The sequence below is a fragment of the Actinophytocola sp. genome, from assembly GCF_036402745.1.
Classification (GTDB): Bacteria; Actinomycetota; Actinomycetes; order Mycobacteriales; family Pseudonocardiaceae; genus Actinophytocola.
This window is the reverse complement of the sequence record NZ_DASWSJ010000245.1, coordinates 1-55,786: the sequence shown is the minus strand read 5'-3', so window position 1 is coordinate 55,786 and position 55,786 is coordinate 1. Positions and strand designations below refer to the sequence as shown.

At 72.6% G+C, this 55,786-nt stretch carries 55 protein-coding genes (1 of these 55 cut by a window edge); 26 read left to right on the top strand and 29 right to left on the bottom strand.

From position 1 onward, the window contains the following. The 3 genes in view from VGD70_RS23245 to VGD70_RS23235 are tightly spaced (at most 15 nt apart) and all read left to right on the top strand, a layout consistent with a single transcriptional unit that may run on beyond the window. Window positions 1-1,949 carry the 3' portion of a nitrate- and nitrite sensing domain-containing protein gene (locus tag VGD70_RS23245; protein WP_331084720.1) on the top strand. Its footprint begins 430 nt before the window's first position, so only the last 1,949 of its 2,379 coding nucleotides appear in the window; its start codon lies off the left edge, out of view; the stop codon is at window positions 1,947-1,949. Continuing rightward, on the top strand, window positions 1,946-2,374 hold the full coding sequence (locus VGD70_RS23240) for a roadblock/LC7 domain-containing protein (protein WP_331084718.1): 429 nt from the start codon (window positions 1,946-1,948) through the stop codon (window positions 2,372-2,374). Before VGD70_RS23245 ends, VGD70_RS23240 begins: the two co-directional genes overlap by 4 nt. Window positions 2,375-2,389: 15 nt before the next feature. Continuing rightward, complete coding sequence (locus tag VGD70_RS23235; protein ID WP_331084716.1) at window positions 2,390-2,899, top strand: DUF742 domain-containing protein; 510 nt, start codon at window positions 2,390-2,392, stop codon at window positions 2,897-2,899. A 48-nt stretch (window positions 2,900-2,947) separates the two neighbouring features. Here the strand turns inward: VGD70_RS23235 and VGD70_RS23230 are convergent, their stop codons facing one another. The 7 genes from VGD70_RS23230 to betA form a co-directional block, all read right to left on the bottom strand. After that, a complete protein-coding gene (locus tag VGD70_RS23230) occupies window positions 2,948-3,385 on the bottom strand; it encodes a hypothetical protein (RefSeq protein WP_331084714.1) in 438 nt (145 codons plus the stop codon). A gap of 116 nt (window positions 3,386-3,501) precedes the next feature. After that, window positions 3,502-4,413: an aminoglycoside phosphotransferase family protein gene (locus tag VGD70_RS23225; RefSeq protein ID WP_331084712.1), complete on the bottom strand. Its 912-nt coding sequence runs from the start codon at window positions 4,411-4,413 to the stop codon at window positions 3,502-3,504. Window positions 4,414-4,483: 70 nt separating this feature from the next. Continuing rightward, window positions 4,484-5,455 carry an ABC transporter substrate-binding protein gene (locus VGD70_RS23220; RefSeq protein WP_331084710.1) on the bottom strand — a complete coding sequence of 324 codons (972 nt, stop codon included), beginning with the start codon at window positions 5,453-5,455 and terminating at the stop codon, window positions 4,484-4,486. Continuing rightward, window positions 5,452-7,473 carry an ABC transporter permease subunit gene (locus tag VGD70_RS23215; RefSeq protein WP_331084708.1) on the bottom strand — a complete coding sequence of 674 codons (2,022 nt, stop codon included), beginning with the start codon at window positions 7,471-7,473 and terminating at the stop codon, window positions 5,452-5,454. Before VGD70_RS23215 ends, VGD70_RS23220 begins: the two co-directional genes overlap by 4 nt. Further along, window positions 7,470-8,513 (bottom strand): betaine/proline/choline family ABC transporter ATP-binding protein, encoded by a 1,044-nt coding sequence (locus tag VGD70_RS23210; RefSeq protein ID WP_331084706.1) that lies wholly within the window; start codon window positions 8,511-8,513, stop codon window positions 7,470-7,472. The genes VGD70_RS23215 and VGD70_RS23210 overlap by 4 nt, the downstream gene beginning before the upstream one ends. A gap of 43 nt (window positions 8,514-8,556) precedes the next feature. Next, entirely contained in the window at window positions 8,557-10,026 is a 1,470-nt protein-coding gene (locus VGD70_RS23205) for an aldehyde dehydrogenase family protein (RefSeq protein WP_331084704.1), read from the bottom strand. 87 nt (window positions 10,027-10,113) lie between these two features. Beyond that, window positions 10,114-11,769: a choline dehydrogenase gene (gene betA / locus VGD70_RS23200; RefSeq protein ID WP_331084702.1), complete on the bottom strand. Its 1,656-nt coding sequence runs from the start codon at window positions 11,767-11,769 to the stop codon at window positions 10,114-10,116. A 109-nt stretch (window positions 11,770-11,878) separates the two neighbouring features. On the opposite strand from betA, the gene VGD70_RS23195 reads away from it, so the two are divergent. Continuing rightward, window positions 11,879-12,535, top strand: a complete 657-nt coding sequence (locus VGD70_RS23195; RefSeq protein ID WP_331084700.1) for a phosphotransferase — start codon at window positions 11,879-11,881, stop codon at window positions 12,533-12,535. Here the strand turns inward: VGD70_RS23195 and VGD70_RS23190 are convergent. Continuing rightward, window positions 12,510-13,535, bottom strand: coding sequence for a peptidoglycan-binding domain-containing protein (locus tag VGD70_RS23190; RefSeq protein WP_331084698.1), 1,026 nt, complete (start codon window positions 13,533-13,535; stop codon window positions 12,510-12,512). The genes VGD70_RS23195 and VGD70_RS23190 overlap by 26 nt on opposite strands. 168 nt (window positions 13,536-13,703) lie before the next feature. Between VGD70_RS23190 and VGD70_RS23185 the strand changes: the two genes are divergently transcribed. After that, a complete protein-coding gene (locus tag VGD70_RS23185; protein ID WP_331084696.1) occupies window positions 13,704-14,843 on the top strand; it encodes a cysteine desulfurase family protein in 1,140 nt (379 codons plus the stop codon). 44 nt (window positions 14,844-14,887) lie between these two features. Here the strand turns inward: VGD70_RS23185 and VGD70_RS23180 are convergent, their stop codons facing one another. The 5 genes from VGD70_RS23180 to VGD70_RS23160 all read right to left on the bottom strand — a co-directional run bounded on the left by VGD70_RS23180 (window position 14,888) and on the right by VGD70_RS23160 (window position 19,709). Beyond that, window positions 14,888-15,691, bottom strand: a complete 804-nt coding sequence (locus VGD70_RS23180; RefSeq protein WP_331084694.1) for a Rieske (2Fe-2S) protein — start codon at window positions 15,689-15,691, stop codon at window positions 14,888-14,890. Continuing rightward, window positions 15,688-16,362, bottom strand: coding sequence for a DUF6529 family protein (locus VGD70_RS23175; RefSeq protein ID WP_331084692.1), 675 nt, complete (start codon window positions 16,360-16,362; stop codon window positions 15,688-15,690). Before VGD70_RS23175 ends, VGD70_RS23180 begins: the two co-directional genes overlap by 4 nt. Window positions 16,363-16,444: 82 nt before the next feature. Next, the gene (locus VGD70_RS23170; protein WP_331084690.1) at window positions 16,445-17,152 is read right to left on the bottom strand and encodes a hypothetical protein; all 708 of its coding nucleotides are present in this window, start codon (window positions 17,150-17,152) and stop codon (window positions 16,445-16,447) included. Window positions 17,153-17,224: 72 nt separating this feature from the next. After that, on the bottom strand, window positions 17,225-18,631 hold the full coding sequence (locus VGD70_RS23165; RefSeq protein ID WP_331084688.1) for an FAD-binding oxidoreductase: 1,407 nt from the start codon (window positions 18,629-18,631) through the stop codon (window positions 17,225-17,227). Between the two features lie 247 nt (window positions 18,632-18,878). Continuing rightward, the gene (locus VGD70_RS23160; RefSeq protein WP_331084686.1) at window positions 18,879-19,709 is read right to left on the bottom strand and encodes a helix-turn-helix transcriptional regulator; all 831 of its coding nucleotides are present in this window, start codon (window positions 19,707-19,709) and stop codon (window positions 18,879-18,881) included. Between the two features lie 69 nt (window positions 19,710-19,778). On the opposite strand from VGD70_RS23160, the gene VGD70_RS23155 reads away from it, so the two are divergent. The 4 genes from VGD70_RS23155 to VGD70_RS23140 all read left to right on the top strand — a co-directional run bounded on the left by VGD70_RS23155 (window position 19,779) and on the right by VGD70_RS23140 (window position 23,169). Then, entirely contained in the window at window positions 19,779-20,633 is an 855-nt protein-coding gene (locus tag VGD70_RS23155) for an NmrA/HSCARG family protein (RefSeq protein ID WP_331084684.1), read from the top strand. Further along, complete coding sequence (locus VGD70_RS23150; protein ID WP_331084682.1) at window positions 20,630-21,139, top strand: cupin domain-containing protein; 510 nt, start codon at window positions 20,630-20,632, stop codon at window positions 21,137-21,139. Before VGD70_RS23155 ends, VGD70_RS23150 begins: the two co-directional genes overlap by 4 nt. Before the next feature lie 44 nt (window positions 21,140-21,183). Continuing rightward, a complete protein-coding gene (locus tag VGD70_RS23145; RefSeq protein WP_331084680.1) occupies window positions 21,184-22,170 on the top strand; it encodes an NAD(P)-dependent oxidoreductase in 987 nt (328 codons plus the stop codon). A gap of 63 nt (window positions 22,171-22,233) precedes the next feature. After that, window positions 22,234-23,169, top strand: coding sequence for an alpha/beta hydrolase family protein (locus VGD70_RS23140; protein WP_331084678.1), 936 nt, complete (start codon window positions 22,234-22,236; stop codon window positions 23,167-23,169). Here the strand turns inward: VGD70_RS23140 and VGD70_RS23135 are convergent. The 3 genes from VGD70_RS23135 to VGD70_RS23125 all read right to left on the bottom strand — a co-directional run bounded on the left by VGD70_RS23135 (window position 23,162) and on the right by VGD70_RS23125 (window position 24,519). Then, window positions 23,162-23,842 carry a copper homeostasis protein CutC gene (locus VGD70_RS23135; RefSeq protein ID WP_331084676.1) on the bottom strand — a complete coding sequence of 227 codons (681 nt, stop codon included), beginning with the start codon at window positions 23,840-23,842 and terminating at the stop codon, window positions 23,162-23,164. The genes VGD70_RS23140 and VGD70_RS23135 overlap by 8 nt on opposite strands. 2 nt (window positions 23,843-23,844) lie before the next feature. Continuing rightward, window positions 23,845-23,967 (bottom strand): hypothetical protein, encoded by a 123-nt coding sequence (locus tag VGD70_RS23130; RefSeq protein WP_331084674.1) that lies wholly within the window; start codon window positions 23,965-23,967, stop codon window positions 23,845-23,847. Between the two features lie 66 nt (window positions 23,968-24,033). Continuing rightward, on the bottom strand, window positions 24,034-24,519 hold the full coding sequence (locus tag VGD70_RS23125; RefSeq protein ID WP_331084672.1) for a pyridoxamine 5'-phosphate oxidase family protein: 486 nt from the start codon (window positions 24,517-24,519) through the stop codon (window positions 24,034-24,036). 141 nt (window positions 24,520-24,660) lie between these two features. Between VGD70_RS23125 and VGD70_RS23120 the strand changes: the two genes are divergently transcribed. Next, window positions 24,661-25,740 (top strand): FAD-dependent oxidoreductase, encoded by a 1,080-nt coding sequence (locus VGD70_RS23120; protein ID WP_414638033.1) that lies wholly within the window; start codon window positions 24,661-24,663, stop codon window positions 25,738-25,740. A 15-nt stretch (window positions 25,741-25,755) separates the two neighbouring features. Here VGD70_RS23120 and ilvA read toward each other — a convergent pair whose 3' ends face one another. Next, window positions 25,756-26,985 carry a threonine ammonia-lyase IlvA gene (ilvA, locus tag VGD70_RS23115; RefSeq protein ID WP_331084669.1) on the bottom strand — a complete coding sequence of 410 codons (1,230 nt, stop codon included), beginning with the start codon at window positions 26,983-26,985 and terminating at the stop codon, window positions 25,756-25,758. Between the two features lie 36 nt (window positions 26,986-27,021). Here ilvA and VGD70_RS23110 point away from each other — a divergent pair, with 36 nt between their 5' ends. From VGD70_RS23110 to VGD70_RS23070, 9 genes are all read left to right on the top strand, one after another. Further along, window positions 27,022-27,804, top strand: coding sequence for an IclR family transcriptional regulator (locus VGD70_RS23110; protein WP_331084667.1), 783 nt, complete (start codon window positions 27,022-27,024; stop codon window positions 27,802-27,804). Window positions 27,805-27,888: 84 nt separating this feature from the next. Beyond that, window positions 27,889-28,527 (top strand): methyltransferase domain-containing protein, encoded by a 639-nt coding sequence (locus VGD70_RS23105; protein ID WP_331084665.1) that lies wholly within the window; start codon window positions 27,889-27,891, stop codon window positions 28,525-28,527. Between the two features lie 24 nt (window positions 28,528-28,551). Next, window positions 28,552-29,766: a helix-turn-helix domain-containing protein gene (locus VGD70_RS23100; RefSeq protein WP_331084663.1), complete on the top strand. Its 1,215-nt coding sequence runs from the start codon at window positions 28,552-28,554 to the stop codon at window positions 29,764-29,766. A 309-nt stretch (window positions 29,767-30,075) separates the two neighbouring features. Beyond that, entirely contained in the window at window positions 30,076-31,443 is a 1,368-nt protein-coding gene (locus VGD70_RS23095) for an amidohydrolase family protein (protein WP_331084661.1), read from the top strand. Window positions 31,444-31,512: 69 nt separating this feature from the next. Beyond that, window positions 31,513-32,355 (top strand): SAM-dependent methyltransferase, encoded by an 843-nt coding sequence (locus VGD70_RS23090; RefSeq protein WP_331084659.1) that lies wholly within the window; start codon window positions 31,513-31,515, stop codon window positions 32,353-32,355. Window positions 32,356-32,396: 41 nt separating this feature from the next. Further along, on the top strand, window positions 32,397-32,978 hold the full coding sequence (locus VGD70_RS23085; protein WP_331084657.1) for a PadR family transcriptional regulator: 582 nt from the start codon (window positions 32,397-32,399) through the stop codon (window positions 32,976-32,978). After that, the gene (locus tag VGD70_RS23080) at window positions 32,975-33,697 is read left to right on the top strand and encodes an ABC transporter ATP-binding protein (RefSeq protein ID WP_331084655.1); all 723 of its coding nucleotides are present in this window, start codon (window positions 32,975-32,977) and stop codon (window positions 33,695-33,697) included. Before VGD70_RS23085 ends, VGD70_RS23080 begins: the two co-directional genes overlap by 4 nt. After that, window positions 33,694-36,336, top strand: coding sequence for an ABC transporter permease (locus VGD70_RS23075; RefSeq protein WP_331084653.1), 2,643 nt, complete (start codon window positions 33,694-33,696; stop codon window positions 36,334-36,336). Before VGD70_RS23080 ends, VGD70_RS23075 begins: the two co-directional genes overlap by 4 nt. A 101-nt stretch (window positions 36,337-36,437) precedes the next feature. Beyond that, on the top strand, window positions 36,438-37,076 hold the full coding sequence (locus tag VGD70_RS23070) for a DUF4230 domain-containing protein (RefSeq protein WP_331084651.1): 639 nt from the start codon (window positions 36,438-36,440) through the stop codon (window positions 37,074-37,076). Window positions 37,077-37,540: 464 nt separating this feature from the next. Here the strand turns inward: VGD70_RS23070 and VGD70_RS23065 are convergent, their stop codons facing one another. The 3 genes from VGD70_RS23065 to dut are packed head-to-tail and all read right to left on the bottom strand — an operon-like array spanning window position 37,541 to window position 39,340. Then, entirely contained in the window at window positions 37,541-38,164 is a 624-nt protein-coding gene (locus VGD70_RS23065) for a LysE family translocator (RefSeq protein WP_331084649.1), read from the bottom strand. Between the two features lie 18 nt (window positions 38,165-38,182). Beyond that, entirely contained in the window at window positions 38,183-38,854 is a 672-nt protein-coding gene (locus tag VGD70_RS23060; RefSeq protein ID WP_331084647.1) for a DUF3710 domain-containing protein, read from the bottom strand. Between the two features lie 6 nt (window positions 38,855-38,860). Further along, complete coding sequence (gene dut / locus VGD70_RS23055) at window positions 38,861-39,340, bottom strand: dUTP diphosphatase (RefSeq protein WP_331084645.1); 480 nt, start codon at window positions 39,338-39,340, stop codon at window positions 38,861-38,863. A gap of 24 nt (window positions 39,341-39,364) precedes the next feature. Between dut and VGD70_RS23050 the strand changes: the two genes are divergently transcribed. Then, the gene (locus tag VGD70_RS23050) at window positions 39,365-39,844 is read left to right on the top strand and encodes a DUF3093 domain-containing protein (protein ID WP_331084643.1); all 480 of its coding nucleotides are present in this window, start codon (window positions 39,365-39,367) and stop codon (window positions 39,842-39,844) included. A gap of 13 nt (window positions 39,845-39,857) precedes the next feature. Here VGD70_RS23050 and VGD70_RS23045 read toward each other — a convergent pair whose 3' ends face one another. Beyond that, window positions 39,858-40,166, bottom strand: coding sequence for a DUF4193 domain-containing protein (locus VGD70_RS23045; RefSeq protein ID WP_331084641.1), 309 nt, complete (start codon window positions 40,164-40,166; stop codon window positions 39,858-39,860). A 450-nt stretch (window positions 40,167-40,616) separates the two neighbouring features. Between VGD70_RS23045 and cei the strand changes: the two genes are divergently transcribed. Then, on the top strand, window positions 40,617-41,315 hold the full coding sequence (cei, locus tag VGD70_RS23040; RefSeq protein WP_331084639.1) for an envelope integrity protein Cei: 699 nt from the start codon (window positions 40,617-40,619) through the stop codon (window positions 41,313-41,315). A gap of 1 nt (window position 41,316) precedes the next feature. Here cei and VGD70_RS23035 read toward each other — a convergent pair whose 3' ends face one another. Beyond that, complete coding sequence (locus VGD70_RS23035) at window positions 41,317-42,156, bottom strand: helix-turn-helix transcriptional regulator (protein ID WP_331084637.1); 840 nt, start codon at window positions 42,154-42,156, stop codon at window positions 41,317-41,319. Window positions 42,157-42,252: 96 nt separating this feature from the next. Between VGD70_RS23035 and VGD70_RS23030 the strand changes: the two genes are divergently transcribed. Continuing rightward, on the top strand, window positions 42,253-43,266 hold the full coding sequence (locus tag VGD70_RS23030; protein WP_331084635.1) for an aldo/keto reductase: 1,014 nt from the start codon (window positions 42,253-42,255) through the stop codon (window positions 43,264-43,266). 1 nt (window position 43,267) lies between these two features. Here the strand turns inward: VGD70_RS23030 and VGD70_RS23025 are convergent, their stop codons facing one another. Further along, a complete protein-coding gene (locus VGD70_RS23025) occupies window positions 43,268-44,071 on the bottom strand; it encodes an inositol monophosphatase family protein (RefSeq protein ID WP_331084738.1) in 804 nt (267 codons plus the stop codon). A 65-nt stretch (window positions 44,072-44,136) separates the two neighbouring features. On the opposite strand from VGD70_RS23025, the gene ppgK reads away from it, so the two are divergent. Next, the gene (ppgK, locus tag VGD70_RS23020) at window positions 44,137-44,898 is read left to right on the top strand and encodes a polyphosphate--glucose phosphotransferase (RefSeq protein WP_331084633.1); all 762 of its coding nucleotides are present in this window, start codon (window positions 44,137-44,139) and stop codon (window positions 44,896-44,898) included. A 151-nt stretch (window positions 44,899-45,049) separates the two neighbouring features. Then, window positions 45,050-46,429: an RNA polymerase sigma factor gene (locus VGD70_RS23015; RefSeq protein ID WP_331084631.1), complete on the top strand. Its 1,380-nt coding sequence runs from the start codon at window positions 45,050-45,052 to the stop codon at window positions 46,427-46,429. 61 nt (window positions 46,430-46,490) lie between these two features. On the opposite strand, the gene VGD70_RS23010 is transcribed toward VGD70_RS23015, so the two are convergent. Continuing rightward, complete coding sequence (locus VGD70_RS23010) at window positions 46,491-47,285, bottom strand: EamA family transporter (protein WP_331084736.1); 795 nt, start codon at window positions 47,283-47,285, stop codon at window positions 46,491-46,493. A 268-nt stretch (window positions 47,286-47,553) separates the two neighbouring features. Between VGD70_RS23010 and VGD70_RS23005 the strand changes: the two genes are divergently transcribed. Further along, window positions 47,554-47,739, top strand: coding sequence for a DUF7455 domain-containing protein (locus tag VGD70_RS23005; RefSeq protein ID WP_331084629.1), 186 nt, complete (start codon window positions 47,554-47,556; stop codon window positions 47,737-47,739). 100 nt (window positions 47,740-47,839) lie between these two features. Here the strand turns inward: VGD70_RS23005 and VGD70_RS23000 are convergent, their stop codons facing one another. The 5 genes from VGD70_RS23000 to VGD70_RS22980 form a co-directional block, all read right to left on the bottom strand. After that, on the bottom strand, window positions 47,840-48,976 hold the full coding sequence (locus VGD70_RS23000) for an ROK family transcriptional regulator (RefSeq protein WP_414638032.1): 1,137 nt from the start codon (window positions 48,974-48,976) through the stop codon (window positions 47,840-47,842). Window positions 48,977-49,034: 58 nt separating this feature from the next. Next, window positions 49,035-50,459 (bottom strand): sugar ABC transporter permease, encoded by a 1,425-nt coding sequence (locus VGD70_RS22995; RefSeq protein ID WP_331084625.1) that lies wholly within the window; start codon window positions 50,457-50,459, stop codon window positions 49,035-49,037. Window positions 50,460-50,481: 22 nt separating this feature from the next. After that, entirely contained in the window at window positions 50,482-51,255 is a 774-nt protein-coding gene (locus tag VGD70_RS22990) for an ATP-binding cassette domain-containing protein (protein WP_331084623.1), read from the bottom strand. Window positions 51,256-51,331: 76 nt separating this feature from the next. After that, window positions 51,332-52,462 (bottom strand): sugar ABC transporter substrate-binding protein, encoded by a 1,131-nt coding sequence (locus VGD70_RS22985; protein ID WP_331084621.1) that lies wholly within the window; start codon window positions 52,460-52,462, stop codon window positions 51,332-51,334. A gap of 157 nt (window positions 52,463-52,619) precedes the next feature. Beyond that, complete coding sequence (locus tag VGD70_RS22980; protein WP_331084735.1) at window positions 52,620-54,347, bottom strand: DEAD/DEAH box helicase; 1,728 nt, start codon at window positions 54,345-54,347, stop codon at window positions 52,620-52,622. Window positions 54,348-54,518: 171 nt separating this feature from the next. Between VGD70_RS22980 and VGD70_RS22975 the strand changes: the two genes are divergently transcribed. Beyond that, a complete protein-coding gene (locus VGD70_RS22975; protein ID WP_331084619.1) occupies window positions 54,519-55,622 on the top strand; it encodes a YihY/virulence factor BrkB family protein in 1,104 nt (367 codons plus the stop codon). Window positions 55,623-55,786: the final 164 nt, after the last annotated feature.

Here is a 55,786-nt window from a genome sequence, read left to right as displayed (position 1 = left end):
GTCAGGTGGCCGCCGGCGCCGACGGGCTCGTCGTGCTCAGCTCCTACGACGCGGTGACCAACGCGGTGCTCGAGTTCGACCGCGCGCTCGTCGGCCGGTTCCCCGACGAGGACCTGACCAGCAGCTCGATCGCGCTCAACGAGCTGCAGGCGGCCCGCGAGCAGGTGAGCCTGCAGCAGGCGCTCGGCCTGCTCGCCATGCGGGACAACGCGCTGTCGGAGTCCGAGCGGCAGCTGATGATCGAGGCGGATGTCCGGCTGGAAGACAACGTCAGCGACTTCCGCGCGGTGGCCCCGCGCCCGCTGCTCGACCGCTACGAGAACACCGTGACCGGACCGGACGTCGCCCAGCGGCGGTTGCTCGTACTCGCCGCCCGCACCCCCGGCCCTGCGCCGGGGTTCACCCTCGACGAGTGGAACGCGACGTCCAACGCCACCACCGCGCTCTACGCCGACGTCACCGGGCAGGGCGCGGCCAAGCTGCGGGCCGACTCGGCCCGGCTGGCCGACTCCGCGGGCAACCGCGCGGGCGTGGCTTCGGTGCTGCTGCTCACGATGGTGCTGCTCGCGGCCGGCGTCGGCGGCGTGCTCGGCCGGTACCTGCTGCGCTCGGTCAGCCTGCTGCGCCGCACGGCGCTGGACGTGGCGACCAACCGGCTGCCGGCCGCGGTGGCGAGCATCCGGGCGGGTGCGGCGGCGCGGGTCGCGATCGACCCGGTTCCCTTGCACACCACCGAGGAGTTCGGCCAGCTGGCGCGCGCGTTCGACGCGGTCCACGGCCAGGCGGTGCGCTCGGCGGCCGAGGAGGCGGGCCTGCGCAGCAACCTCAGCAGCATCTTCCTGAACCTGTCCCGGCGCAGCCAAGGCCTGGTGGAGCGGCAGCTGCGGCTGATGGAGCAGCTGGAGCAGAAGACCGACGACCCCGACCAGCTGGGTGACCTGTTCAAGATCGACCACCTCGCTACCCGGATGCGGCGCAACAACGAGAACCTGATGGTGCTGTCCGGCACGGTGCTGGGCCGCCGGTTCACCGAGCCGCTGCCGGTGGCCGACGTGCTGCGCGCGGCGGTCTCCGAGGTGGAGCACTACGAGCGCGCGGTCATCCGCTCCGCGCCCAACGCCAGGATCATCGGCTACGCGGCCGGCGACCTGATCCGGTCGGTGTCCGAGCTGATCGAGAACGCGACCGCGTTCTCCCCGCCCGACAGCGAGGTCGTCATCACGAGCCGGCTGCTCGACCACGGCGCCGTGCTGATCGACATCCTGGATCTGGGCGTCGGGATGGGCGAGGCGGAGCTGACCGAGGCCAACCACCGGGTCGCCGCGGGTGGCGGGGTGGACGTGCCGATCTCCCGGCAGATGGGGTTGTTCGTCGTGGGCCGGCTGACGAGCCGGCACAGCATGCGGGTGCGGCTGATGGTGCGCGACGAGGGTGGGCTGTGCGCGTCGATCCTGGTGCCGGCCGACCTGGTCGTGCCCGAGGGCGCGGCCGTGCCCCCGCCACGCGAGCCGGCGGTCGCCCCGGGCTCGCCGGTGGAGCCGGCCGGCGTGGCCGTGCGGCTGGAGTCCGCGGGGATCTTCGTGCGGCTGCCCGTGCTCCCCGCGGCCAGCACACCCGCGTCGATCCTGTTCGCCGCGCACACGCCGGCCGACGGCGAGGCCACCCCCATGCCCGCGACCCAGGTGCCGAGCGGGTTCACCTGGCTGCAGCGGCCCGCGGCGGCCGCCCGGCACGCCGCGGTGGCGCCACCCCCGGTGCTCGACTCGGTGGCCGGTCCGACCGGGCTGCCGAAGCGGGTGCCGAAGGGCCAGCTGCTCGCGACCCCCGTCCAGGAGCCCGGGCCGGCACCGGCGGTCCGCCGGGATGCCGCAAAAACACGGGGGTTCCTGAGCAACTTTCAGGCGGGAATTCGCGATGGGGAGAGCAGGAAGGGGAACTCGAGCCCATGACGGTCGCGAGCAAGTCCGACGGCACCCACCCGGTGGGGCGGTTCGGCTGGCTGATCAACAACTTCGCCGACAGCGTCCCGGGAGTGGCCCACGCGATCGTGGTGTCCGTCGACGGGCTGCTGCTCACCTCCTCGTCCCGGCTCCCCCTCGACCGGGCCACCCAGATGTCCGCGATCGCCGCCGGCATCGTCTCGCTCAACCTCGGTGCCGCGAAGTGCCTCGGCGCCGACGAGGTCGTCCGCGCGGTCGTGGAGATGGACCACGGCGCGCTGCTGCTCACGTCCATCAAGGACGGCTCGTGCCTGGCCGTGCTGGCGTCGTGGGACTGTGACATCTCGCAGGTGGCGTACGAGATGACGGTGCTCGTGGACCAGGTCGGGCAGCTCCTCACCCCGCAGCTGCGAGCCGCGCTGGCCGCGAGCTGAGCCGGCGTGGTGGCCATGGGTGTCGACGACGGTCCCGAGCCCGCGGAGCTGACCTACGCCGACGTGCTCAACGGGATCACCCGCGGCGGCCGGCCGCCGCCGCGCCCGCCCGACCCCCAGCCGCTGCCGTATGTGAGCGGCCGGCCGCTGCCGCCGCCGGCCGACACCCCGAGCGAGGAGGTCGCGTCGGCCGTCCGCGCGTACGCCTGGACCGCCGGCCGGACCCGGTCGAGCTGGCAGTTCGAGATCGAGACGCTGGTGTCGACCACCGCGCGCGCCGAGGACCGGCTGGACACGCTGCGCAGCGAGCACCAGGTGGTGGCCCGCCTGTGCCGCCGGTCGATGTCGGTGGCGGAGATCGGCGCCCTGATGTCCCTGCCGATCGGCGTGGTGCGCGTCCTGCTGGACGACATGGCGGGCCTCGGGCTCATCGACGTGCACCGCACGCCGACCGGGCCGGGCGACCGGCCGGGCCTGGAGCTGCTGGACCGCGTCCGCCGCGGCCTGACGAACCTCCGCGGCTGACGCCCCGGGCGGCTGTCCCGCGCATTCCAGGGGCCGGCGCCGTCGGCATCAGCCGGGTCGGCCCGCCTGCCGGGCCACGGTGACCAGGTGGAGGTACCGGTTGCTGTTCGGGTGGTACAGCAGCGACATGGCGATCGCGGACAGCACCATCGCGGCGATGTCCAGCAACGCGTAGGCGAAGCCGTACGGGTTCGAGTCGCGGAAGCCCAGCCAGCAGTACGGCAGCAGGAACAGGGCGGTCACCGCGAGCGCGATCGTCGTCATGAGCCGGCCCGCCTGCCTGCCCTTCACGGCGCCGAACGACCCGAACACCACGAAGAACATCGCCAGGACCACCACGCCGACGGTCGTCGAGTCGTAGAGGTAGCCCGCGACCGGTACCCACAACACCACGACGACGATCAACAGGGCGCGCGCGACACCTACCTCGGGCGGCCGGCCCGCGCGGATCTCCTCGACACTGGACACCACGACCTCCTCAGGCACGCGAGTAGTGTCCGGCGATCCGGCCGGGACCCCTCCCAGGGGGAGGGCTTGGATCCTGACCTGCGAACGCGCCGCCTCCACCCGGGTCTCCCACAACCGGCTCCCCGGCATCGTCGTCACGGCAGGCGAGGCTCCAGGAGCCGCGCCACGTCCAGGGGCCGGCCGCCGGGGGTGCCGCCGCCTTCCGCGGTCCACACCTCGGACAGCACCGAGCCGACGAAGCCCCACGCCACCGCGCGGTCGAGCGGGATGCCCAGGCCGTCGGCCAGTTGCTCGAGCCGCGCGGGGACGAGTGCGAGCAGGCCGTCGTCGCGGTGGCGGGGATCCGGGTTGTACAGCAGCGGGGCGAGCTCGTAGCCGGGGTCGCCGATGACGCCGTGCGGGTCGATCGCCAGCCACGGCTCGCGGCCGGCGCGCAGGATGTTGCCGTGGTGCAGGTCGCCGTGCAGGACCACGCGCGCGGGCGCGGTCGCGCACAGCTCGTCGAAGAGCCGGTCCGCCCGGTCCACCAGCCGGCGCGGCAGGAGGGGGTGCTCGCGCGGGAGCCGCCGGAAGGCGCCGCCGTAGCGGACCAGGTCCGGCAGCGGCCCGCCGGCGGCTGGCTCGACGTGCAGCCGGCGCAGGATCCCGACGGCGACGGCCGTGGCCTCCTCGTCGCGCGCCGGGACCAGGTCGCGCAGCATCGTGCCGGGGTGGGCGCGTTCCAGCAGCAGCGCGCCGCGGCCGGCGTCGCGGTCGAGCAGGCGGACGGCGCCGGCGCCGGCGAAGCTGGTGAGCGCGGCCGCCTCCTCGGCGAGGTGCTCGGACGAGGGCACGCCGAGCTTGAGCACCGCCGGGGAGCCGTCCGCCCGGCGGACCGCGGCCACCCAGTTGAAGCTCAGCACGTACGGCGCCTCGACCACCAGCGACCACGCGTCGACGACCGCGTCGAGCAGCCCCGGCAGCTCACCCAGCCAGCGCTCCCCCGCGGCGCCCCAGGACTCCAGCACGTTGCGCCGCAACGCGGGCGGCACGTCTACATGCGACACGAGGGACATTCTGCCCGGTGGTGGCCGAGTGTCCGGCCGACGGGCACGGCGGCCGGGTCGGCCAGGGAGGCTAGGACGAGGACTTGTTCAGCCAGGCGTCCACCTTGTCGCGGTTGTCCTTGACCCACTTCTGGGCCGCGTCCTCCGGGGTCATCTTGTCGACCGCGATGTACTTGGCCACCAGGTTCTGGTCGTCGTTGGTCCACTTGAAGTTCTTCACCAGGTCCCACGCGGGGCCGCCGGCGTCGGCGAACTTCTTGCTCGCGATCTTGTCCAGGTCGTAGGGCGGGTAGTCGCAGGCGACCTTCTCCGCGTCCGCGTCACAGCCCGGCTTGTACGGCGGCAGGTCGACCTTCTTCAGCCGGACCTCCAGCAGGAACCACTGCGGCTCGTAGAAATAGCCCAGCATCGGCTTGCGGTCCTTCTCCGCCTGCCGGAACGACTGGATCAGCGCGGCCTCGGAACCCGCGTACACCACCTTGAAGTTGAGCCCGAGGTTCTTCACCAGCGCCGCGTCGTTGGTGACGAACGACGGGTCGCCGTCGAGCAGCTGGCCCTGGTTGCCGGACTCCGAGGTCTTGAACAGCTCCGCGTACTTGTCGAGGTTCTTGTAGTCGGTGATGTCCGGGTACTGCTCGACCATCCACGGCGGCACGTACCAGCCGATGGTCCCCGTGTTGCCCGTCGAGCCCACGCGCACGGCGGTCTTCTGGTTGTCGATGTACTTCTTCTTCAGATCGTCGTGGCCCCAGTTCTCCAGCACGACATCCACCTCGCCGGTGCCGAAGCCCTGCCAGGCGACCTCCTCCTTGAGGTCCTTCTTCGTCACGTTGCAGCCGAGATCGGTCGCCGCCACGTACGCCACCACGGCCGCGTCCGCCTCGTAGCCGACCCACGGGTTGATCGCGATGTTGAAGTCGCCGCAGTTCTTGCCGCCACCACCGCCGCCACTCGAGCTGTCGCCCACCTTCGCGCCACTGCACGCGGCGAGGGTGAGAGCGGCCACGGCGAGCAGCACCGTCCCACGCACCTTCGTAGTCATCGTGACCGTCCTCCTCCTCGGGTTGAGCTCGCGGTCCGGCGGGCCGCGGCCTGCGTGATTCGGTCGAGCATGATGCCGAGCAGCACGATCGCCAGCCCGGCCGCGAGCCCCTTGCCGTAGAGCTGCCCCTGGGAGAACCCCGCGACGACGTCGTAGCCCAGCGCGCCGGCCCCGACCAGCCCGCCGACCACGACCATCGACAGCACGTAGATCAGGCCCTGGTTCGTCGCCAGCGTCAGGGAGCGCGACGCCATCGGCAGCTGCACCTTCGCGATCGTCTGCCAGGTCCCCGCGCCCGCCGCGGTCGCCGCCTCGACGGTCGTCGCCGACACGCCGCGGATGCCGTCCGCGACGATCTTGATGACCACCGGCGCGGCGAACACGACGGCCGCCACGATCGCCGAGAACCGGGACGCGCCGAACAACGCGACGAACGGCACCAGGTACACGAACGCCGGCATCGTCTGCCCCGCGTCCAGCAGCGGCCGCAGCACCCGGTCCACCCGCCGGCTGCGGCCCATCCAGACCCCCAGCAGCACCCCGATCACGATCACCACGACCGTGGCCAGGATCGTCGAGGCCAGCGTGGTCATCGCGTCGCCCCACACGCCGGTGCCGATCAGCAGGCCGAGGCACACCGCCGACACGATGGCCGCGCGCGGCCCGCCCAGCACGTAGGCGAGCGCGATCACCACGGCGCACATCAGCCACCACGGCGACTCGGTGAGCAGCGACTCGAACGGGTTGAGCACCGAGGTGGTGACGGCGTTGCGCAACCCGTTGGTGAGCACCGAGAAGTTGTCCTGCACCCACAGCGTCACCTGCTCGGCCGCCCGGGTGATCCGCGGCCCGATGTCGGCCTCGGCGGGGAACCGCGCCGCCCAGACGTAGGTGTAGGACAGGTACGCGCAGACGAGCGCGACGACGCCGCCGCCGATCAACAGCGGCCTGCGCAGCCGGGACGGGCCGCGCGCGTGCCGCAGCTGCTCCCCGGCGCGCGCGCCGGCCGCCGTGGTCACCCGGTCCAGCACCACCGCCATGACCACGATCGCGAGGCCCGCGTTGAACGCGGTGCCGACGTCGAGCGACTGCAGGGCCTTGACCACCGTCTGGCCGAGGCCGGGCGCGTCGATCAGCGCGGCGATCGTCACCATGGCGAGCGCGGCCATGATCGTCTGGTTGATGCCCAGCACGATCGTGCGCTTCGCCATCGGCAGCAACACCTTCCTCAGCGTCTGCCACCGGGTGGCGCCGAGCGAGTCGGCCGCCTCGACGCTGGCCCCGGGCACCGAGGCGATGGCGTGCGCGGTGATCCGCACGGCCGGCGGCATCGCGTAGATCAGCGTCGCGATCGTCGCCGACGCCGGGCCGATGAGGAAGAACAGCGTCAGCGGCGCGAGGTAGACGAACGTGGGCATGGTCTGCATGAAGTCGAGCACCGGCGTGATCACCCGGCCGACCCGCGGCGAGAGCCCCGCCCAGATGCCGAGCGGGATGCCGATGAGCAGCGCGATGAGCACGGCCGCGGCGGTGAGCGCCAGCGTGTCCATGCTCTCCTGCCACAGCCCCTGCAGGCCGAAGAACACGAACCCGACCACGGCGAGGAGCGCGACCCGGACGTTGCCGGACAGCCAGGAGACGTAGCCGGCGATCGCGACCACGCCGAGCCAGCCGATCAGCGGCACGCCGCGGCCGGGCACCGGCTGGGAGATCAGGTACTGGATGCCGGTGACGAGGTTGTCGACGGCGAGCCGGATCTCGTTGAAGAAGTAGAGGAACACCGGGTTGCTGTTGCGGCTGGCGCCGATGGTGTCGTTGAGGTCGTTGAACCAGCGGTGCAGCGGGGTGAGCGCGGACTGGGCGAGGTCGAGGGTGTCCCGGCCGCGGAAGACGAGCCAGAGCACCAGCCAGCCGAGGAGGATCCCGGCCACCAGCATCCACCGGCCCACCGGCCGGCGCGGCGGGAGGTCGGTCAGCCGCACCGGTTCCCGGGTGGGCGGTGCGATGACGGCGGTCATGACGCGGTCTCCTGCGCGGCGATGACCGCCAGGATCTCCTCGTCGCCCACGATGCCGAGCAGTTCCCCGTTCTCCACCACCTTGACCGGCCGCTCGGCGGCGAGCACCGCGCGGGTCGCCTCCTGCACCACGACGTCCGGCGCGAACTCGGGGCCGTCGAGCGGGTCGTCGGCGCGGGGCTCACGCATGATCCAGCGCAGGGTGAGCACGTGCGCGCGGGACACGTCGCGGACGAAGTCGGAGACGTAGCCGTCGACGGGTGCGCCGACGAGCTCGTCGCCGGTGCCGATCTGGACCATGTCGCCGTCGCGCATGATGAGGATGCGGTCGCCGAGCTTGAGCGCCTCGGACAGGTCGTGGGTGATGAACACCATCGTCTTGCCGACCTCGTTGTGCAGCCGGATGACCTCCTGCTGCATGTCCCGCCGGATCAGCGGGTCGAGCGCGGAGAACGGCTCGTCGAACAGCAGCACGTCCGGGTCGACGGCGAGCGCGCGGGCGAGGCCGACCCGCTGCTGCATGCCGCCGGAGAGCTGGTCGGGGTAGGAGCGCTCGTAGCCGGCGAGGCCGACGAGCTCGATCACCTCGCCGGCGCGGCGGCGGCGGTCGGCCTTGCCGATGCCGCGGATCTCCAGTCCGAACGCGACGTTCTCGATGACGCTGCGGTGCGGGAGCAGGCCGAAGTGCTGGAACACCATGGCGAACTTGCGCCGGCGCAGCTCACGCAGCCGCTTCTGGTCCGCGGCCCGGATGTCCTCGCCCTCGAACGTCACCTCGCCGGCGGTCGGCTCGATCAGCCGGGTGAGGCAGCGCACGAGCGTGGACTTCCCCGAGCCGGACAGGCCCATCACGACGAACACCTCGCCGGGCGCGACGTCGAAGGTGACCTCGCGGACCGCGGCCGTGCAGCCGGTTCTGCTCAGCAGCTCGCGGCGCGACAGCGAGGTCAGCCCGGGGTCGCCGACAACTCGCTCGGCCTTGGGGCCGAACACCTTCCACAGGTCGCGGACCGAGATCACCGGATCGGCGTTGGTCGTCACGGCCGGCCCCTTTCGGACTGTAGCGATGGTTCGCGCGCCAACCTCAAGCGTGGAACCAGAACTGCGGCTTCGGATCGATGGTGTGCCAGATGTGCTTGGTCTCGCGGTACTCGCCGAGCCCGGACGGGCCGAGCTCACGGCCGAGGCCGGACCGGCCGTACCCGCCCCACTCGGCCTGCGGGACGTACGGGTGGTAGTCGTTGATCCATACGGTGCCGTGCCGCAGTCTTCCCGCGACGCGCTGTGCTTTTCCCGCGTCCTGGGTCCACACCGCGCCGGCGAGGCCGTAGGTGGTGTCGTTGGCGATGCGCACCGCGTCGTCCTCGCCGGTGAACCGCTCGACGGTGAGCACCGGGCCGAAGGACTCCTCGTGCACCACGGTCATGCCCTGGTGGCACTCGTCCAGAACCGTTGGCAGGTAGTAGAAGCCCTTGCCCAGCGCCGGATCGCCGGGTGGCCTGCCGCCGCAGCGCAGCACCGCGCCCTCCGCGACCCCGGTGTCCACATAGGCCGACACCTTGTCCCGGTGCGCCGCGGAGATCAGCGGGCCTGTCTCGGCGTCCACATCGAACGGTCCGCCGAGCCGGATGTCCCGCGCGCGCCGGACGACCTCGTCGACCACCTCGTCGTGGACCGCGTCCTCGACCACGAGCCGCGCGCCGGCCGAGCAGACCTGGCCGGAGTGCAGGAACACCGCGGTCAGCGCGAAGTCGATCGCGGTGGGCAGGTCGGCGTCGGCGAACACCACATTGGGGTTCTTGCCCCCGAGCTCCAGCGCGACCTTCTTCACCGTCCCCGCGGCGGCGGCCATGACCTGCCGGCCGGTCGCGAGGCCACCGGTGAACGACACGAGGTCGACGGCGTCGTGCTCGGCCAGCGGCGCGCCCGCCTCGGGACCGGCGCCCAGCACGAGGTTGGCCACGCCGGCCGGCAGGCCCGCCTCCTCGAGCAGGCGCATGAGCAGGATCGCGGTGGACGGGGTGAGCTCGCTGGGCTTGAGGACGAACGTGTTGCCGGCCGCGAGCGCGGGCGCGACCTTCCAGGACGTCTGCAGCAGCGGGTAGTTCCACGGCGTGATGAGCCCGCACACGCCGACCGGCTCGTGCACCACGCGGCTCTGCGCGTCGGCCCGGCCGGTGTCGACCACGCGGCCGGCGTCGGTGCCCGCGATGCCGCCGTAGTAACGGAAGCAGGCCGCGACGTCGGCGATGTCGTACTCGCTCTCGACGAGCCGCTTGCCGGTGTCGAGCGACTCCGCGCGGGCGAGGTCCTTGGCGTCGCGCTCGAGGAGGCCGGCGACGCGCAGCAGCAGCGCGCCCCGCTGCCCGGCCGGCGTGCCCGGCCAGTCACCGGCGTCGAAGGCTTGGCGCGCCGCGAGAATCGCCGCCGCCGTGTCGGCGGCGGTGGCCTCCGCGACGGTCGCGACGAGGCTGCCGTCGGCGGGGCAACGGATGTCCCGCCGACCGCCGCCGGCCGGCTCCCGCCACTCGCCCCCGATGTACAGCTCCGCCATGCGAACTGTCCTCACGATCGTCGTGGCGTTGCGTATCGTGCACGCTAGTGCTTAATGGGGAAACCCTTGTCTACCGCGCGAGCAACGTCAAGAGTGTTGTTCACCTTGGTATCGATAGAACTCGACGGCTGCCGGAGGTAACGGTGTGTCACCGAGAATCAGGTCCGCGGCCTTCTCGGCGACCATCATGACCGGTGCGTAGATGTTGCCGTTGGTGACGTAGGGCAACACCGAGGCGTCCACGACCCGCAGGTTCGCCAGCCCGTGCACGCCCATCGAGCCGGGGTCGACGACCGCGTCCGGGCCCACGCCCAGCTTCGCCGTGCACGACGGGTGCAGCGCGGTCTCGCCCTCGCGCGCGACCCAGTCGAGGATCTCCTCGTCGGTCCGGACCGCCGGGCCCGGCGAGATCTCGCCGCCGTTGAACGGCGCGAGCGCGGGCTGGTCGAGCAGGTCCCGGGTGACGTGCACGGCCTCGACCCACTCGCGCCGGTCCTGGTCGGTGGTCAGGTAGTTGAACCGCAGCGCCGGGTGCTCGCGCGGGTCCGTGCTGGTGATCTTCACCGAGCCCCGCGCGTCGGAGTACATCGGACCGACGTGCACCTGGTAGCCGTGCCCGCCGGCCGGGGCGGAGCCGTCGTAGCGCACGGCGATCGGGAGGAAGTGGAACATCAGGTTGGGGTAGGCGACCTCGGCGTTGCCGCGCGCGAAGCCCCCGCCCTCGAAGTGGTTGGTCGCACCCGGCCCGCTGCGCAGGAACAGCCACTTGGCGCCGATCCACGGGCGGTGCCGCCACTTCAGGTAGGGCTGCATCGACACCGGCTGGGTGCAGGCGTACTGGATGTAGACCTCGAGGTGGTCCTGCAGGTTCTCGCCGACGCCGGGCAGGTCCGCGACGACGTCGACGCCCAGCGCCCGCAGCTCGCCCGCATTGCCCACACCGGACAGTTGCAGCAGCTGGGGCGTGTTGATGGCGCCGCCGCAGAGGATGACCTCGCCGGCCTCGACGCGGCGGCCCCGGCCGTACTCGACGCCGGTCGCGCGGTCCCCGGCGAAGAGGATCCGGGTGACCATGGCCCGGGTGACGACGTCGAGGTTGGGGCGGCGGCGGGCCGGGCGCAGGTAGGCCTTCGACGCGGACCAGCGCCGTCCTCTGTGGACGTTGCGGTCGAACGGCGCGAAGCCCTCCTGGCGGAACCCGTTGACGTCGTCGGTGAGCGGGTAGCCGGCCTGCTGCACCGCCTCGAAGAACGCGGCGAACAGGGGGTTGGTGGCCGGCCCGCGCTCGAGCACGAGCGGGCCGCCGTGCCCGCGGAACTCGTCGTCGGCCGCCGCGGCCGTGCAGTCCTCCATGCGGGAGAAGTAGGGCAGGCAGTGCGCGTAGTCCCACGCCGCCATGCCCGGGTCGGCCGCCCAGCGCTCGTAGTCCATCGGGTTGCCGCGCTGGAAGATCATCCCGTTGATGCTGCTGGAGCCACCGAGGACCTTGCCGCGCGCGTGGTAGATGCGCCGCCCGTGCATGGCCGGCTCGGGCTCGGAGGAATAGCGCCAGTCGTAGAACCGGCTGCCGATCGGGAAGGTGAGCGCCGCGGGCATGTGGATGAAGACGTCCCACGGATAGTCGGGCCGCCCCGCCTCGAGCACCAGCACCCGGTTCGCGGGGTCGGCGGAGAGCCGGTTCGCGAGCACGGAGCCGGCCGAGCCGCCCCCGACGATGACGAAGTCGTACCGCCCGGAAGTCATCCGAGGATGGTACGACAGGTTGCGCGATACGCACGCTGTTGCGCAGTGTCATCTAGGGTGAGCCCGTGGCCGGCGACGAGGTCCTCGAGGGCGGCACCACCCCGGGGTCGTGCGGGTCGGCGACACGGTGCGCCGGCCACCGCACGACCGGTCGCCGTACGTGCACGCGGTGCTGCGGCACCTGGCGGCGGCCGGCTTCGACGGCGCGCCGCGGTTCCTCGGCACCGACGCGCGGGGGCGCGCCATACTGTCCTATGTGGACGGCACGGTGACCGCCGACGCGGCGGCGCTGTCCGACCTCCAGGTGGCCGGCGCGGGCCGGCTGGTCCGCGGCTTCCACGACGCCACCGCGGGCACCGGGCTGGCCGGCGGCGAGGAGGTCGTGCTGCACGGCGACCTCGGCCCGCACAACACGGTCTTCGCCGGCGAGCGGGCGGTCGCGCTGATCGACTGGGACGACGGCGTGGCGCCGGGCCCGCGGGTGCGCGACGTCGGTCACGCGGTCTGGTGCTTCGCCGACATCGGCGCGTCCGGCGGCCCGCTCGCCGTTCAGGCCCACCGCGCCCGGGTGTTCCTCGACGCCTACGGCTGGCCCGACCCGGCCGAGGTGGTCGACGAGATCGCCGCGCGGTTCCGCCGGGCCCGCGCCGACCACCTGGCGCACGACCGGGCGGACGCGGCGGCGATCTTCGCCGGCTACGTCGGCTGGATGGAGCGCCACGCCCCCACGCTCACGACGCTCATGGCAGCAGCGCCTCCCAGGTGAGCCGCCCGACCAGGCCGTCGTCCTCGAGGCCGCGGCTGGCCTGGAACGCCTTCACCGCGGCGTCGGTGATCGGGCCGAAGTCGCCGTCCACCCGGCCGGGCTGGAAGTGGCGGTAGATCAGCAGCTCCTGCAGGTAGCGGATCTCGCCGGCGTCCTCGTGGCCGCGGCGCAGGACCGCGCGACCGGTCGCCGGGCCGCCCTCGACGTACTCGCGGACCTGGCGCTTGACGCTGCCGCCGGTGGCGCCCGCGTCGGCCTCGCGGGGCGCGTCGACGCCGGCCGGCACGGGTGAGGTGCCGAAGGTCTGCTCGTACCAGTGGATCGCGGCGTCGGTCTTGGTGTTGGACTGGAGGATCGGGTCCTTGGCGGCCTGGTTGGCGATGTCGAGGTTGAGCTCGGTGCGCGTGTTGATCGCGGCGCCGTCCAGGTCGTAGAGGCCGGCCAGCAGGCGGGCGATGGTCCACCACTGCTCGGCGTGCCTGGACTCGTGGTAGATGGTGTCCATGTTCTCCGACGCGTTGCCGGCCTCCTGCGCCTGGACGTAGAGGTCGCGGTTGACGGTCACCGACCACGGGCGCCAGTCGAACACGGCCCAGTTGGTCCCGGCGTCGCCGAACCGGATCGGGACGTGCGGCACGCCGGCGGCGGCGAGCTGCTCGTTGGCCGACTCGGCGAGCCGGGCCAGCTGCTGGTCGGGGTCCATCGAGCTGTGCGCGGTGCCGTAGGTGTCGTCGACGTAGTCCTCGACGCTCTCCTCGGACCGCAACCCGTCGAGGTCGCCGAACTGCGCCTCGAGCGCGGCCCACGTGTTGACGTCGCAGACGCCCGGCGGGTCGCCGATCATGTGGTCGCTCTGGTAGGAGACGAGCGCGGCCTCGGTGACCGGCCCGAAGTCCCCGTCGATCTGGCCGACGGGGTAGTGGAGGTCGCGCAGCATCCGCTGGAGCAACCGCACGTCGTTGTTGTCGAAGTCGCCCTGCCGAACCGCTGGTCTGGGCATGCCGCTCCCCTTTCGTCGGGTTTGCCCAACGATGCGGTCGGCGCCCGGTTCAGGTCCGCCCCGAAGGGGCAGCGTTAGGGGCGCAGGCGCGGGTACTCGGTGGCCGACCGGGTGTGGGCCAGGACGGCGCGGACCGCGGCGGTCGTGGCCGCGGGTAGCTTGCGGACCATGAGCGAACCGTCGCCGTGGGGTGGACCGCCGATCTACCTCGACTTCAACGCCACCACGCCGATCGACCCGCGGGTGGCGCAGGCCTGCCTGCCCTACCTCACCGAGCACTTCGGCAACCCCTCCAGCGGCCACCTCTACGGCCGCGCCGCGCACGACGCCGTCGCCGCCGCGCGGGCCAAGGTCGCGGGGCTGCTCGGCGCCGCACCGGAGGAGATCGTGTTCACCGGCGGCGGCTCGGACGGCGACACGCTGGCCGTGCGCGGCGCCGCGCTGGCGAACCCGGGCGACCACGTCATCACCCAGGTGACCGAGCACCCGGCCGTCCTCGCGGTGTGCGACAGCCTCGTGCGGCTGCACGGCTACCGCGTCACCCGCCTGCCCGTCGACGAGCACGGCCTGGTGAACCCGGCCGACCTCGACGCCGCACTCGACGACCGCACCGTGCTCGTGTCGATCATGCACGCCAACAACGAGACCGGCACCGTGCAGCCCATCCGCGCGCTCGCGGCGCTCGCCCACGCCCGCGGCGCCCTGTTCCACACCGACGCCTCCCAGTCCGCCGGCAAGCTGGCACTGTCCACAGCGGACCTCGGGGTCGACCTGCTGACGATCACCGGGCACAAGATGTACGCGCCCAAGGGCGTCGGCGCGCTGTACGTCCGCGCGGGCCTCGCGCTGGAGCCGTCGACCTACGGCGGCGGGCAGGAGCGCGGGCTGCGGGCCGGCACGGAGAACGTCGCCCTCATCGTCGCGCTCGGCGAGGCCGCCCGGATCGCCCGGGACGTGCCCGACCTCCGGCCACTGCGCGACCTGCTGCACCGGCGCCTCGAGGAGGCCCTGCCCGGCCGGGTCCACCTCAACGGCCACCCGACCGAGCGCCTGCCCAACACCCTGAACGTGAGCATCGACGGCCTCCCCGGCGACGAGCTCCTCGCCGCCACACCGGGCGTCGCCGCGTCCACGGGCTCGGCCTGCCACGAGGGCGTGACCGAGCCGTCCCCCGTCCTCACCGCGATGGGCATCCCGCCGGAGCGCGCCCGCTGCGCCCTACGCCTGACCCTGGGCCGCACGACGACGGCGGAGGAGGTGGCGCGGGCCGCCCGCGAGCTGATGTCGCACAGCCCCGCCCTCTCGTAACGCGGCAGGGCGGCCCGCGGCCTGGCCCGTGCTCATGCGACCGACTACGAGACCGAGATCTGGTCCCCCGTCACCGTCACGGTCCGCGGGGGCAGGGGCTTCGAGGCCGGGCCCTTGGCGACCGAGCCGTCGGCGACCTTGAACTTGCTGCCGTGGCATGGGCAGTTGATCGTGCCGCCGGTGATCGTCGCGACCGTGCAGCCCTGGTGGGTGCACACCGCGGAGAACGCCTTGAACTCGCCGGTCTTCGGCTGGGTGACCACGACCCCGTCGGCCTCGAAGACCTTGCCGCCGCCCACCGGGATGTCGGCGGTCGACGCCAGGCCCGGCGGCGGCGCCGCGGCGGCCGCGCTGGTCTCGGTCTGCGGCTCGGTGGTCTGCGGCGTGGTCTGCGGCGCGTTCTGCGCCGGGCCGGTCGTGAGCTTGCCGTCGGCGGCGACCGACACCTCCTGGGCCGGCAGCGGCTTGGTCGCCGGACCGGCCTTCACCGCGCCGTCCTCGACGCCGAACTTGCTGCCGTGGCAGCCGCAGTTGATCGTGCCGTCCGCGACCTCGGCCACCACGCAGCCCTGGTGCGTGCACACCGCGGAGAAGCCCTTGAACTCCCCCTTCGCCGGCTGTGTCACGACGACCTTCTGCTCCTTGAACACCGTGCCGCCGCCGACCGGCACGGCCGAGGCCTCGCCGAGCACGACGCCGGTGTTCCCGACGGCCGGCGGCGCGTCGGTGGGCGGGGCGGCCCGCCCGCCGTACCGCGCGCAGCCGGCCGCCGCCCCGGCCAGCACCACGCCGCAGGCCACGGCCGTCCGCCGCGGCACCCCTGTGGCGATCCCGTCCACATTGGTCACAATGACACCCCGAACTCGGTGAAGAACCACAACGACGACGTCACCCACAGGCCGACGAGCGCGGTGAACACCACCCCGCCCACTACCGGGAGCACCCAGCCGGGCTTGTCCTCCCGGCTCAGCACCAGCATCTTGCACACGAAGATCCCGTAGAAGAAGCAGCCGAGCAGCGAGTGCAGCAGCACCCGCGTGTCGAACGCCTGGAACCCCAACGCGTACAGGCAATGCGCGGCCACCGGCAGCGACACCAGCACCGCGACCCGGCCGGACCAGCGGTGCAGGATCGCGGAGACCCGCCCGCCGCCCCGCGCGCCCGGCAGCCGGCCCCACATCGCGAGCGCCGACAGCAGCTGCACGATCACCAGCACGACCACGATCGACGCGAGCCAGGCCTTCGCGTGCAGGCCGCTGGAGAACCCGGCGAGGTTGAACGCCTGCCCGGTCCCCTCGTGCAGCCCGCCGTAGACCCCGATGGCGACCGCGACGAGCGAGCCGATCGCCAGCGCGACCAGCACGCCACGCATGCCGGTGCGCTGCTCCTCGGGCTCGGCCTCGAAGTCCCACGCGCCGGTGTCCCACCCCGTCGGCGGGCCGGCGTTGGCGCCGGGTACCCGCTGCGTCACGTCCGCGTCCGGCTCGGGCCCCGTAGGCCCGAAGTCGTGCGTACTCACGACACCCCCTCGCGGGCGCCCTGTGTCGTCGATTCGCTCGTAAGCTCGCTCATGTGGTGCTCTCCCTAGGCGGACCAACGGTCTAGCCGAACGTCGTGTCGCCGGCGACCTTCGCGGCCGCGATCCGGGTTCCGTTCAGCGTCACGGCACCCATGGCCGGGTCGAGCCTCGGCGCCGGCGCCGACCGGGCGCCGGAGGTCGAGATGCCGACCTGGGTGCCGTCGGGCAGCACGATCCAGCCGATTGTGGTGTCGCCGCCCTTGCCGCGGTAGAGGCCCGTCGGCGGTGGGGCGACCCCGATGGTGAACGGCAGGTCCTTGCCGCCGAACGTCACGGTGCCGGTGATGTTCTTGCCCTCCAGGCCCGCGACGAGGTGGCTCGACTGGTCCTTGGACGCGAGGTCGAGCTTGCCGGCCTGGGCGGTGCCGCGCAGCCAGGACTCGACGTTGGCGCCGTCGCACAGGTACCCGGCGGCCTCCGCCCCCTTCACCACGACGGCGATCGCCAGCGGGCTCGTCTTCGCCCTGCCCGCGTAGGCCACCTCGGCCGGGAACGCCGGCGGGGGTGGCGCCTCGGTCGTCGGCGGTGCCTCGCTGCTCGTCACCGGTGGCGCGGCCGGCGCTGCCGACTCCGACGCCGACGGCGGCGCCGTCTTCGTATTCGCCCCGGACGACTGCTCGGCGGTGTCGTTGCTCGCCACCACGAAGCCGCCGACCGAGTTGACGGTCATGAACCCGGCAAGTCCAACCACCACGACCACGGCGGTGACCACAGGCCCGCGTAGTGCCACGGCTCTCTCCTCCTCATGCGCGCTGAGCCGTCACCGGCTCGCCCACACACACGAGCGGGACGGCGAACCGGTTCACACCCCCGCGAGCGGGTTGCCCTTTCGGGCCGGCCGGACGTTGTGCCAGCGGTTGAACACGTTGTCCGGGTCGAGCTCGGCCTTGAGCGTGGCGAGCCGCTGGTAGTTCTCGACGCCGTAGCCCGCGACGACCCGGTCCTCGCCCTCGTCGCCGATGAAGTTGAGGTACACGTCGCCGGTCGCCCACTGGTGCATGTCGGCCCGGAGGTTGCGGGCCCACGCGCGGGCGCGGTCGTCGTCGGCCGGGTCGGCCCACAGGCCCAGCGGGTGGACCACCCACTTGTTGCCCCGGTCGAAGCCCGGCCACGCGGCGCCGCGGGCCACCGCGCCGCCCAGCGGCAGCAGGATGTGCTGCGAGGGCGAGGGGACGACCATGTCCTCGGCGCGCTCACAGAACCGGTCGAGCGCCTCGTCCGGCAGCGCGGTCAGGTGCTCGGCGGACCAGTGGTTGCGGTGCCCGGGCGGGGCGTCGAGCAGGCACTGGAAGTCGGCGTAGGGCATGTCGGTGACGAGCCGGCCCTCGGGAGCCATCGCCAGCAGCGGCGCGATGAGCTCGCGCAGCCGCGCCACCGGGCCGGTGTAGGTCACGAGCGCCGCGGAGCACAGCGTGCCGTGCAGGTGTTCGGGCACGAACTCCTCGGGCGGGCCGGTGATGAAGAACAGCCCGCCGCCGACCTCGTCGGGCGCGCCGGTGAGCAGCGAGTGGTACGCGCCCGCGACGCCGCGGCCCTGGTCGGCCGGCCACAGGAGCAGCGCGATCGAGAACTCGGGCAGCGGGTGCAGGCGGAAGGTGAACGCGGTGGCGATGCCGAAGTTGCCGCCGCCGCCGTGCAGGGCCCAGAACAGCTCCTGGTTCTCCTGCTCGTTCGCGGTGACCTCGCGGCCGTCGGCGGTGACGAGGTCGACCGAGATGAGGTTGTCGCAGGTGAGGCCGAACTTGCGCTCGAGCCAGCCGGAGCCGCCGCCGAGGGTCAGCCCGGCGACGCCGGTGGTGGACACCCGGCCGCCGGTGGTGGCGAGGCCGTGGGCCTGGGTCGCGCGGTCCAGCTCGGCCCAGATCGCGCCGCCCCCGACCCGCGCGGTGCCGAGCTCGGGGTCGACGGTGACGCCGTTGAGCCTGCGCAGGTCGATCACCAGCCCGCCGTCGGCGAGGGACGCGCCGGCGACGCTGTGCCCGCCGCTGCGGACGGCGACCTCGAGCCCGTTGTCCCGGGCGAAGGCGAGCGCGGCCCGGATGTCGGCCGTCGAGTCGCATTGGGCGATCACCTGCGGACGGGCGGTGACCATCGCGTTGAAAACCGCGCGAACGTCCTCGTAGTCGTTTTCCAGCGGCGTCACCACTCGGCCACCGAATTCCGTGCGCAGCGCGTCGATCGACGCCGGCTGGACCAGATTCCGTGTCATTCCGTATCTCCAAGCCCCCTGGCTCACCTGATGGAAGGGGGTCGTCTCCTTTCTCGGAATCGTTACGGAAACGGTCTGGGAAATGATTTCCCGACCGCGACACCTGTTCCGTCCGGAATTCGCCGGACAGCTCGCCACCGCGCGGCTGGGCTGGGTCACCTCGTCGCGCCCATGGCGGCCGCGCTCGCGGAAAGCTGTACCGGGCTTCCCCACGAGCAGGACCGGTGGTTCCGCTGACGGTGCCGTGCTACCGGGGTACCGGGTCCTCGCCGAGCAACTCGCGCACGCGCCGTAGGTCGTCCTCGCCCGCCGGGATCTGGAGGACGAACAGCAGGTCCGGGTACTCGACCGGGCGCAGCTGGTAGATGTCCAGGCCGACCCGGCCCGCGGCCGGGTGCTCGATCAGAACGGTCACCGGCTTGAAGTCGCGGATCGGGTACTCCGGCCACCAGGCGCGGAACTCCGGGCTCGCATCGTCCAAAGCGGACACCAGCTCGACGAACCGGGGATCCTTCGGGACCCGGCCGACCGCGGCGCGGAACTGGCTCAGCACCGACCGGGCGGCGGGCTCCCAGTGGACCATCCGGGCACGGTTCTCGGCGTCGGTGAACATCATCCACACGAGATTGCGCCGCGCCGGCGGCATCGCGCCCGGGTCGTGGCGCACCCGGAGGTAGGCCGTGTTCCACGCCAGGAAGTCGAGGTGGCAGTCGTAGACCACGGCGGGGTTCGGGGCGGCCGCGTCGACGAGGCGGCGCAGCCGGGGGTCGCCGCCGTCGGTGACGGTCTCCGCGCGGGGCGTGCTGAGTCCGGCCAGCGTGCGCAGGTACCGGTGCTGGTCGGGGTCGAGCCGCAGCGCGCGGGCGAGCGCGTCGACAACCTGGACCGACGCCATGATCGGGCGCCCCTGCTCCAGCCACGTGTACCAGGTGTCGGACACCCCGGCGAGCGCGGCGACCTCCTCGCGGCGCAGGCCCGGCGTCCGGCGGCGCTTCCCGTCGTCGCGCAGGCCGACGTCGGCGGGTTGCAGCCGCGCCCGCTGCGCGCGGAGGAACGCGGCCAGCTCGGTGCGGTCCATGACACCGTCCTCCTGGGTGGTGGTGTTCGCACCAGGCTAGAGCGGGCGCCGCTGGCTAGCGTCCACCTCATGACGGACACGGTTCTGGTGATCGGCGCGACGGGACAGCAGGGCGGCGCGACCGCCCGCGCGCTGCTTGCCCGTGGCCGCACGGTGCATGCTCTGGTCCGCGACCCCGGCCGGCCCGCGGCGGTCGACCTCGCGGCGGCGGGCGCGTCGCTGGTCGTCGGCGACCTCGACGAGCGGGAGTCGTTGCGGGCGGCCATGAGTGAGGTCGACGGCGTGTTCCTGGTGCTGTCGATGATGGCCGGGTCGCGGGTGTCCGCCGAGGGTGTCGCGGCGGAGGAGCGGCGGGGCAGGGCCGTCGCCGAGGTCGCCGCGGAGACCGGGGTCGGGCACCTCGTGTACAGCTCGGTCGCCGGCGCGGACCAGGGCACCGGCATCCCGCACGTGGAGAGCAAGGGCAAGGTCGAGGCGCACCTGCGGTCGCTGGGCGTGCCGGCGACGATCCTGCGACCGGTGTTCTTCATGGAGAACTTCGCCACGCACACCAAGCCGGCGCTCGTCGACGGCGAGCTGGTCGTGAGCCTGGCGCTGCGGCCGGACACGCCCCTGCAGCTGATCGCGATCCGGGACATCGGCGCGCTGGCCGCGCACGCGTTCGACGAGCCCGCCGAGCGGCCGGTGGTCATCGCCGGCGACTGCCTGACCGGGACGGAGATCGCCGACCGGTTCGCCAAGGCGAGCGGGACACCCGCGCGCTTCGAGCAGGTACCGCTGGACCGGGTGCGCGCGTTCGACCCGGAGGTGGCGCGGATGTTCGCGTGGTTCGACTCGCGGGCCGGCGAGCGGGCCGACCTCGCCGCCCTCCGCGCGCGGCACCCCGGACTTTCCACAATGGACACCTGGCTGGAGGAAGCGTGACGGACGGGCTGGTGCTGGCGCCGGGCGAGGGCGGGCTGATCACCGCGGCGGGGATGACGCTGAAGGTAGGCGCGGACGTGTCCGCGCGGTGGTCGGTGTTCGAGGCGAACGTGCAGCCGGGCTTCGACGTCGGCGCGCACCTGCACGGCGAGGTCGAGGAGCTGTTCTACGTCCTCGACGGCGAGCTGGACCTGCTGGCGTTCGAGCCGCGGGTGCGGACCTCGGGTGACTGGCAGCGCTGGGAGTCCGCGTCCGGCGCCAAGGTCGCGCGTGGCGGGCCCGGCAGCCTGATGTACGTGCCGGCCGGCTGCCCGCACGCCTTCGCGAACCCCGGCTCGACGCCGGCGCGGATGCTGTTCCTCGTCGCGCCGTCCGGGCACGAGGACTACCTGCGGGAGATGGGCGACCTGCTGGCCGGCGGCGGCCCGCCGGACCAGGCCGCGATCGCCGAGCTGCGGCGGCGCCACGACATCGAGCAGCTCACCCCGCTCGTTCCCGGCCGGTGAAAATGATCTGACCCGCAGGGCCCGGTCCCCGTAGGGTGGCCCGCATGTCGGCGGGGAAGGTGCTGGTGACCGGCAGTGCCGGGCACCTGGGTGAGGCGTTGGTCCGGGTCCTGCGCGCGGCGGGCCGTGCGGTGGTCGGGGTCGACGTGCTCGACTCGCCGTTCACCACGGTAGTCGGCTCGATCGCGGACCGGGACGTGGTGCGCGCGTGCCTGTCCGGGGTGTCGGCGGTGCTGCACCCGGCCACGCTGCACAAGCCGCACGTGGGCTCGCACGGCCGGCAGGCGTTCGTCGACACCAACGTGACGGGCACGCTTGCCCTGCTGGAGGAGTCGGTGGCGGCCGGGGTCGAGAGCGTCGTGTTCACGAGCACGACCAGCACCTTCGGCCGGGCGCTCACCCCGCGGGCGGGTGAGCCGGCGGCGTGGGTCACCGAGGACGTCGTGCCGATCCCGCGCAACGTCTACGGCGTCACGAAGACGGCCGCGGAGAACCTGTGCGAGCTCGTGCACCGCGACCACGGCCTGCCGGTGGTCGTGCTGCGCACCTCGCGGTTCTTCCCGGAGGCCGACGACCGCGCCGACGTCCGCACCGCGTATCCCGACGCCAACGTCAAGGCGAACGAGTACCTGTACCGCCGCGTGGACATCGCCGACGTGGTCGACGCCCATCTGCTCGCGCTCGCGCGGGCGCCGGCGCTGGGCTTCGACCGCCTCATCGTGAGCGCGACGACCCCGTTCGAGCGCGCGGACCTGCCGGACCTGCGCCGCGACGCGCCGGCCGTGGTGGCCCGCCGGTATCCCGACCAGCCGCGGGTGTACGCGAGCCGCGGCTGGCGGATGTTCCCCACGATCGACCGGGTCTACGTCAACACCCGCGCCCGCGACGTCCTGGGCTGGCGGCCGCGGTACGACTTCGGCCACGTGCTGAACGAAGTGGCCGCGGGCAAGGACTTCCGCAGCCCGCTGGCGGCGGAGATCGGCGCGAAGGGCTACCACGCGGAGTCGACGGGGCCGTACACCGTGAGGTAAGCCCTTGCCTGACGCTCGGGCGGCGCGCAGGATGGGTCTGTTCGCGACCAACGGAGGTCCTGCATGCGATTCCGGGGATTCCTGCTTGCCTTGGTGTTGCTGGTCAACCTCGTGCTCACGCTGCCCGCGGCGGCGACGACGAGCTCGGGGGCGTGGGTTGTCCACGAGGAGAGGCTCGGCGACCGGCTGGTCGAGCTGACCGTCCATTCCGACGCGGTGGGCCGGGACGTGGGGGTGCGGCTGCTGCTTCCGCCGGACTGGCAACGGTTCCCGCACCGGACGTGGCCCACCCTGTACCTGCTGCACGGTTGTTGCGACGGCGACACGGGCTTCCGGTCGTGGACCAACAACACCGACGTCACCGACCTGACCGCGCACACGAACGTGCTGATCGTGATGCCCGAGGCGGGTCCGGCCGGGTTCTACTCGGACTGGCTGTCCGGGCCGGCGTGGGAGACGTTCCACCTCACCGAGCTGCGCCGCCTCGTCGAGCGCCAGTACCGGTCCGGCCACGAGCGCGCGGTCGCCGGCCTGTCGATGGGTGGCTTCGGCGCGTTGTCCTACGCGGCACGGCATCCCGGCTTCTTCGAGGCGGCGGCGTCCTACAGTGGCGTCGTGCACCCGGCGTCGAGCCCCGACCTCGTGCAGGGCATCGTCGCCGGCACGGGCGCGGACCCGAACGCGCTGTGGGGCGACCCCGTGGCGCAGGCCGGGACGTGGGCCGCGCACAACCCGTACGACCTGGCGAGGCGGCTGCGCGGGATCCCGGTGTACCTGTCGACCGGCAACGGCCAGCCGGGCCCGCTCGACCCGCCGGGTGCGCGGCCCGACGGGCTGGAGCAGTTGCTGGGTGGGCAGTCGGAGGCGCTGGCGTCGCGGCTGCGGGCCGAGCACGTCCGCGTGACGACGGACTTCTACGGCCCGGGCCGGCACGCGTGGGCGTACTGGGAGCGGGCGCTGCATCGCTCGCTGCCGATGCTGGTGCGCGCGATCACCTGATCCCGCAGAGGGCCGCGACGGCGTCCGGGTCGGTCTCGTCGTGGTCGCCGAAGAGCCCACCGGCCCCGCGCACCGGCCTGCGCGGGGCCGCGTGGAGGTCCTCGACACCGGTCGCCGCGAGCACCCGCCGGGCGTTGTCCGCGCGGACGCCGCCGCACGCCATCACCTGGATCCGCCCGGCGGCCCGCTCGACCAGCTCCCTGATCAGCGGCGCCCCGTCGAGCACCGACCGCTCGCGCCCGGAGGTGAGCACCCGGGTGAACCCCGCCTCGATCGCCCGGTCGAGCGTGCGCCGGGAGTCCGCGCAGACATCGATGGCCCGGTGCAGCGTGGTCTGCATCCCTTGGGCCGCACCGAGGAACGGCACCGCCAGCTCCCCGTCCCCGTCGAGCGCCCCGACGACCACCCCGGCCACCCCACACTCCCGAGCGACCCCGATATCCCGCTCGATGACCCCCAGCTCGTCGGCGGTGTAGCGGAAGTCGCCGGGCCGGGGCCGGACGAGCACGTGCACCTCGATCCCCCCGGCCGCCGCGACCGCCGCCTCGACGAGCCCCCGGCTGGGCGTGAGCCCCCCGACCGCCGACCCCGCACACAGCTCGGCCCGGTCGGCCCCCGCCGCGACGGCGACCCGCACCCCGGCGACGGACTCGACACTGATCTCCACCCGCACGATCACGCACCGCCGCGCTGGTGGCGCCGCGCCGCCTCGGGGAACGGTCCGTCGGTGACGACCGGGCCGCCCTGCCCGTCGAACGTGACGACCTCGGCCGGCTCCGGCCCGGTCGGCGCCTGCATCTCGATCAGCTCGCCGTCGCCGACGAGCTTCTGGTCGAGCGCGCGGAACCGGTCATGATCGCCTCCTCACGCCTGGTATGCCCGCACCAGGTCCTCGACGGCCTTGGGGATGGTGGTCTCGAAGTCCAGCAGCTTGGCCCAGTCCGGCTCGACGGTGATCACGACCATCCGCGTGTACAGCGCGCGCACGCCCGCCTCCCAGCCCTCGAACGCCTCGGCCGGCACCAGCTTGCGCGACGCCTCGACGTACTCCTCCGGCACCCCGTCGACCAGCTCGAGCGTGGCCGCGCCGCGGACCAGCAGCACGTGCGGCGGGTAGCCCTCGGTGTCGATGGTGATCGCGACCCGCGGGTTCTTCCGCAGCGCCGCCACCTTCGCCGACGCCGGCACGGTGGCGATCACGAGCCGCGAACCGGTCCACCAGAAGCCGACCGGGACCACCCGCGGGTCGCCGTCGACGCCGACGTAGGCCAACCGCGCGGGGATCGACGAGCCCAGCAGCTCCTGCGAGATCGGCTTGGCCAGCACCGCGGCGACGTCTGCCTCGTTCATGTCGTTCTCCTCGTTGTCGGCGCCCATCGTGGCGCATTCGTGAGGTGGACGGAGCCGGCGACACCATCTCTACCTGCCGCGCTAACTTTTCCGGCTGTGACCTCGGCTGTGATCTCGGCTGTGATCTCCGTCGGCCGCGGGATGGGTGGCGCGGCCGGCGGTGTTGTGCCTTGCGTGCAGCAGACGGACGTCGTGGTGATCGGGGCCGGGCAGGCGGGCCTGTCCAGCGCGTACTTCCTGCGCAGGGCCGGGCTGGACTTCGCCGTGCTCGACGCCGACCCGGCGCCGGGCGGGGCGTGGCAGCACCGCTGGCCGACACTGCGGATGGCCACCGTGCACGGGATCTTCGACCTGCCGGGCATGCACTTCGACCCGCCGGCGCCCGAGGAGCAGGCCTCGGTCGCGGTGCCCGCGTACTTCGCCGCCTTCGAGCGCGAGTTCGGCCTCGACGTGCACCGCCCGGTGGCGGTCGACGCGGTCCGGTACGGGCCCGGGGACCGCCTCCTCGTCCACACCGACGCGGGCACGTGGTCCACCCGCGCGGTGATCAACGCGACCGGCACGTGGACCCGCCCGTTCTGGCCGCGCTACCCCGGCCAGTCGGAGTTCCTCGGCCGGCAGCTGCACACGGCCGACTACCGGGGGCCCGCCGAGCTCGCCGGCAAGCGCGTCGTCGTGGTCGGCGGCGGGACCTCGGCCGTGCAGCTGCTGATGGAGATCGGCGACACCGCCGACACGACCTGGGTGACGCGCCGGCCGCCGGTGTTCCGCGAGGAGCCGTTCACCGAGAACTACGGCCGCGAGATCATCGCCCGGGTCGACGAGCGGGTGCGGGCCGGGCTGCCGCCGCACAGCGTGGTCCGCGCGACCGAGCTGTCGCTCACCCCGGAGATCGTCGAGGCGCAGCGCCGCGGCATCCTCACCCGTCACCCGATGTTCGCCCGCATCACCCCGACCGGCGTCGCCTGGCCCGACGGCACCACGCTCGAGGCGGACGTGATCCTCTGGTGCACCGGCTGGCGGCCCGCGCTCGACCACCTCGCGCCACTGAAGCTCCGCACCCCCGGCGGCGGCATCGTCATGGACGGCACCCGCGTGGTCGCCGAGCCGCGGCTGCACCTCGTGGGCTACGGCCCGTCGGCCAGCACCGTGGGCGCCAACCGAGCGGGCCGCGCGGCGGTCCGCGAGCTGCGGGCGCTGCTGGACCCGGTCGCCGCGTAGCCCCCAGCGCCCGGCTCAGACCAGGAACGTGAACAGCGGGCTGTCCGGCGGTACGCGCTCGATCCGGTGTGGTGCCTGCGCCATCCGCTTCAGGATCGCCTCGAGGTTCTCCGGGTGGCCCAGCTCGATGCCCACCAGCGCCGGCCCCGTCTCGCGGTTGTTGCGCTTCACGTACTCGAACAGCGTGATGTCGTCGTCCGGCCCGAGCACGTCGTCGAGGAAGCGGCGCAGCGCGCCCGGCTCCTGCGGGAACTCGACGAGGAAGTAGTGCTTGCGCCCCTCGAAGATCAGCGCGCGCTCCACGATCTCCGCGTACCGGCTGACGTCGTTGTTGCCGCCGGACAGGATGCACACCACCGTGGCACCGGCGGGCAGGCCGAGGTCCTGCGCGAGCGCGGCCGAGGCCAGCGCGCCGGCGGGCTCGCTGATCACCCCGTCGGACTGGTACAGGTCCAGCATCTCCACGCAGATCTGGCCCTCCGGCACCGCGACGAGCATCGGCCGGGCGGCGAACGCGATCTCGAACGTGTGCTGGCCGACCGTGCGGACCGCGGCGCCGTCGACGAACGGGTCGAGGTGCTCCAGCGGCTCCGGCCGACCGCACGCGAACGCGTGCGCCATGCTCGCCGCACCCGCCGGCTCCGCGCCGATCACCCGCACGCCCGGACCCAGCCAGGCCAGCGTCCCGGCGAGCAGCCCGCCGCCGCCGACCGGCACCACCACCGCGTCCGGCACCCGGCCGAGCTGCGCCACGACCTCCTTGACCACGGTGCCCTGCCCGGCGATCGTGCGCGGGTCGTCGAACGCCGGGATCAGCGTGCTGCCCGAGGACGCCGCGAACGCGCGGGCGGCCGCCGCCGCGTCGTCGTAGGTGTCGCCCTCGACGACCACCTCGACGTGCCGGCCGCCGAGCCCCGCCACCCGGTCCCGCTTCTGCCGCGGCGTGGTCCGCGGCAGGTACACCCGGGCCCGCACGCCGAGCGCGGCACCCGCGAACGCCACGCCCTGCCCGTGGTTGCCCGCGCTCGCGCACACCACGCCACGCGAGCGCAGCTCCGGCGAGAGCCCGCTGAGGAAGTTGAACGCCCCGCGCCCCTTGTACGAGCGGACCGCGTTCAGGTCCTCGCGCTTGAGCCAGACGTCGAGGTCGTGCCGGGCGGAGAGCCGCTCGTTGCGCTGCAGCGGGCTCGGCGGGATCACGCCCGCGAACCGCTCCGCCGCCGCGTCGACCTCGGCCGCGCTCACCACACCGACCAGCCTCCTTGTCGTATGTTCGTCAGCATGAGCGATCCCGTGACCCCACCGGGTACCCACACGCCGCTGCTCGTGCTGGGCAAGATCGCGAAAATCCTCAACGCGTTCACGCTTCACCGACCGTCACTGACGCTCCGCGACCTCCAGCAGGCCACGGGCATCCCGGCCTCGACCGTCCAGCGGCTGGTCACCAACCTCGTCGCCGACGGCTTCCTCGACCGGACCGACGACCGGTTCCGGATCGGGGTCAAGATGGCGTGCTGGGCGGCGACCGCGGCCAAGGATCTGGACGTCCTCGACGTGGTCAACCCGGTCCTGAAGGACCTCCGCGACCTTACCGGGGAGACCGCCTGCTTCTTCCGGGCGGAGGGTCCGCACCGGGTGTGCATCGCGGTCGCCGAGACCCGGCACGCGCTGCGCCGGGAGATGTCGGTGGGCCGGATCGCGCCGGTCACGGTCGGCGCGTCGGGCCGGGTGCTGCTGGCGTGGGACCCGCACCTGGCCGACCAGGCGCTGGCCCACGAGCTGCCGCAGCTCACCGACAGCACGGTCACCGACCGCGACGAGCTGCGCAAGCTGATCAAGCAGACCGCGGCCGACGGGTACGCGATCACCGTCGGCGAGCGGGTCGACAGCGCGTCGGGCCTCGCCGCGCCGGTGTTCGACGCGGCGGCCGACCTGGTCGGCTCGGTCACCGTGCAGGGCCCGACCCTGCGGATGCCGTACGACCAGTGCGTCGAGTGGGTCGGCCTCGTGGTCGAGCACGCCGAGCGGATCACCCGCGCGCTCGGCGGCCGGTTCCCGCACTGACCCCCGCACGGGACCGCGGAGACGCTGGCGTGCGCGTCCTGGTTGGCCCGCAAGCGATTCGAGCCCCGGTGGCATGATCGGGCGATGATCCGGAGTCTTTCGCGCGTCATCGAGGCCGCGCCCGGGAAGCCCGTCCGGCCCGAAGCCGTGGCGTCGCAGGCGGCGGCGCGGGCGCTCGCCGAGGATCCGGGGTCCTGGTCCGGGGACGCGGCCCGCGAGGTGGTCCGCCGCTACACCGAGCTGGCGCCGGTATGGGACGGCGAGCGGGGCGGATACCGGCCCGTGCCGCTCACGGACGCGCTCGCGCGCGGTGGGCCGTGGCCGGCCGGGCTCTGCGTGGAGGTCGGCTGCGGGACGGGGCTGCTCACCCCGCGGCTGGCCGGCGTGTGGCCGGACGTCCTCTGCCTCGACCTCACCCAGGAGATGATCAGGCGCTCCACCGCGCCGCGGCGGGTCGTCGCGGACGCCGCGTGCCTTCCGGTCGGCGACCGCGCGGCCGCGGCCGTCGTGCTCGGGGACGCGCCGCTGTTCGCCGGCGAGGTCACCCGGGTGCTCGCGCGCGACGGCGTCGTCGTGTGGTCGAACGCGCTCGGCACCGACGCGCCGCACCACGTGCCCGTCGACACCGTGGCCACCGCGCTCGGCGACGCGGACGGGTCCGAATGGGACGCGGTCTCCGCCGAGGCCGGCTGGGGACTCTGGGCGGTCCTGCGCAGAACGTGAGCGCCGTTCGGTCGTTGAACAGTCATGGAACTGACCCGGAGGCTGACCCAGCAGGTCATCCTGCGGCTCGACGCGCTCACCGACGACCTGGTGCACGAGATCCTCGACGAGAACGCCGGCTACGTCGACGCGGAGCTGGTCTCGCCCGACGAGCTGCACCGGTCGTGCCGGGACAACCTCGAGCGCGTCCTCCAGATGCTCGGCGACATCGTCCCGCCCGGCATCGACCCGCTCGACGCCGCCGTCGTCACCGGCACCCGCCGGGCCGAGCGGCGCGCGCCGCTGGAGGCCGTACTCCGGTCCTTCCGCATCGGCGGCCGGGTCGTGTGGCGCTCGCTGGCCCAGGTGGCCAAGGAGGACGGCACGATCTGCTGGGACGACATGGTCGACGTCGCCGCGGCCGTGTGGACCGTCGTCGACGAGGCGTCCTCGGCCGTCGCGCGGGCCTACCGGCGCACGGAGCTGCAGCTGCGCAGGCTCGACGAGCACCGCAGGCTCACCCTGTTCGCGGACCTGCTGCGCGGCCGCGCCCGCGACGCCGCGTTCGCCGCGGAGGCCGCCGCCGAGCTGGACCTACCGCCGGACGGCGAGTACCTCGTGATCGTCACCGACCTGGCCCGGGACGGCGGCCCGGGCCTCGCCGCGGCCGAGGACATGCTCGCGGTCAGCGGCGTCCGCTCGATCTGGCAGCCGCACGCCCGGCAGACGGTCGGGCTCGTCGCGCTGGGCCACCACGAGCCGGACAAGCTGCTGGACCTCCTGCACGCGGCGATCCACGACCGGGTCGGCGTGAGCCCGCGGGCGCACGGGCTGGGCGAGGTCGGCACCGCGCACGAGCTGGCCGTCCTCGCGCTCCGCACGCTCCCCGCCGGCGAGCCCGCGACCGCCCGCCTGGACGACCGGCTGCCGTCGGCGCTGCTCGTGCGCTCCCCCGACCTGGCCGACCGACTCGTCGACGTGGTGCTCGGCCCGCTGCTGAGACTCCCCGAGGGCGAGCGGCAGGCGCTGCTGACGACCCTGTCCGCGTGGCTGCGCACGAACCGGTCCCCGGCCGCCGCGGCGGAGCGCCTTTACTGCCACCGCAACACGGTGATCAACCGGATGGCCAAGGTGGAGAGCCTGCTGGGCCGATCACTGGAGGACTTCGACACCGCGCTGACCGTGTCCTACGCGTTGATGGCCCTGGACCTACCGAACGGCGGCCACCGCAAACCGGACGACCCCGGCCACCCCACCTGACCCAGCCACCGCCCTGACCCGGCCACTCGGCTCCCGGCCTGACCGGGCCGTGGCCTCCGGCCCCGGTTTCCAGCCTACGGACGGGAACCGACGATTCCGGCCGGTCCGCCGCGGCCCTGTGGACAGCTCGGGACTCGCGGGGGCCCCCCGCGTTCCAGTCTATTCGGCGGCACCGACGGTTTCGGTCCGCGCGCGATGGCCTGTGGACAACCTGGCCGAGCGAGTGGCGGACCACCACGGCCACCCGGCACACCCCCCCACCCTGGCCCCACGCTGGCGCCCGCCCGAACGCGGACGCACACTGGCCAGGTGCTCATCGTGGACGCCGAGGTCGCCGGGCGAACCGGCGTCGGCGTGCGCGTGGCCGATGGGCGGGTCGTCGCGTCCGGGGCCGGCCTGCGTCCGGTCGGCGGCGAGTCGGTGCTGGAGGCCCACGGGGGTGCGCTCCTGCCCGGCCTCCACGACCACCACGTCCACCTGCGGGCCATGGCCGGCGCGCTCGCGTCCGTGCCGGTGGGGCCGCCGGTCGTGCGGGACCGGTCCGGCCTCGTGGCCGCGCTGCTGTCGGCCTCCGCAGGGCTGTCGGCGGGCGAGTGGGTGCGGGCGGTCGGGTACCACGAGTCCGTGGCCGGGCCGCTGACCCGGGTCGAGCTGGACGCGGTGGTCGCCGACCGGCCGGTGCGGGTGCAGCATCGCAGCGGGGTGTTGTGGATGCTCAACTCCCTTGCCCTGCAAGCGGTCGACGCGGCCGGGTCCGGGCTGTCGGGGGTCGAGCGGGACGACCTCGGCCGGCCGACGGGACGGCTGTTCCGCCTCGACAGCTGGCTCGCGTCCCGGCTGCCGAGGGTCGCGATGTCCCTGGCCGCGGTGGGCGACCGGGCCGCCGCCGCCGGCATCACGGGGTTCACCGAGGCCACCTCGGACCTCACCCAGTCCGATGTGGACTTCCTCGCGTCCGGTGGGCTGCCGCAGCGGGTGCACTGCATGGCGCCGCCCGGCGTGGTGAGCGACCGGCTGCCGCTGGGCCCGGTGAAGGTCCTCCTCGACGACTCCTCGCTCCCGTCGGTCGGCGTGCTGGCCGCCCGGTTCTACGCCGCGCACACCGCGGGCCGGCCGGTCGCCGTGCACTGCATGACGGTGGTCGAGCTCGTCGCGACGCTGTCCGCGCTCGCCGAGGCCGGCTCGGTTCCCGGCGACCGCATCGAGCACGGCGCGGTGATCCCCGCCGACCTGATCCCCCGGCTGCGCTCGCTCGTCGTCGTCACCCAGCCGGGCTTCATCGCCGAGCGCGGCGACACCTACCTCGCCGAGGTCGACGGCCGGGACATCGCCGACCTGTGGCGGCTGCGGTCGCTGCTCGACGCCGGCGTGCCGGTGGCCGGGAGCACGGACGCGCCGTTCGGCCACTTCGACCCGTGGGCCGCGATCGCCGCGGCCACCTCCCGGCGCACGACCTCCGGCGTGGTCGTGGGACCCGACGAGCGGCTGGACCCGGAGCGCGCGCTCGGGTTGTTCCTCGGCCACGCCTCGGCGCCGGCCCGGCCCCGCGCCGTCGAGGTGGGCGCGCCCGCCGACCTCTGCCTGCTGGCGGTGCCGCTGGCCGAGGGCCTGCGCATCCTGGACGCGACGATGGTGGCGGCGACCGTGGTGGCCGGGCGAGTAGTACACAGCAACTGACCGGGCGGTGACACGCTCGTTGTTTCAGTGGAAACTGAAATGACTGGCAACTCGTCCCGGGGAGCTGGCATGGCACGCAGGCCACCCGCGGCGCGGACCGCGTTCGGGCCCATGATCATCGCGGCGGTGGAGCGGTTCGAGCCCGCCGGGCGGCGGATCCTCGACGACCCGCTCGCGATCCGGTTCCTCCCGCCGCCGCTCGCCCTGCTGGTCCGGGCCTGCCGCTGGCACGTGCTGCGCGACCGCCTGGTCCGCACGACCGAGCGCAAGGCCGCCGGCCTCTGGGGCGGCGTGCTCTGCCGCAAGCGCTACGCCGACGACCAGGTCGCGGCCGCGGTCGACGCGGGCATCGACCAGCTCGTCGTGCTGGGCGCGGGGATGGACACGCGGGCCTCTCGCACGACCGGCGTCACCGCGTACGAGGTGGACCTGCCGGCCAACCTCGCGGCCAAGCGGGCCGCGGGCCAGGTCCGGCTCGTGCCCATCGACCTCGAGACCGGCGACCTGCTGGAAGCGTTGGCCGCCAAGGGGTTCCGGCTCGACCGGCCGGCGATGTTCACCTGGGAGGCGGTGACCCAGTACCTCACCGAGGACGGCGTCCGGCGCACGCTGGCCGTCCTCGCGAAGGCCGCGCCCGGCAGCCGGCTGGTCCTCACCTACGTCCGGCGCGACTTCCTCGACGGCACGAACCGCTACGGGGCCGACGGCGCCTACGCGGACTTCGTCGAGCGGCAGCGCCTGTGGCACTTCGGCCTCGCGCCGGAGGAGGTGGGCCCGCTGCTCGCCGAGTACGGCTGGACCGAGCGCGAGCAGCTGGGCGCCGCCGAGTACCGGCGCCGCTACGTCGAGCCGGCCGGCCGCGACCTCGCGGTGTCGGAGATCGAGCGGTTCGTCGGCGCCGCGAAGGGCTGACGAGTTGCGCGATAGATACCGAGTATGCATACTCAGTATCCATGTCCATCAAGTACGGCCTGCTGGCACTGCTGGAACGCGCGCCCATGTACGGCTACCAGCTCAGATCCGAGTTCGAGCGCTCCACGGGCGCTACCTGGCCACTCAACATCGGCCAGGTCTACACAACCCTGTCCCGGCTGCAGCGCGACGGCCTGGTGGCCGAGACCGGCGAGGCCGACGAGCAGGGCAAGGTCGTCTACCAGCTCACCGACGACGGTCGCGGCGACCTCGTGCGCTGGTTCACCACCCCGATCACCCAGGACGCCCGGCCCCGCGACGAGCTCGCGATCAAGATCGCGCTCGCGGTGACGACACCGGGCGTCGACCCGCGGTCGGTCGTCCAGGCCCAGCGCACCGCCACCTTGCGCCACCTCCAGGAGCTCACCCGGCTCAAGGCGACCGCCGATGAGCAGGCGGACCTGGCCTGGCTGCTGGTGCTCGACTCGATGGTCTTCCGGGCGGAGGCCGAGGTGCGCTGGCTCGACCACTCCGAGACCCGGCTGGCCCGGTTCGCGCCACGACCGGCAAACCCCGCGAAGGCCACGGAGACGGCCGAACCCCGGACGGAGGTCACCCGGTGACCGACTACGCACTCGAGCTGCGCGGCGTCACCCGCGTACACGGCGCCGGCCCCACCGCGGTCGACGCCCTGCACGGGGTGAGCTTCGGCGTCCGGCCCGGCGAGCTCGTCGCCGTCATGGGCCCGTCCGGGTCCGGCAAGTCCACGCTCCTGCACCTGGCCGGCGGGCTCGACAGCCCGACCGAGGGCGCGGTCATGGTCGAGGGCATCCGGCTCGGCGAGCAGACCCGCGCGGGCCTCGCCGCCCTGCGCAGGCGCAGCATCGGCTACGTCTTCCAGGACCTCAACCTCATCCCCGCGCTCACCGCCCGGGAGAACGTGGCGCTGCCCCGCGAGCTCGACGGCGTCCGGGCCAGGACCGCCATGGGCGAGGCGATGACCGCGCTGGCGGAGGTCGGCGTCGACGACCTCGCCGACCGGTTCCCCGACGAGATGTCCGGCGGCCAGCAGCAGCGGGTGGCGATCGCGCGCGCACTGGTCGGCCAGCGCCGGTTGCTGCTCGCCGACGAGCCCACCGGCGCGCTCGACTCGCACACGGGCGAGGCGGTGCTCCGGGTCATCCGCGCCCGCTGCGACGCGGGCGCGGCCGGCCTGCTGGTCACTCACGAGGCCCGGCACGCCGCGTGGGCCGACCAGATCGTCTTCCTGCGCGACGGCCGCGTGGTCGACGAGACCGGCACCGCGCCGGCGGTCGACAGCCTCCTCGAGGGCGCTTCGTGAGCGGCTGGCGGCCCGCGCTGCGGATAGCCCGGCGGTCGGTGCGGCGGCAGCTCGGGCGGTCGGTCCTCATCGCCAGCCTCATCGCGGTGCCGATCGCGGGTGCCACGGTGATGGACGGGCTGTTGCGCACGATGAGGGGCCCGGAGTACCGGGTACAGGGGACGATGGGCTCGGCCGACGGCATCGCCGAGGTCACCGACCGGTTGTCGCTGCCCGGCCGGCTCCCGGGCACCTACCCGCAGCCGTCGTCGAAGGACCCCGAGCGGGACCCGAGGGACGTCGACCTCGCCGCGCTGCTGCCGCCCGGCTCGCGCGCCGTGCCCGACGTCGAGGGCTACTCCTTGCGCCTGGCGCAGGGCGACCGGATCGTCCGCACGGAGCTGAACCTGGTCACCGTCGGCGACCCGCTGACCGACCACGTGGTGCGGCTCGCCGCGGGCCGGTTGCCGCACGGGCCGGGCGAGGCCCTGGTGACCGAGTCGCTGGCCGGCCGGCTGGGCCTCCTCGACGGCGGCGACCTGCGGCCCGGCGCCACCGTCACCGCGCAGAACGGGCCGACCGTCGCGGTCACCGGCCTCGCCGTCCACCCGAAGGCGCTGGGCCTGGAGACCGTGGTGGCGCCCCCGGGGTCCGCGCTCACCCGCAGCGCCAAGGGATACGGCGAGGCGCAGCGGCGCTACCTCGTCGACCTGCCGGACGGCACCGATCCGGCCACGGTCTGGCCGGGGCTCGCCGAGCACGGCGTCCTGTTCGACCCGCGCGACCTGTACCTGAACCCGGAGCGCTACCCGGGCCAGCAGGTGGTCTCCGGCGGCGACTTCGTGGAGACGGCCGGGCCGGTCGCGCTGGTCGTCGGCTTCGGGGTGCTCGAGGTGGTGCTGCTGGCGGGTGCCGCGTTCGCCGTCGGTGCCCGCCGGCAGGTCCGCGACCTCGGGCTGATCGGCGCCAACGGCGGCAGCGCCGCGCACGTGCGGCGCACGGTGCTCGCCCAGGGCCTCTTCCTCGGGATGCTCGGCGCGCTCGGCGGGCTCACCCTCGGCGTGCTGGCGACCGTCCTCGCCGAGCCGCTGTGGGAACGGCTCACCGGCAAGCTGATCGACGGCTGGACCTTCGGCTGGCCCGAGCTGCTGCTCGCCGGCGGGATCGGCCTGCTGTCCGGGCTCGCGGCGGCGCTGGTGCCGGCGATCGGGGTGGCGCGGATGCGGCCGGTGGACGCGCTGGCGCAACGGTTCCGCAGCACCCGGCTGCGCACCCGGCTGCCGGTGCTCGGGGTGGTCCTCCTGGGGGTGGGCATCGCGGGCGTCGTCCTGTCCGGCCTGGTGGCGCGGCATTCCATCGCCGACTACGTCGCCGCGATGGCCGAGGGCGGGGCCCAGTACGTCCCGAGCCCCGACCTGATGCTCCCGACGGCCGGGGTGCTGCTCGCCGGGCTCGTCGCGATCGTCGGCGTCATCACGGTCACCTCGGGCCTGCTCGGCACGCTGGCCCGGATCGGCGGGCGACTGCCGCTGTCGGGACGGCTGGCCGTGCGCGACGCGGGGCGCCACCGGCACCGGACCGTGCCGGCGATCGCGGCGATCATGATCGTGGTGACCGGCTCGGTCACCCTCGCGTTCACCTTCGCCGCGGCCGGCGCCGAGGACTTCGTGACCATCCCGGACAACACCGTGCTGGTGACGTCCGACCCGGCGCTCGAGACCAACGGCTCCACCGCCGACGCGGTGCGCGCCGACCTCGTCGCGGGGAGCAAGGACGTGGCGGGCGAGCTGCCCGGCGCGAAGGTGCGCGAGGTCCCGGTCCTGTTCGTCGGCGAGGAGCCGGTTTACGTCGGCACGGCGGACGAGACCTGCGGCTACGTCTCGGGTGAGGTCGGCGTGGCCACCCCGGAGGTGCTGGAGGTCGCCACCGGCGGCAAGCCGGACGCGGCGATGCGGGCGGCGCTCGGCGCGGGCAAGGTCGTGACGCTCGACGACTGCCTCATCGGCGCCGACGGCACCGCGCACGCGCTGTCCGGTGTGGACGGTGTGGCCCCGGTCGGGCTGCCCGGGTACCGCGGCCACCGGCCCGAGGGCACCAGCTACTACGCGCTGCCGGGTGCGTTCGTGTCGGCGGAGAAAGCGGCGGCGCTCGGCTGGCGGACCGTGGTGCGCACCACCGCCGTCACGCATTCCGCGACGGCGACCCGGGACGAGATCGACGCGGCCATCGCCGCCGCGGAGGACAACGGTCTCAGCACGCAGGTCCAGAGCAACAACGACGCGGAGATCAGCGCGGCGAGCCTGGGGCTGGCGGCGGGTGCCGGGCTGGTGACGTTGCTGGGCGTGGGCGTCACGGTGGCGCTGTCGGCCGCGGAGAGCCGGGCCGACCTCGCGACGCTCGCGGCCATCGGCGCGCAGCCGCGGCGGCGGCGCACGCTGGCCGGCGCGCAAGCGTTTGTCCTCAGTGGACTGGGCACGGCGCTCGGGGTGGCCGTTGGCGGGTTGCTCGGGTACGCGGTGGTGCCGCTCACCGGCCAGGACGCGATGGTCGTGCCGTGGCAGAACCTGGCGGTCACCGTGGCCGTCGTGCCGCTGCTCGCGGTCGCCGTGGCGATGCTCATCACCAGGGCGAACCTGCCGATGGTGCGGCGAGTGGAGTAACCGGTGTGCGCCGGCCGGCCCAGTTTCGCCCGGGGCCGGCCGGCTCGCCGTTCAGCGAGGCGCCTCCCGTCGTGAAACCATTGTGGGACGAGGAGGTCGCCATGACGGACAGGAGCCTCAGTCCACTGTGGAGAGTCGGCCGTTCGGTCGCGATCGTCGTCGTGGCTGTGGTCGCCCTGCTCTGGCTGGTCAGCCGGATACCGAACCTCAACCCGTTCGCCGAACGGACCCAGGACCGCAGCCAGCCTGCGCTGCTCCAGTCGGTCCGGGACCTCAGCCAGTACCACGCGGCGGTCGGCGACTTCCAGGTCATCGTCGACCTCGAGCACGACGTCGCGTGGGTGCCGGATGTGCTGGCGGGCAACAGGACCCTGTTCGTGGCCGCGGGCTCGGTCAGCTCCTACGTCGACTTCGGCGGCCTCGAGGACAAGGCGCTGACCGTCGACACCCAGAAGAAGACCGTCCAGGTGCGGCTGCCGGAACCCAAGCTGGCCAAGCCGAACATCGACCAGGAGCGGACGTACCTGTACTCGCAGGAGCGCGGCGTGTGGGACCGGGTGAAGGCCCTGTTCAACCCGCCGGACCAACAGGAGTTCTACGTCCTCGCCGAGCACAAGATCGCCGACGCCGCGAAGAAGGCCGGCCTCACCGACCGCGCGAAACGCAACACCCGCACGATGCTCACCGGAATGTTCCAGTCGCTGGGCTACAAGGCCGAGTTCCCCGCCGACAAGACCTAGCACCTGCCGGGAAGGCGGCCCGGCGTCCACCGCCGAGCCGCGCGCCCGTCCGGCTAAGGCCTGTCTCGTAGATCATCGGGTGAAGTCCCGCGCCGACCACCGGAACCTCAGGGACCGTGACGACACCCAACCACCACCCATCCCGACACCCACACCATTCACCGGGACGCACGCACACTGTAAATCCCGGGGAGGCGGACCAGCTGTCTCGTAGATCATCGGGTGAAATCCAGCACCGACCACCGGAACCTCAGGGGACCGTGACGGCACCCAACCACCACCCACCCCGATACCCACACCATCCGCCGGGACGCAACGCACACTTGTAATCCCGGGGAGGCGGACTAGTCATGCGCCGACCACCGGAACCTCAAGGGACCGTGACGACACCCAGCCACCACCCACCTCGATACCCACACCATTCGCCGGAACGCAACGCACACTTTCAATCCCGGGGAGGCGGACTAGCCACGCCCGGCGATCGCCAGCGCGCCGCCCAGGCCGATCATGGTCAGGCCGCCGACGACCCGCTCCCGCACCCGCCAGCGCGGGTTGCCCAGCAGCGTGCGCGACAGCCCGCCCGCGAACACCGCCACCATCAGGTCCACCAGTAACGCCATCGTGACCACGATGAGGCCGAGCACCACGAACACCAGGGGCGCCGGCGCCGACTCCGGGTGCACGAAATGCGGCAGGAAGGCCAGGAAGAACAGCGCGGTCTTGGGGTTGAGCGTCTCCACGAGGATGCCCTGGCGCAGCGCGCCGCGCTTCGGCGTGGGCCCCGGCCCGGCGGCGGGACCCGAGCGGTCGAGCAACGCGCGCACTCCCAGGAAGACCAGGTACGCGGCGCCGACGAGCTTGACGACCGTGAACGCGGCCGCCGACGTGGCGAGGATCGCCGAGAGGCCGAACGCCGCCGCGACGACGTGCACCGACGCGCCGATCCCGTTGCCGACGACCGACCGGATGCCGTCCGCGCGCCCGCCGCGCAGGCTGCGCGCCAGCACGTAGAGCACGCCGGGTCCGGGCAGCAGCGCGAACAACGCGGCGGCACCGAGGAACACGAGCCACTCGGCGGAGGTCGGCATGACCGCCAACCTACCGGCTCACGCGCCGCCCTCCTGGGCCTGCTGGATATGCTCGGCGATGGCCGGCGGCAGCTCGATCGGCAGCGGGGTGCGGACCGGCATCGGCTGGCCGCCGCGAACCACCACGGTGCCGCGGACCAGCTCGTAGAGCGCGGCCGCGCTGTTGTCCAGCCGGTCCGGCGGGCCGGCGACCACGGCGCGCAGCATCCAGCGGGGACCGTCGACGCCGACGAACCGCAGCGACACCTCGCCCAGCGCGGCCAGGAGCTCCAGGCCCCACTCGCCGGTGGTCGTGCGGACGGTCGCGCCGTCCTTGCGGAGCTGCGCGGCGAGCTCGGTGCTCACCTCGTGCCACAGGCCGCCCGAGCGGGGGGCGGCGTAGGCGGTGACGGTGAGCTGGCCGACCGGGGTGACGATGTGCACCGCGCGCACCGGGCCGGCCGGGTCCATCTCGACCTGCAGCTGCGCGCCCTCCGGCACCGGCAGCCGCAGGCAGCCGAGGTCGATCCGGTTCAGGCCGTCGTCCGGTGCCTCGTCCTCGTCCCACGGGCCGGCGCCGTCGAACAGGTCGCCGCCGACCTCCTCGTACTCGTCGTCGGCGAAGTCGTCATCGAAGTCGTCGCGGTCGTAGTCCTCGACCCCAGTGGCCCCCTCGGCCTCCTGCCGGCGACGCCGCCCAAACAGTCCCACGGTGACCTACTCCTCCGCCCCGGTCGCGGACCGGGTCAGCACCGAATGCCCACCAGTGGACCCATATCCACCGGCGCCGCGCTGCGAGTCGGCCAACTCCTCCACCTCTCGGAATACCGCGTGCTCGACGCGTTGGACCACCAGCTGCGCGATCCGGTCACCCCGGCACAGCTGGACCGGCTCCCGGAGGTCGTGGTTGATCAGGCAGATCCTGATCTCCCCCCGGTAGCCGGAGTCGATCGTGCCCGGCGTGTTGACCACGCTCAGCCCGACCCGGGCGGCCAGGCCCGAGCGCGGGTGGACGAACGCGGCGTATCCCTCCGGCAGCGCGATCGCGACACCGGTGCCGACGGTCGCCCGCTCCCCGGGGGGAATGGCGACATCGGCGGTGGTGACGAGATCGGCGCCGGCATCTCCCGGCCGCGCGTACGACGGCACGGGAACACCCGGATCTAGCCGGGTCAGCAGGACCTCCACGCTGGGCACGACCGGCGAGACTACTCTGGGTCCGTGACCGACAGCGAGGCAACCACCGCCGCCACCGCGGCCACGACCTACCGCGAACGGCTGTACGTCACCTGGTATTGGTGGCTGCTCCCGCTGCTCGCCGCCGGGCTGCTCGCGGCGGAGGTCCACCTCGGCTACCCGGGCGTGCGGGCGTGGCTGCCCTACGTCCTGCTGCTGCCGCTCACCGCGCTGTTGATCTGGCGCGCGGGACGGCTGAGCGTGCGGGTCCAGGACGGCGAGCTGTGGGTGGGCAACGCCCACCTACCCCTGCGCCACGTCGGCGAGATCCAGGTGGTGCCCGCCAAGGACAAGCGCAGGGTGCTCGGTCCGCATCTGGACCCCGCCGCCTACGTGCTGCACAGGGGATGGGTGGGCCCGGTGGTGCGGCTACGCCAGACCGACCCCGAGGACCCGACCCCGTACTGGGTGTTCAGCACGCGGCACCCCGACCGGTTGGTCGAGGCGCTGCGCGTGCGCGACTGAGCCGACCGGTCGGTCAGGCGCAGTCGCGGCAGATGTACTGGCCGTTGCTCTCTTCGGCCAGCCGGCTCCGGTGGTGCACCAGGAAGCACTTGGAGCAGGTGAACTCGTCGGCCTGCTTGGGCACCACGCGGACGGTGAGGTCCTCGCCGGACAGGCTGGACAGGTCCGCACCAGGGAGCTCGAAGCTCTCGGCAGTCTCGGACTCGTCCACGTCGACGACCCCGGACTGGTTCTCGTTGCGACGTGCCTTCAGCTCTTCGAGCGAGTCCTCCGCGAGATCGTCGGCCTCGCTGCGGCGTGGCGCGTCGTAATCGGTGGCCATGGTCTTGCACCCCCACTTCAGAATATGTTCGTGCCGCTGGTCAACGTTCAGGCGCCCCAGTTTGTGCCCGCCAGCAGAAGTGACGGAGGTCTCGCGGTAAGACCTACATCCGAATCGGTCGCTTGGACCGTTCGACGACTGGAGCGCGCAGAGGGTAGCCCATGAAACTGCGCCCATCCACTACGTCACCCGTTCGGGTGTGTCAGGTGAACCTTGAAGTTCACTCTTGCCGGTCCGTGCAACCCGTGGTGCGATGTTGATCGTCCAGTTGTCACAGTGCGCACTCGGTCCATCGCGCGAGGCGACCGGGATCGGCTCTTGACCCAATCGCGACACGATGCGTCTACAGGATCCGCCCCGTCCGGCCGAAGAACACTGAAACGCTTAGGCTGATCAGCAACGAAACACAGAGTGTCCAAGGGGTATGGGACCGGACGGGAGGCGGGCCAGGTGGCGTCCGGGAACGTGTGGCGGGACAACAGGCCACAGCGCTATCGGAAGCGCCGTCCGCTGCCCGCGCTGATCCTCATCCTCATCCTCGGGGTGGCCGCGACCATCGTGTGGTTGCGCGTGATGGGCACCGACGAGGGCACCGCCAACGCCAAGCACTGCGACCCGCCGGCCGCCCGGCCCTCCACCTCGCCGTCGGCGCCGCCCACCACGCTGGGCCAGGCGCTCAAGCCCGACTCGCTCGACCGGACCGTGCCGGCGCCGCCCGGGCAGGTGCTGGTCAAGGTCGTCAACGCCAGCGGCACGCGGGGCGCGGCCCGGATCGTCACGGAGAACCTGCGGCAGCTGGGCTTCGCGAAGGTGGCCGAGCCCACCAACGACCCGCTCTACAGCGACTCGATGACCTGCCGCGCGCAGATCCGGTTCGGTCCGCAGGGCACGTCGGCGGCGCGGACGCTGTCGCTCATCGAGCCGTGCGCCGAGCTCGTGCGCGACGACCGCAAGGACGCCACGGTCGACGTCGCCATCGGCTCGGACTTCGACAGCCTGCACCCCAACTCGCAGAGCCGCTCGGTGCTCGACCAGCTCACCGCGTGGGCCGCCGCGCATCCGGAGACCCAGGGCGGCCTGCAGGCCGACGGCCCCCAGCCGAACGTGGACACCGCGCTGCTCACCGCGGCCCGCAACGTCCGCTGCTGAGTTACCTCGGCACCACGGCCGCCGCACCGGTCCAGCTCGCCAGCAACCGCAGCGCCTCCTCCGACGGGGAGCCCGGCTCGGCGGTGTGCAGCCCCAGGACCTGGTCGGGATCGCCGGTCGGGGTCAGCGCCTCGTAGTCCAGGGTCAGCTCGCCCACCACCGGGTGGTGGTAGCGCTTCGAGCCGTGGGTGCGGCGGTAGACGTCGTGCTCGGCCCACCAGTGGCGGAAGTCCTCGTCGCGCACGGACAGGTCGCCGATCAGCTCGGCGAGCCGCGGGTCGCGGGGGTTGCGGCCCGCGTAGTGGTGCAGCGTGGCCACCACGCCGCGGGCCGCGGCCGGCCAGTCCACGTACAGCGAGCGCGCCGCCTCGTCCAGGAAGGTGAAGCGCGCCATGTTGCGGTCGCGGTGCGGCAGGGCGGCGAAGTCGGTGTAGAAGGCCCGGGCCAGCGCGTTGCTCGCCAGCACGTCGAGGTTGCGGCCCAGCACGAGCGCCGGCAGGTCGGCCAGGCCGTCCATCAGCCGCACGAGCGCCGGACGCACCCGCTGCGGCGGCAGCCGGCGCGACCGGGTGGGGCGGGCCACGGCGAACAGGTGCTCCCGCTCGGTCTCGGTCAGCCGCAGCGCGCGGGCCAGCGCGTCCAGCACCGCCTCGGAGACGTTGCCGTTGCGGCCCCGCTCGAGGCGCACGTAGTAGTCGACGCTCACCCCCGCGAGGTGCGCGACCTCCTCGCGCCGCAGGCCCGGCACGCGCCGCGGTCCCGGCCCGGCCGGCACGCCCGCCTCCGCCGGGGTCAGCCGGCCGCGCCTGCTGCGCAGGAACTCCCCGAGCCCATCGCTCATGACCTCCACAGTAGAACCGCCGGCCACGATGTGGGGGTCCTGGCAGGCCCCCGCTCCAGCCCGCAACCAGCCGGAACCGGTGCTTGACTGGAGGACATGAAGCGAAGGACTCTGGGCGGAACCGGCATCTCGGTGAGCGACCACGCGCTCGGCACGATGATGTTCGGCGCCATGGGCAACACCGACCACGACGAGTCGGTCCGCATGATCCACACGGCGCTCGACGCCGGCATCAACCTCGTCGACACGGCCGACGTCTACTCGTCCGGCGAGTCGGAGGAGATCGTCGGCAAGGCGCTCGAGGGGCGCCGGGACGACGTCGTGCTCGCGACGAAGTTCTCCCTGCCGATGGGACCGGACGCCAACCAGCGCGGCGGCTCGCGCCGGTGGATCGTCCGCGCCATCGAGGCGAGCCTGCGGCGGCTGCGCACCGACCACGTCGACCTCTACCAGATGCACCGGGCCGACCCGGCCACCGACATCGAGGAGACGCTGTCCGCGCTCGACGACCTGATCCGTGCCGGCAAGGTGCTCGCGATCGGCTCCTCGGTCAACCCGGCCGAGCTGGTCGTCGAGGCACAGTGGGCAGCCGAGCGCCGCGGCTACCACCGGTTCCGCACCGAGCAGCCGCCGTACGGGATCCTCACCCGGGGCATCGAGGCCGCCGTCCTGCCGACCGCGCAGAGGTACGGCATGGGCGTGCTGACCTTCGGCCCGCTCAACTCCGGGTGGCTCTCCGGGCGCGGCGACCCCACCAAGGGCAGGCGCAACACCCCGGCCGGCGCGCGGATGTTCGACCTCTCGAAGCCGGGTGTGCGGGCCAAGGTCGACGCCGTCGAGGCGCTGTCGAAACTCGCCGCGGAGGCCGGCCTGCCGCTGACCCACCTGGCCACGGCGTTCGTGCGGGCGCACCCCGCGGTCACGTCGGTGATCATCGGCCCGCGCAGGCCCGAGCAGCTCGACGACCTGCTGGCCGGCGCGGACGTCGAGCTGAGTGCCGACATCCTCGACCGGATCGACGAGATCGTGCCGCCCGGCACCGACCTCAACCCCGACGACATCTACTACACAACGCCCGCGCTGGCCGACAAGTCGCTGCGCCGCCGCTGAGTCAGATGTCCCGGTACCCGGTCTCGCCGAGGGCGGCCCACAGCTCCTCGGCGATGCCGGGGGTCGTCACGAAGGTCAGGCCCGCCTCGGACTCGGGCAGCCGCACGACGGCCCCGGCCTCGGCGGCGATCAGCGCGCCGCCCGCCCAGTCCCACCGGTGCAGGCCGTGTTCGAAGTACCCGTCGACCCACCCGGCGGCCACCGCGCACAGGTCCAGCGACGCCGCGCCCGGCCGGCGGATGTCGCGCACCCGGCCCAGCAGCGACGCCATCGCGGCCGCCTGCCTGGACCGCCGCTCGGCCCGGTAGGCGAACCCGGTCGAGATCAGCGAGAGCTCCAGCCGGGTGGCCGACGAGACCCGCAGCCGCCGCCCGTCCAGGAACGCCCCGCCGCCGCGGGTCGCGGTCCAGCGGCGGCCCGACGCGGGCTCGACCACCGCCGCGGCCACCGACTCGCCGTCGACCTGGGCCGCGAGCGACACCGCGTACCAGGGCAGGCCGTAGAGATAGTTGACGGTGCCGTCGATCGGGTCGACCACCCAGCAGACACCACCGCCGGGCGCGCCCGAGCCGCCCGCCTCCTCCTCGCCCAGCACCGGCTCGCCGGGGCGCCGCTCGGCGAGCCGCTCGCGCACCAGCCGCTCGACCGCGACGTCGGCCGCGGTGACCACGTCGGTCTCGCTGGTCTTGGTGTCCACGTCGTGGATCGCGGCCTCCCGGGCCGTCCGGGCGAGCTCCGCGGCCTCGACGGCCACCTCGATCGCGATATCGAGAAGGTCTCCCTCTGCAACACCCACGGGACCTATCGGACCACACCCGGCTAATCTCCGGGGAACAGCGAGCTGAATCGAGTACGAAGGGATCCGTGGGGATGGGCGCAACCCTCGGCTTCGGCATTGACATCGGCGGATCGGGCATCAAGGGATGCACGGTCGACCTCGATGCCGGACAGCTGCACGGCGAACGGATCCGCATCGCGACACCCGACCCGTCGAAGCCGGACGCGGTCGCGGACGTGGTGAAGCACATCATCGACGAGTTCGGCTGGACCGGGCCGGTCGGAGTCACCCTGCCGGCGGTCATCAAGCGGGGGGTCGCGCACACCGCGGCCAACATCGACAAGTCGTGGCTGGGCACCGACGCGTCGGCGTTGTTCGCCGAGCGGCTCGGGCTCACGCCGGCGGAGGTGGTCGTGCTCAACGACGCGGACGCGGCCGGCCTCGCGGAGATCCGCTACGGCTGGCCGGACGACCGGGACGGCGTGGTCGTGCTGCTGACGTTCGGCACCGGCATCGGCAGCGCGCTGTTCCTCGACGGGCAGCTCGTGCCCAACACCGAGTTCGGCCACCTCGAGGTCGACGGGCACGACGCGGAGACGCGGGCCGCGGCCTCGGTCAAGGAGGAGCAGAACCTGTCCTGGGCGGACTGGGCGCAGCGGGTCACCCGGTACATCCGCGGCCTCGAGGACCTCATCTGGCCGGACCTCATCATCGCCGGTGGCGGGGTCAGCAAGAAGGCCGACAAATGGTTGCCACTGCTGGAGGTGCGGACCAAGGTCGTGGCCGCCGAGCTGCGCAACGACGCGGGCATCGTGGGTGCCGCGGTGGCCGTGCGCGAGGGCCTGCACCGCTGACCCACCTGGATCTTCGCCGGGCGCACACCCCCTGCGGAGTATCGTCGTTACAATGGAACAGTGCCCGCGACTCCAGGTCTCCGGGCTTTCCCCGAATTCCGGTTGACCAGCTATCTGGTCAGCTGTGATCGATAGCAGCGAAAGGGCGTACGTGGCAGCCGCACGAACCGCAACCCGACGCTCCACCGCCTCGGCGGGCGCCGCCAAGTCGGCGCAGCCGGACACCGACGACTCGACCGAGAAGCCCACCTTGACGACCGCGACGAAGAAGGCGGCGGGTACCAAGACCACCCGCGCGCCGCGCAAGACCACTGCCAAGACCGCGGCCGCCGGTGCCAAGAAGGCCAAGGCTGGTGAGGCCAACAAGAAGGCCGACGCCGCGGGCGGCGAGCCGAGCGAGGGCGAGGAGCCAGATCTCGAGTCCCCGAACCTGGAGGACCTCGAGGACGTCGAGATCGACGTCGTCGAAGAGACGGTCGAGGAGGAGCCCGCCGAGAAGGAGGGCCCCAAGGGGACGACGACCACCACCACCAAGGACGGCGACTTCGTCTGGGACGAAGAGGAGTCCGAGGCGCTCCGGCAGGCGCGCAAGGACGCGGAGCTCACCGCGTCCGCCGACTCCGTCCGGGCCTACCTCAAGCAGATCGGCAAGGTGGCGCTGCTCAACGCCGAGGAGGAGGTCGAGCTCGCCAAGCGGATCGAGGCCGGCCTCTACGCGGCGGAGCGGGTGCGCAAGGCCGAGGACGAGTCCGCGGAGAAGCTCGTCCCGCAGCTGCGCCGGGACCTGCGCTGGATCGTCCGGGACGGCGAGCGCGCCAAGAACCACCTGCTCGAGGCCAACCTGCGCCTCGTCGTGTCGCTGGCCAAGCGCTACACCGGTCGCGGCATGGCGTTCCTGGACCTGATCCAGGAGGGCAACCTGGGCCTCATCCGTGCGGTCGAGAAGTTCGACTACACCAAGGGCTACAAGTTCTCCACCTACGCCACATGGTGGATCCGGCAGGCCATCACCCGGGCCATGGCCGACCAGGCGCGGACCATCCGCATCCCGGTCCACATGGTCGAGGTCATCAACAAGCTCGGTCGTATACAGCGTGAGCTCCTCCAGGATCTGGGTCGAGAGCCAACGCCCGAAGAGCTTGCCAAGGAAATGGACATCACCCCGGAGAAGGTGCTGGAGATCCAGCAGTACGCCCGGGAGCCCATCTCGCTCGACCAGACCATCGGCGACGAGGGCGACAGCCAACTCGGTGACTTCATCGAGGACTCCGAGGCGGTCGTCGCGGTCGACGCGGTGTCGTTCACGCTCCTGCAGGACCAGCTGCAGTCGGTCCTCGCCACGCTGTCCGAGCGCGAGGCGGGTGTGGTCCGGCTGCGGTTCGGCCTCACCGACGGCCAGCCGCGGACGCTGGACGAGATCGGTCAGGTCTACGGCGTCACGCGCGAGCGCATCCGCCAGATCGAGTCCAAGACCATGTCGAAGCTGCGGCACCCGTCGCGCTCGCAGGTTCTGCGCGACTATCTGGAGTGAGCCTGTTGCTCCGAACGCCCCGCCCGGTCCAACCGGGCGGGGCGTTCGCTCGTACCAGCCTTTACAACGGCTCGGGTCTGGCTCGAGGCTCCCTCGAGCGGAGCATGAGTCCCACTACAACGGCGGCGATGCCCACCGCCTCCGGAAGGCTCGGCACCTGGCGGAGAACGATCAACCCGATCAGCGTGGCGGTGACGGGGAGTAGCGCGAGCAGCAGCGCGAACGACGCCTGACCCAATCGGCGCAGCACGACCTGGTCGAGCACATACGGGACCACCGTGGACAAAACACCCACCCCGATCCCGAGTAACAACAACTGTGGGGATGCCCACACCGGACCCGTGCCCAGCGCGAGTGGTGCTAGAGCGAGAGTGGCGACGGCGAAGCCCACCGCGAGCCCGTCGACCCCCAGCCCGACGTCGGCGACCCGCTTGCCGAGAACGATGTAGCCGGCCCACAGCAACGCGGCCGTCAACGCGAACAGGACCCCGCTGGTGCTGCCCGCCCACTGCACGTCGGCGATCATCAGCACACCGCCGATGACCAGCGTCAACGCGATCACGTCGCGCGCGGTGCGCGACCCGAACGCCGCCACGAGCACGGGCCCCACGAACTCCAGCGCGACCGCCGTACCCAGCGGAAGCTCCGCGATGGCCTCGTAGAACGCGATGTTCATACCGGCCGTCACGAGCCCGAAGAGGGCGGCGAGCCAGAAGACCTTGCCGTGCCAGTTCGCGCGCTTCGGACGCCGCCAGGCGAGCAGTACGAGGGCCGCGCCGAGCTGCCGCAACCACGCGACACCGGCCGGGTTCACCTCGTCGAAGAGCCACACCGCGACCGCCGCGCCGAGGTACATGGAGACGCCGCCGACGACGAAGAGTAGCGGTGCGGGCACGCGCCGCACGGCTAGCACAGGATCCGCGGAGTTCACCACCCGATCCTGCATCGCGGGACCAGCGATGCGACAACCGGGTTAAATCTGCCGTTGAGCGATCTCTCATTACGGCCGGGAACACTGACGACAGCCAAAACGTCTGGAAGAGTAGATGGCAGCGAGCACCGCGGGTGGTCGCAGCCGGAGACGGCATCGGGACAACCGGTGCCGGGACGGAGGGAGATCTGCCATGAACACCACACTCGCCCGCCCCGACCTAACCGCTGCCGACCGCTGCGACCGGTGCGGGGCAGCCGCGCAGGTCCGCGCCATCCTCCCCTCCGGGGGCGAACTGCTTTTCTGCGGTCACCACGCCCGCAAGCACAAGGAGCGCCTGGTCGAGCTGGAAGCCAACCTGCAGCAGGGTCAGGCCTGACGGCACAAAGGGCTTGCGGGGGCGGGATTCGGCACGAGCCGGGTCCCGCCCCCGCATATCCGCCCCGGTGGCCACCTGGTGGTCACCGGAGGACCCAGGGCTACACGGCGTCCAGGACGGGCTCGAAGGCCAGCTCGGCGGCGCCCAGCAGGGTCACGTCGCCCCCCAGCGTGGAGGCCACGATGCGGGTGCCGCCCACGGCCCGCGACACAAGGCTCCGCTGCCGGACCGCGGCGGCCACCTCGGCGATCAGGGACGCCGGCAGCGCGGTGAACAGGTCCCCCAGCACCACGAGCTCCGGGCCCAGCACGTTCACGACGTTCACGAGGCCGAGCGTCAGCCACTCGGTGAACTCCCCCAGCCGCGACTGGACCTCGTCGGGGTCCGCCGCCAGCGCACGCAGCTCCGCCACCACCGCACCGCGCGGCGCGCCCTCGCGTAGACCGAGGGCCCGGCACAGCGCGGGCTCCCCCACCTCCGTCTCCCAGCAGCCGCGGCTGCCGCAGTAGCACGGCCGTCCCCCGGGGTGGATGACCATGTGCCCCAGCTCGCCCAGGTAGCCGGCGGTCCCGCGCAGCGCCGACCCGTCGGAGATGACCCCGCCGCCGACCCCGACGTCCGCCGAGACGTAGACGGCGTCGGAGCTGCCGCGGGCGGTGCCGCGCAGGTGCTCGGCCAGCGCACCCAGCTCCGCGTCGTTGCCGACCATGATCGGCATCTTCAGCACCGAGCCCAGGCGCTCGCCCAGCGGGACGTCGGTCCAGTGCAGGTTCGGCGCTTCGTGCACCAGCCCGTCCGACCGGCGGACGACGCCGGGCACCGAGATGCCGGTGGCGACCATCCGCACGCCGAGGTCGGCCGCCAGCACGGTGGCCGAGTCGATGACGTGTGCCATCACCTCGCCCGGCTCCCGGGTGCGCACCCGCAGGTTCCAGCTGTTGCGGCCCAGGATCTCCCCGCCCAGCCCCACCAGCGCGATGGACACCTGGTCGACCCGCACGTCGACGGCCAGCACGACGGCCGCGTGCGCCTGGGGAAGGACCAGCAGGGACGGCCGGCCGGCACCGGTGCGCTGGCGCGGCACCCGTTCCTCGACCACGCCGGACTCGGCGAGCCCGTCCACCAGGGCCTTGATCGTGCTGCGGTTGAGCCCGAGCTCAGCCGCGAGCGACGCCCTGGTGCACGGGCCGCCGATATGCAGCCTTCGTAACAGGACCGTGCGGTTGTGCCGGCGCACCTCGTCGGGCCGCGCGCCCGTGGTCGGTGTGCTCGTCAAACCCCTCGCTCCCGTCTGGTCAACCCGTCACAGCGGCCCTTCGCCGGGACAGCGCGTCGACCGTGGCGGCGAGCAGCAGCACCAGGCCGGTGACGATGTTGACCACCGCGGCCGGCTGACGCAGGAGGCCCAGGCCGTTCTCCACGACCGCGAGCACCAGCCCACCGATGACGGCGTGGGCGACCTTGCCCCGCCCGCCGAACAGCGACGTGCCTCCGATGACGGCCGCGCCGACGGCGAACAGCAGCGTGTTCAGCCCACCGGCCTGCGGGTCGACCGAGCCCGCCTTGGACGAGTACACGATCGCACCGATCGCCGCCGCGGACGCGGAGACCACGAACACACTCGCCCTGATCTTGCTCACGTTGATACCGGCGCGGCGGGCCGCCTCGGCGTTGCCGCCGACCGCGTAGATGTGCCGGCCGTAGCGGGTGCGGTTGAGGACGAACGTCCCGACCACCAGCAGGACCAGGATGATCGGCACCACGTACGGCACACCCTGGATGGTGACGAGGTCCGGGTTCGGCGAGCGGTTCAGCGCCAGCAGCCACGTCGAGACGATCGCGATGACCGCCACCGCGATGACCTTGAACAGGACGATCGGCGTCGGCTGGGTGACCAGGCCCCGGCGCAGGCGGGTGAAGTGCTCGCCGAGCACCACCAGCGCGTAGCCGCCCGCGGCGACGACGCACAGCGCCCAGCTGCCGAACACCGACAGGTTGCCGTTGGCGACGTTGAACAGCACCGGCGAGGTGCGGATGCCGAAGACGCCGCCCTCCCCGATGAACTGCAGGATCACGCCCTGCCAGGTGATGAACAGCGCCAGGGTCACCACGAACGACGGCATGCCGATCTTGGAGACCATGAAGCCGGTGATGCAGCCGATCGCGGCACCGACGCACACCGCGAGCAGCATCTCCAGCCACGCGTTGGGTGCGACGCCGAGCGTCGCCATGACCACCGCGATGACGCTGAGCACGGCACCGGCCCAGATCCGCATCAACAACGCGATCACGGCGGCGACGACCATGCCGGTGACGAACACGTAGAACACCGTGCTGCCCATGCCGCCGAGCAGGTTGCCGTTGCGCACGTAGTGCATGGCCATCACCGAGGCGCACACGCCGGACAAGGTGCCCGCGGACAGGTCGATCTCGCCCAGCAGCAGGACGTAGACCAGGCCCATCGCGATGATCATCTTGCCGGCGCCCTGGGCGATCAGGTTGGCCGTGTTGTTCAGGGTCAGGAAGTTGTCCGACAGCGCCCAGAACACGATGACGAGCGCGGCGAGGCCGAGCAACGCCGGCAACGAGCCGAGCTGGCCGCCGCGCAGCCTGGCGAAGTAGTCGCGGATCGCCTCGCCGCTGGACTGGGACGTGGTGTCGATGCCGAAGTCGGAGATCGCGTTGGCCGCGGTGTCCGGCTTGGCGGGAGTTTCGGTCATGAAGGGGTCCTCGGGTGAGAGATCAGAGGGTCACGTGCTCGGGCCGGGCCAGGCCGAGGTCGCCCGACCGGCCGGCGGTGATCAGCTCGACGACCTGGCTGTGCGTCGTCTCCTTCGCCGGCAGGTCGGCCACCAGCCGGCCCAGGTACAGCGTGGAGATGCGGTCGGCGACCTCGAACACGTCGGCCATGTTGTGGCTGATCAGCACGACGCCGAGACCCTGCTCGGCGAGCCGGCGGACCAGGTCGAGCACCTGGCGGGTCTGCGCGACGCCCAGCGCGGCGGTGGGCTCGTCGAGCAGCACGACCTTGCTGTCCCAGAGCACCGCCTTGGCGATCGCGACGGTCTGCCGCTGGCCACCGGAGAGCTGGGAGACCGGCGTGCGCACCGACTTGACCGTGCGCACCGACAGCGACGCGAGCGTCTCGCGGGCCGCCTTCTCCATGCTCGACTCGTCCATGAGCCAGCGCGAGCCGCGCTCCCGGCCGAGGAACATGTTCTGCACGACGTCGAGGTTGTCGGCGAGCGCGAGGTCCTGGTAGACGACCTCGATGCCGAGGTCGGCGGCTTCCTTCGGGCTGTGGATGGTGACCGGCTGGCCGCGGAAGCGCACCTCGCCGGAGTCCATCGGGTAGATGCCGGCCACGCACTTGATCAGCGTGGACTTGCCGGCGCCGTTGTCCCCGACCAGCGCGGTGACCTCGCCGGCCCGCACGGTGAAGTCCACGTCGTGCAGCACGTGCACGGGGCCGAAGCTCTTGTTGATCCCGATCAGCTCGAGAAGGGGCTCACTCATATGAATCGATGTCCTCCTACCCCGGAGGAAGCCCGCACCCTCATGCCGGATGCGGGCCTCCCCGGGTGAACTTGGGTCAGGCGATGCCGAGCTGGGTGCAGACGGCCTTGAGGTCGCCGGTGCAGATCTCGTCGGCCTTCACGTAGCCCTCGTCGATGACGCGCTTGACGTCCGCCTTGGTGATCGTGAACGGCTGGAGCAGCACGGACTTGACCTCACGCTTGCCCGTCGGGTCGTTGCTCTTGTCGGTCGCGATCTTGTCCGCGGCGCCCTTGTCGTTCTTGGCCAGCGCGGCGGCGAGCTTCGCGGTCGCCTCGGCCTCCTGCTTGATCGGCTTGAACACCGTCATGTACTGGTCGCCGGACAGGACCGCCTTGAGACCGTCGGCGGTGGCGTCCTGGCCGGTCACCGGGACCTTGCCGTTCAGGCCGTTCTTCTTCAGCACCGTGATGATCGCACCGGCCAGACCGTCGTTCGCCGCGACGACGCCGTCGACCTTGCCGCCGTTGGACGTCAGGATCTGCTCGAAGGTCGTGCCGCCCTTCTGGTTGTCCCAGTCGTCGATCGCCCGGGACTGGACCAGCTTGAGCTTGCCGGAGTCGTACAGCGGCTTGAGCACGTTCGTCTGGCCCTGGTGGAACAGGGTCGCGTTGTTGTCCGTGGGCGCGCCCTCGATCTCGATCACCTGGGCGCCCGCCGGCTTGTCCTTGAGCGCGTCCGCCAGGCCCTGGCCCTGCAGCTCGCCGACCTTCACGTTGTCGAACGACACGTAGTAGTCGGAGCTGCCGCCGAGGTTGAGGCGATCGTAGTCGATGGTCGGGATGCCCTGAGCGTTCGCCTTCTGCGCGACCGTGCCACCGATCTCGCTGTTGATCGAGGCGATGATCAGGACCTTGACGCCGGCGTTGATCATGCCGTCGGCCAGCGTGCTGAACTTCTGCACATCGCCCTGGGCGTTCTGGATGTCGGGGTCGAGGCCCTCGGCCCTCATGGCCGCCTCGAGCATGGGCTTGTCGAAGCCCTCCCACCGGGCCGACGTCGCGGTCTCCGGAAGGATCACGCCGACCGGGATGCCTCCCGAGGACTGGCTGTCCGAGCTCGTGCTACCGCCGCCCCCGCTCGACGTGTCCTGATTGGCTCCACAGGCCGCCAGGGCAAGGGTCAGACCCATCCCCGCGGCGAGAAGAGCAAGCCTTGTACTGCGCATTCAACGGTCCCTTCACAGTCCTCAGGGCGAAATGTTGCGGTGCACAACATATGCCCGGACGGGCAGTGATGGAAGCCACGAACGGGCATTTTGCGACTCGCGTATGACACAGTTTGGCAACGAACCGCTCATCTGCCGGTCATCCGGCGCCCGGCCGCTACCAGGAACGCAGCGTAGCGATCCGTTCCTCGAGCTGCTCGACGGAAGCCATCGCGGTGGGCGGTCCCGCGCATACTCTCCGCAATTCGCTGTGAATCATTCCGTGGGATTTTCCCGTTCGATGGTGGTACATGGCCACCAAAGTGTTGAGCTCTTTGCGCAGCGCGGTCAACCGTTCGGCTACGGTCTGCGACCGCGCCGGCGCCGGCTGTGCCGGCTCGTCCTTCGCCCGGCGTGAACGCTCCGTCACCTGATCGGCCTGACGCTGCCGCAGCAGCGCCCGGACCTGGTCGGGCTCGAGGAGGCCGGGGAGGCCGAGGTACTCCTGCTCCTCGGCGGAGCCGGCGAACGCGGCGGTGCCGAACGAGGAGCCGTCATAGATCACCTGATCGAGCTCGGCCGACGCGCCCAGCGAGGTGAACGCCTTCTCCTCCTCGCCCGGCTCGTCCTTGACCCGGTTGGCGTCGGCGAGCAGCTCGTCGTCCCAGCCGTCCTTGTCCCGGTCGGGCTTGCCGAGCACGTGGTCGCGCTGCGCCTCGAGCTGGCTCGCGAGCTCGAGCAGCACCGGCACGCTGGGGAGGAACACGCTCGCGGTCTCGCCGGGGCGGCGGGCGCGGACGAACCGGCCGACGGCCTGAGCGAAGTACAGCGGGGTGGACGTGCTGGTGGCGTAGACGCCGACGGCCAGGCGCGGCACGTCGACGCCCTCGCTGACCATCCGCACGGCGACGAGCCAGCGGTCGTCGGAGTCGGCGAACTCGGCGATGCGGCCGGACGCCTTCGGATCGTCGGACAGCACGACGACCGGCTCGCGGCCGGTGGTGCGCTCGAGGAGCCTGGCGTAGGCCTTGGCCGACTCGTGGTCCGAGGCGATCACGAGCCCGGCCGCGTCCGGCACGCTCTGCCGCAGCTGACCCAGGCGCAGGTCGGCGGCGCCGAGGACGGCCGGGATCCACTCGCCCTCCGGGTCGAGCGCGGTGCGCCAGGCCCGCGCGGTCTGTTCGGCGGTCATCGGCTCGCCGAGCCGGGCGGTGAACTCCTCGCCCGCGCTGGTCCGCCAGCTCGCCTCGCCGGAGTAGGCCAGGAAGATCACCGGCCGGACCACGCCGTCGGCGAGCGCGTCGGCGTAGCCGTAGGTGTGGTCGGCCTTGCTGCGCAGGAAGCCGCCCTGGTCGGGCTCGTAGACGATGAACGGGATCTGCGAGTCGTCGCTGCGGAACGGGGTGCCGGTGAGCGAGAGCCGGCGTACGGCCGGGGTGAACGCCTCGCGGATGGCGTCGCCCCAGGACTTGGCGTCGCCGCCGTGGTGGATCTCGTCGAGGATGACCAGCGTCTTGCGGTTCTCCGTGCGCACCCGGTGGAGCATCGGGTGCGCGGCGACCTGCGCGTAGGTGACGGCGACGCCGCGGTAGTCCGACGAGGTGGCGCCGGCGCCGTTGCGGAAGTTGGGGTCGATGGGGATGCCCGCGGCCGCCGCCGCGCCGGCCCACTGGTGCTTGAGGTGCTCGGTGGGCGTGACGATCGTGACCTGCTCGACGATCCGGTCGGCGACGAGCTCGGCGGCCACCCGCAGTCCGAACACGGTCTTGCCGGCGCCGGGCGTGGCCACCGCGAGGAAGTCCTTGGGCCCCCCGGCCAGGTACTTCGTGATGGCCCGGCGCTGCCACGCGCGCAGTGGCCGGGATGTGCTCGTGGTCCCCCGCACGATCGGCTCGGCCGTCACCATCTCCCCCTGCACGCACACCGGGCAAAGCAAAGCCCCCAAGCGACGTCGTTGAGGGCCGGGCCGACTTTACCCTTGGCGCCCGGGCGCCGCCGGGCGCCACGCGACACGTCCGTCACGATGACCGGGCGGGCCGCGCCAACCACCTGCCGATGCACCATGCTTGAACGTGAGATGAGTCCGCAGCCACAGCACCCGACCCGCAACGCGGCGCAGACGACCGGCGCCCTGCTGCGGCGCGGTCCCCTGCGGCTCATCAAGCGCACGTGGGTCAAGGCCTGGAGCGGCAACCTGTTCTCCGAGGCGGCCGAGGCCGCGTTCTGGCAGGTGCTGTCGCTGCCGCCGCTGCTGCTGGGGCTCCTCGGCAGCCTCGGGTACGTCGCGGACTGGTTCGGCCAGGACGTCATCGGCTCCGTGCACAAGGCGATCATCGAGTGGTCCCGGACCGCGTTCAGCAGCAGCGTGGTCGACCAGATCATCAAGCCCACGGTCGACGACATCCTGCGGCACGGCCAGGGCGAGATCCTGACCGTCGGCTTCCTGCTGTCGCTGTGGGCCGGCTCGTCGGCGATGTCGTCGTTCGTGGACGCGATCACCGTGGCGCACGACCAGTACGGGGTGCGCAACGAGGTGTGGCAGCGGATCTTCGCGCTGCTGCTGTACATGGCGTCGCTGGTGCTGCTGGTGGCCGGGCTGCCGATCCTGGCGCTGGGGCCGGACGTGCTGCCGAACCTGTTCCCGACGGCGTGGCGCTCGGAGATCGCGTTCTGGGTCAACGCCCTGTACTACCCGGTGCTGGCCGTGCTCCTCGTCGTGGCGCTCGCGACCTTGTACAAGCTGGCGCTGCCGCGGAAGCTGCCGTGGCACCGGGTGCTGCCGGGCGCGGTGCTCGCGATGATCGTGTTCCTGCTGTCCAGCATCGGGCTGCGGCTCTACATCTCGTGGATCACGACCACCGGCTACACCTACGGGGCGCTGGCCACGCCGATCGCGTTCCTGCTGTTCGCGTTCTTCATCGGGCTGGCCATCGTGATCGGCGCCTACTTCAACGCGGCGATCCAGGAGATGTGGCCCGCCCGGATGACCCGCCGCCAGCGCCGGCGGTGGCGGCGCCTGGAGATGAACCGCGCCTCGTCCCAGCCCACCGACGCCACCGACGCCACCGCGTCCCCGGACGCCGCGGCCCCCGGGGACGCCGAGCCGCCGCCGGACTCACGCAACGGGCAGCTCGGGTCGCCCCGGCGCGCGCGGCACAACGTCGAGGGCCAGTCGGGCTGACCCCCGCGCCGAGCGCTACGAGCTAAGGCCTGTCTCGTAGATCATCGTGTGAAGCCCTGCGCCGACTGCGCCGACTGCGCCGACCACCGGAACCTCAGGGGACCGTGACGGCACCCAGCCACCACCCACCCCCGACACCCGCACCATCCGCCGGGACGCAACGC

Excerpts from the sequence above, each read along its gene's own strand:
- VGD70_RS22990 (WP_331084623.1), bottom strand. The coding sequence starts at position 51,255 with ATGAGTGAGCCCCTTCTCGAGCTGATCGGGATCAACAAGAGCTTCGGC.
- VGD70_RS23035 (WP_331084637.1), bottom strand. The coding sequence starts at position 42,156 with ATGAGCGATGGGCTCGGGGAGTTCCTGCGCAGCAGGCGCGGCCGGCTG.
- VGD70_RS23110 (WP_331084667.1), top strand. The coding sequence starts at position 27,022 with ATGAGCGATCCCGTGACCCCACCGGGTACCCACACGCCGCTGCTCGTG.
- VGD70_RS23125 (WP_331084672.1), bottom strand. The coding sequence starts at position 24,519 with ATGAACGAGGCAGACGTCGCCGCGGTGCTGGCCAAGCCGATCTCGCAG.
- VGD70_RS23165 (WP_331084688.1), bottom strand. The coding sequence starts at position 18,631 with ATGACACGGAATCTGGTCCAGCCGGCGTCGATCGACGCGCTGCGCACG.
- VGD70_RS23145 (WP_331084680.1), top strand. The coding sequence starts at position 21,184 with ATGTCGGCGGGGAAGGTGCTGGTGACCGGCAGTGCCGGGCACCTGGGT.
- VGD70_RS23185 (WP_331084696.1), top strand. The coding sequence starts at position 13,704 with ATGAGCGAACCGTCGCCGTGGGGTGGACCGCCGATCTACCTCGACTTC.
- VGD70_RS23220 (WP_331084710.1), bottom strand. The coding sequence starts at position 5,455 with ATGACTACGAAGGTGCGTGGGACGGTGCTGCTCGCCGTGGCCGCTCTC.
- VGD70_RS23070 (WP_331084651.1), top strand. The coding sequence starts at position 36,438 with ATGACGGACAGGAGCCTCAGTCCACTGTGGAGAGTCGGCCGTTCGGTC.
- VGD70_RS23065 (WP_331084649.1), bottom strand. The coding sequence starts at position 38,164 with ATGCCGACCTCCGCCGAGTGGCTCGTGTTCCTCGGTGCCGCCGCGTTG.
- VGD70_RS23105 (WP_331084665.1), top strand. The coding sequence starts at position 27,889 with ATGATCCGGAGTCTTTCGCGCGTCATCGAGGCCGCGCCCGGGAAGCCC.
- VGD70_RS23120 (WP_414638033.1), top strand. The coding sequence starts at position 24,661 with ATGGGTGGCGCGGCCGGCGGTGTTGTGCCTTGCGTGCAGCAGACGGAC.
- VGD70_RS23235 (WP_331084716.1), top strand. The coding sequence starts at position 2,390 with ATGGGTGTCGACGACGGTCCCGAGCCCGCGGAGCTGACCTACGCCGAC.
- VGD70_RS23010 (WP_331084736.1), bottom strand. The coding sequence starts at position 47,285 with ATGTACCTCGGCGCGGCGGTCGCGGTGTGGCTCTTCGACGAGGTGAAC.
- VGD70_RS23155 (WP_331084684.1), top strand. The coding sequence starts at position 19,779 with ATGACGGACACGGTTCTGGTGATCGGCGCGACGGGACAGCAGGGCGGC.
- VGD70_RS22985 (WP_331084621.1), bottom strand. The coding sequence starts at position 52,462 with ATGCGCAGTACAAGGCTTGCTCTTCTCGCCGCGGGGATGGGTCTGACC.
- VGD70_RS23045 (WP_331084641.1), bottom strand. The coding sequence starts at position 40,166 with ATGGCCACCGATTACGACGCGCCACGCCGCAGCGAGGCCGACGATCTC.
- VGD70_RS22975 (WP_331084619.1), top strand. The coding sequence starts at position 54,519 with ATGAGTCCGCAGCCACAGCACCCGACCCGCAACGCGGCGCAGACGACC.
- VGD70_RS23205 (WP_331084704.1), bottom strand. The coding sequence starts at position 10,026 with ATGGCGGAGCTGTACATCGGGGGCGAGTGGCGGGAGCCGGCCGGCGGC.
- VGD70_RS23130 (WP_331084674.1), bottom strand. The coding sequence starts at position 23,967 with ATGCAGGCGCCGACCGGGCCGGAGCCGGCCGAGGTCGTCACGTTCGAC.
- VGD70_RS23030 (WP_331084635.1), top strand. The coding sequence starts at position 42,253 with ATGAAGCGAAGGACTCTGGGCGGAACCGGCATCTCGGTGAGCGACCAC.
- ppgK (WP_331084633.1), top strand. The coding sequence starts at position 44,137 with ATGGGCGCAACCCTCGGCTTCGGCATTGACATCGGCGGATCGGGCATC.
- betA (WP_331084702.1), bottom strand. The coding sequence starts at position 11,769 with ATGACTTCCGGGCGGTACGACTTCGTCATCGTCGGGGGCGGCTCGGCC.
- VGD70_RS23090 (WP_331084659.1), top strand. The coding sequence starts at position 31,513 with ATGGCACGCAGGCCACCCGCGGCGCGGACCGCGTTCGGGCCCATGATC.
- VGD70_RS23240 (WP_331084718.1), top strand. The coding sequence starts at position 1,946 with ATGACGGTCGCGAGCAAGTCCGACGGCACCCACCCGGTGGGGCGGTTC.
- VGD70_RS23215 (WP_331084708.1), bottom strand. The coding sequence starts at position 7,473 with ATGACCGCCGTCATCGCACCGCCCACCCGGGAACCGGTGCGGCTGACC.
- VGD70_RS23160 (WP_331084686.1), bottom strand. The coding sequence starts at position 19,709 with ATGGACCGCACCGAGCTGGCCGCGTTCCTCCGCGCGCAGCGGGCGCGG.
- VGD70_RS23100 (WP_331084663.1), top strand. The coding sequence starts at position 28,552 with ATGGAACTGACCCGGAGGCTGACCCAGCAGGTCATCCTGCGGCTCGAC.
- VGD70_RS22980 (WP_331084735.1), bottom strand. The coding sequence starts at position 54,347 with ATGGTGACGGCCGAGCCGATCGTGCGGGGGACCACGAGCACATCCCGG.
- VGD70_RS23085 (WP_331084657.1), top strand. The coding sequence starts at position 32,397 with ATGTCCATCAAGTACGGCCTGCTGGCACTGCTGGAACGCGCGCCCATG.
- VGD70_RS22995 (WP_331084625.1), bottom strand. The coding sequence starts at position 50,459 with ATGACCGAAACTCCCGCCAAGCCGGACACCGCGGCCAACGCGATCTCC.
- VGD70_RS23190 (WP_331084698.1), bottom strand. The coding sequence starts at position 13,535 with ATGCCCAGACCAGCGGTTCGGCAGGGCGACTTCGACAACAACGACGTG.
- VGD70_RS23140 (WP_331084678.1), top strand. The coding sequence starts at position 22,234 with ATGCGATTCCGGGGATTCCTGCTTGCCTTGGTGTTGCTGGTCAACCTC.
- VGD70_RS23005 (WP_331084629.1), top strand. The coding sequence starts at position 47,554 with ATGAACACCACACTCGCCCGCCCCGACCTAACCGCTGCCGACCGCTGC.